The sequence below is a fragment of the Kosakonia oryzae genome (genome assembly GCF_001658025.2).
Taxonomy (GTDB): domain Bacteria; phylum Pseudomonadota; class Gammaproteobacteria; order Enterobacterales; family Enterobacteriaceae; genus Kosakonia; species Kosakonia oryzae.
The window spans coordinates 1197175-1254845 of sequence record NZ_CP014007.2 but is presented as its reverse complement, the minus strand read 5'-3'; the positions used below and the strand labels follow the sequence as shown (position 1 = coordinate 1254845).

Below are 57671 nucleotides of genomic sequence, written 5' to 3'. Positions count from 1 at the left end.
AGGCGAGAGGTTTCCTGTACGAAGTTCTGCTGCGCGCTGCCCAGCCTGATTGCCGTATCATTCAGTTTTTTTTCTGCTAACTCGCGAAGGTGATCCATCGGACCCGGTTTTGCCATTCGTTCCTGCCTTATTCTGGAAAGAGCGTAGAGAGCGCGTTATATGACGCCTCATATTCGCTGGACTCATGTATCCCCTGGCAGAGGAAATCCTGCATTTTGGGGTACTGCACAATCGCCTGATCCAGCAGCGGATCGCTGCCTGCGGCATAAGCGCCCACGCTAATCAGATCGCGGTTGCGCTGATAAGCAGAGAGCATCTGTTTGAAACGTTGCACTTTTTTATAGTGTCCCGGTTCAATCAATTCGGTCATCGCACGGCTGATGGAGGCTTCAATATCAATCGCCGGATAGTGTCCCGACTCCGCCAGACGGCGCGACAGCACCACGTGACCATCGAGGATCGCACGGGCAGAGTCGGCAATCGGATCCTGCTGATCGTCGCCTTCGGTTAACACCGTATAGAACGCAGTGATCGAGCCGCCGCCCTGCGTGCCGTTCCCGGCGCGTTCCACCAGTGCCGGTAATTTCGCAAAAACAGAAGGCGGATAACCTTTGGTAGCAGGCGGTTCACCAATGGCGAGGGCAATCTCACGCTGCGCCATCGCGTAGCGGGTGAGTGAATCCATAATCAACAGCACATCCAGCCCGCGATCGCGAAAATCCTCCGCAATACGCGTTGCGTATACTGCGCCCTGCATACGCAGGATCGGCGAGACATCCGCTGGCGCAGCGATAACGACCGAGCGCTTAAGCCCCTCTTTGCCGAGGATATTTTCGATGAAGTCTTTGACTTCGCGGCCACGCTCGCCAATCAGCCCAACCACGATGACATCCGCTTTGGTAAAGCGCGCCATCATGCCGAGCAGCACGCTCTTGCCGACCCCGGAACCGGCAAACAGCCCCATTCGCTGGCCGCGACCGACGGTCAGCAGGCCGTTGATCGCCCGCACGCCGACATCCAGCACGGTTTTAATCGGATCGCGTTGCAGCGGGTTAAACGGCGCGGTAAACAGCGGGCCTCTTTCGGAAGAGCCCGGCGCAGGCAGGCCATCCAGCGGACGAGCGCTGGCATCCAGCACGCGTCCGAGCAGCTCCGGCCCCAGCGGTAAAAGTTTGCCTTTGGTATCGCCGCCGTGCGCATAGACGCGCGCGCCCGGCAGTACGCCTTCCACGTTTTCCAGCGGCATCAGATAGAGCACGTCGCCGCTAAAGCCGACCACTTCACTCTCGACGCGCTGCACACCCTCATCGCTGTCACGTTCGACAATGCACAACGTACCGATGGGCAGCTTCAGCCCAACCGCTTCCATCACCAGCCCGGTAGCCCGCGTCAGGCGGCCATACTGGCGATACGGCGGCAGCGCTGACATGCGCTCTTCAGCGCGTGCAATGCCATCCAGCCATGTTTTCAGCCGCGCCGTCATAAGGAGATGCCCTCGCGGCTCAAGGTACAGAGCGTATTCCAGCGGGTTTCCACGCTGGCATCGAGATCGCCGCTGTCGGTGGAGATCCGGCAGCCGCCAGGCAACATCTGTGCATCGAGACAGAGTTCCCAGCCGCGCGGCTCAACAATAGTTTTCAGTTGCTGTAACACGCTTTCCGGCTCTTTATCGCTGACCCACAGCTTCACACTGCCCTGCCGTAAGCTCTCTTCATTCAACAGTTGCTGAATACGCGTCATCAACCACTGGTGCGCATTCGCCGTCAGCGCGCTTTCACCCAGCATGCTGCGCGTCGCCATTAAGGCCACCTGCACCAGACGCGCGGTCATCACGCTGTCGAGGCTATCGAGAGTAATGTTAAAATTATCAATCAGTTGCGCAAACTGCGCCAACTGCTCCTGCTGACGCTGTTGCTGTCCGGCCAGCCCCTGCGCAATGCCCTCTTGCAGGCCCTGCTGGAACCCTTCTTCATAGCCCTGCGCTTTGCCCTCTTCGATACCGCGCGTCTGCCCCTGGGCATAACCTTTCTTCTCGGCCTGCTGGCGAAGACGGGATAACTCAACCTGCATGGCGGCTTCTGTTGCCGGATCCGTTGCGGCGGTCGTCGGGCGGAATTCAGGCTCTACGCTGCTCTCATCGTGCAGAAGGTTTTCCGGTTTCCACGCCATCCATTGCGTATTAGACATAGGCATCGTCGCCTCCACCGATCACAATCTCGCCGCTCTCGGCAAGACGACGCACCACCAGCAGAATGTTTTTCTGTTCCGTTTCGACCTGCGACATACGCACCGGTCCGCGGGAAGCCAGATCGTCGCGCATGATATCGGCCTGACGTTTCGACATATTGCGGAAGAACTTGTCGCGCAGTTCATCGTCAACGCCTTTCAGCGCCACAATCAGCGATTCACCATCGATATCCTGCAAGATGCGCTGAATACTGCGGTCTTCCATATCGACGAGATTTTCGAACAGGAACATTTCGTCGATAATTTTCTGCGCCAGCTCCTGGTCGAATTCGCGCACAGCGGCAATGGCCGCATCTTCCTGGTGCGATTTCATCAGGTTGAGGATCTCCGCCGCAGGACGAACACCACCCATCTTGTTGCGCTTGATATGCTGACCGTGCAACAGCGAGTTGAGTACTTCGGTCAGTTCCTGCAACGCAACCGGCTGTACGCCGCCAAACGTGGCGATACGCAGCATAATGTCGTTACGTTCACGCTCATCGAAGTTCGCCAGTACATCGGCCGCCTGGCCGCGTTTCAGGTGAACAAGGATGGTGGCGATGATCTGCGGATGCTCATCACGGATGAGATCGAAGACCATCTGCGGTTCCATAAAGTTGAGCGTCTCAATCCCGTTGCTGCCATCTGACGAATCGAGCAAATCTTCCAGCAGCGCATTGGCACGCTCTTCGCCCAGCGCTTTCACCAGCACGCTACGCAGGTATTCATTGGTGTTAACATCCAGCGCAGCGTACTCGCCGGAGTCGCGACGGAAATCGCGGACCACGGACGAAAGCTGTTCATGGGTGAAGCTGCCCATGGAGACCATGGCGCTACTGATCATCGTCACTTCGTGAGTGTTAAGGTGCTTAAAGACTTCCGCAGCCCGCTCGTCACCGAGCGTTAGCATGAGGACAGCGCTTTTCTCGGCGGCATTCATGATGATTTCTTTTCCTTATTCAGCCACTGGCGAATAACCAGCGCGATAATCTGCGGCTCCTGCTCGGCGATCTTACGCAGGTGCTGGGTTTCTTGTTCGGTCTCCATGCGCTGCTGTGCTTTTGCAGTCTCGTGGTGCTGTTTCTGACGTTGCTGTGCTTCCATCTCCGCCTGACGAGCTTCTTTTTCCAACTCCAGACGATGCAGCAGCAGCTCCTGATGCTTGATCCAGAACGGTTGAACCGCTTTACGCCACAGGATCCAGGCAATCAGCGCCACAAAGAGGTAACGTGCGCCGGACAGCAGCAACTTAATGAAGTCAGGTTGTTTCCACAGCGGTACGGGGGCTTCCGTATCGACATCGGTGAACGGGGTATTGACGACGTTGAGGGTATCGCCACGTTTGTCGGAATAACCCATCACCTCTTTGACCAGACCATTCACCTGATCAAGCTGCTCTTTGGTCAATGCGGTGGTTTTACCTTTGCCATCCGCCACGTAATTCACCACTACCGCGACAGAGAGGCGCTGCACCGTGCCGGTATTACGCTTGATGTGCGTTAGCGTTTTATCCAGCTCGTAGTTGGTAGTTTCATCGTTCTGCTTGTTGTAAGGCGTGGTGGTCGTTGTCTCGCCCTTGCCATTGGCTGGCTGGTCGATCGGTGCGGTAACCGCCGCAGGCGGCTCATTGCTTAACGCCCCCGGAACGCCGCCGACGCTGTTTTTACCGCCCTGCTCCGCGCTGCTGCTCTGACGGCTGCGGATGGCCATGTTCTCAGGCCGACTGTTAGGCTGGTACTGCTCGGCAGTTTGCTCATGCTGAGTAAAATCAATCTGCGCCGTGACCTGCGTTCTGACATTCTGCGCACCGACAATCGGCGCAAGGATCGCCTGAATACGGTTCTCATATTCGGATTCCACTTTGCGGGTATATTTCAACTGCGTGGTTTGCGTGGCCTGTTCGCCACTCTGCGTCATCAGATGTCCGCTTTGATCGACGATAGTGACGCGATCGGCATTCAGCCCCGGTACCGCGCTGGAGATCATGAAGGTGATCGCGCTGACCTGCCCGGCATCCAGCGTACGGCCATTGAGCAGATTCAACGTTACGGACGCAGACGGCTGCTTTTTATCGTGCACAAACAGCGACGGCTTCGGCATGGCCAGATGAACGCGCGCGGTACGCACCGGACCTAACGTCTCGATAGTGCGTGACAGCTCGCCCTCCAGCGCGCGCTGGAAGTTAACCTGTTCGTTAAACTGGCTGATACCAAACTTTTCCTGATCCAGCAGTTCAAAGCCAACAGAACCGCCTTTTGGCAGCCCCTGCTGCGCCAGCTTCAGGCGCACCTCATAGACTTTGTCCGCCGGAACCTGAATCGAACCGTCATGCTCGGCAAAACGATAAGGTATCTGCATCTGCGTCAGTTGCGTGACGATCTCGCCGCCGTCCTGCTCGCTGATGTTGTTGTATAAGATGCGGAAGTCCGGCTCTTTCGCCCAGAACATCAATGCAATCACAACAGAAATAGCCGCCGCAGCAGCGATGAAAAAAATGATTCTGGGATTACGCCAGATATTTTCAAGCATCGTCTTAATATCATCGATGCCTTTCTTTTTATTACCGTTGTTCGTGGCAAGCATGCCAATTTCCTGTGACAGTGAAAGGAGGCTATATAAATGAAACCCTATAGCTGCTCAGCGTTTCGCGTATGTAATAAAGTCGTAAATCGTTATTCCGCAGGATATTTCCTGGTTGCGTATTATCTACAAAATGCGATGTTTCTTAAGTGGTGATAAGCTGAAACTTGTGTCGGCTTTTCACATTATGTTGTTGTCTGACCACATGTTAGGATTGCCGCAATTAATAGAAAGGTGTTTGTTATGTCAATAAATATGAGCAGCAGCATACTGGAGCAGATGCAAAGCCAGACCCGTCAAATTAACGGCGCGTCTTCGCTGAATCCATTTGCTTCTGCTAAAACCACTGAGAATCATCCATCCTTCTCAGATATTTTATTTAACAGCGTAAATTCAATTAGCCAGATGCAAAACCATGCCAAAAACCAGGCGGAAGGCTATCTGTCAGGCGTTGAAGGCATTGGTTTGAACGACGTCATGGTTTCCATGCAGGAATCTTCGCTGGCATTAAATATTGGTGTGCAGGCAAGAAATAAACTTGTTAATGCCTATCAGGAAATAATGAACATGCCGGTTTAATATCGGCCATTATCTTAATAACCCCGAAATGAATTAACCATTTCGTTTCATCTCATTAATAACTGATTATTTTGCTGCGTACCTGAGCATCGCTGAAAATCCGGCAGGGGTACTACCGCTTATTATGCTAAATAACTGGAACACTATGAACCCCGCAACCGAATCCAATCAGCCTGGTCAGAAACAACTTACGCACAATGAAATAGAAAGAATCAGCGCGCTGATATATCAACGTGCAGGCATTGTTCTTACTCCGCAAAAACGCGACATGGTTTATAACCGCCTGTCACGACGCATCCGCGTGCTGGAACTAAAGGGATTTACCGATTACATCAATCTGCTGGTCGCTAATCCGGAGAGTGATGAATGGCAAGTTTTTATTAATGCATTGACCACCAATTTGACCTCTTTTTTTCGCGAGGCGTACCACTTTCCGATTCTGGCGCGCCACGCGCAGGCCAGAGGCGGTATGTACAACGTGTGGTGTGCGGGTGCCTCAACCGGTGAAGAACCGTGGTCCATCGCCATGACGCTGGAAGAGACGCTGGGCCGCAGCATTACCGGCCCGCGCGTGCTGGCAACCGATATTGATACCGATGTGCTGGAAAAGGCCGGCCAGGGCGTTTACCGCCTGGCGGATATCGACAGCCTGAGCGAACAGCAGAAGAAAACCTGGTTCCTGCGCGGCACCGGTACACAGAAAGATCTGGTGAAAATCAAAGATGGATTACGCAATGCCGTTCAATTCCGCCAGCTAAACCTGATCGATCCGCAGTGGAACATCCAGGGCAATTTTGACGCCATTTTCTGCCGTAACGTGATGATTTATTTCGATCATAAAACGCAGGAAAAACTGGTCATGCGCTTCGCAAAAATGCTCAAACCCGATGGTTTGTTGTTTCTGGGGCACTCGGAACATGTTAGCAGCGCTAACAGCCCATTCCGTCTGCTTGGCCAATCCGTCTACCGCATCGCAGAGTAAAAATTATGAACAAGATTAAGGTGTTGTGCATTGATGATTCGTCTCTGATGCGCAGGATACTGACGCAGATGGTCAATGAGCAACCGGATATGGAGATGGTCGCGGCGGCGCCGGATCCGATTATCGCCCGCGATCTGATCAAACAACACAACCCGGATGTGCTGACGCTGGATGTCGAAATGCCACGCATGGACGGGCTGGAGTTTCTCGATCGTCTGATGCGCCTGCGTCCGATGCCGGTGGTGATGCTCTCGTCATTAACCAGTAAAGGCTCCGATATTACGCTGAACGCGCTGGAACTGGGGGCGGTGGATTTTATTACCAAGCCGTCGATGGGGCTGCATGACGGGATGGGGCAATACAGCGAGATGATTGCCGACAAAATTCGTATGGCGGCCAAAGCGCAGGTTCGTCGCCGCGAAGGGCAACCGACCGCACCGCGAGTGATTCAGGCACCGCGCGCAGGCAGCGATAAGATCATTGCGATTGGCTCATCAACGGGTGGCACCGAAGCGCTGCGCCAGATCCTGATGTCGATGCCGCAGGGTTGCCCGGGCATCGTTATCGCCCAACACATGCCGCCAGGATTTACCCGTTCATTTGCCGACCGCCTGAACAACTTGTGCCAGATTGCCGTGAGTGAAGCGACCGAAGGCGAGCGCGTGCAGCCAGGCCATGCGTACATTGCGCCGGGCGGGTTTCACATGGAGCTGAAGCGCAGCGGCGCGAACTACCAGATTGCGCTGAACAACGGCCTGCCCATTAACCGCCACCGTCCGTCAGTGGATGCGTTATTCCACTCTGTCGCACGCTGCGCCGGTAAAAATGCCCTTGGCGCCATCCTCACCGGTATGGGCCACGATGGTGCCGCAGGGTTACTGGCGATGCGCCAGGCGGGCGCGTGGACCGTCGCCCAGAGCGAGCGAACCTGCGTGGTATTCGGCATGCCGCGAGAAGCAATTGCCCTTGGCGGCGCCTGCGATATCGCCGACCTCGACCAGATTAGCCAGCAACTTCTCAACCATGCTGTCTCGCGGGCTCGCAGAGTCTGAGCACTGGTTTCCCTCTTCGTTCAATGACTTAACCTGGAAATAAAAAATTATGGCAGATACCAATTTGCGCTTTTTAGTGGTCGATGATTTCTCCACGATGCGCCGCATTGTTCGCAACCTCTTGAAAGATTTAGGGTTCAATAATGTCGAAGAGGCAGAAGATGGCCTGGATGCGCTGAACAAACTGCGCGCCTCCACTTTCGACTTCGTCATCAGCGATTGGAATATGCCCAACATGGATGGCTTACAACTGCTGACGGAAATCCGTAACGATGCCGCTTTCAGCAAAATGCCCGTGTTAATGGTCACCGCTGAAGCCAAGAAAGAAAACATTATTGCCGCCGCCCAGGCGGGTGCCAGCGGCTATGTCGTGAAACCTTTCACGGCGGCGACGCTGGAAGAGAAGCTCAACAAAATTTTTGAAAAGCTTGGGTGGTAAGCGATGGACAAGATGGCACAAACACAATCGACAGACGATTTTAAAAATCTCTTTTCGCGCGTTGGCCACCTGGCCCGTCTGTTACGCGACAGCCTGGTTGATCTTGGGCTGGATCGCACCATTGCCGAAGCGGCAGAAGCCATCCCGGATGCGCGTGAACGTCTGGATTATGTCGTCGGTAAAACCGCCGAGGCCGCCGAGCGCGTACTGACCAGCGTCGAGCAGGCGCGTCCTTTACAGGACGAGCTGGGCGAACGCGCGGAGCAACTGGCCGCTCGCTGGGACGGCTGGTTTGCCGCGCCGGTGGAATTAGCCGATGCGCGCGAACTGGTGGCGGATACCCGCAGCTTCCTCGCCAGAACGCCGGGCCTTGCGCGTAATACCAATGACCAACTGATGGAAATCATGATGGCGCAGGATTTCCAGGATCTTACCGGCCAGGTGATTCGCGGCATGATGTCGCTTATCGAGAGCGTCGAGAAAGAGCTGATTCTAGTGCTGCTGGAGTATCTGCCGGAGAACGTCAGCGGTCTGAAAGAGGTTGATACGACGCTGATGAACGGCCCGCAAATCGACCAGAACAAAACCGGCGTCGTCGCCAGCCAGGATCAGGTCGATGACCTGCTCGATAGCCTGGGTTTCTGATGACCGTCTCACCCACCGGGTTGAGGCACTAACGGGAGGCCAGCGGCAGAGAATATGTCCGAAGAAAGTGATGTAGAAAAAACCGAAGAACCCACACCCCACCGAAAACAAAAAGCGCGTGAAGAGGGGCAAATTCCGCGTTCGAAAGAGCTGAGTTCGCTGCTGATGTTGTTGGCCGGGTGGGCGCTGATGTTATCCGGGGGGCAACATTTTGCCCATACCCTGATGCAGATCCTGCACAGCGGACTGATGCTGAACAGGCTGCCGGTGACGGATCCCCGCTCCATGTTGCAGCAGGCCAGCTACCTGTTCTCGATGATGGCCAGCGGGCTGCTGCCGATTTTGCTGGGGTTATTCATCACCGGGCTGCTCTCTCCCATGCTGCTGGGCGGCGTGAACTTCAGCGGCAAGTCGCTGAAAGTGGACCTGGCGCGTATGTCGCCGATGAAAGGGCTGCAACGCATGTTCTCGGCGCAGGTGCTGTCAGAGATGTTGAAAGGTTGCCTGAAAGTTGCGCTGGCCGGTTGCGGGTTTGCGTTGTACGTCTACAACAACCGACCGCACTTTATTCAACTGGTTAACGCCTCATTCCCGACCGCAGTGAGCGGCGCCATCGGCATGATTTTTGACTGCCTGCTGATGGTGATCTTCTTCCTGCTGCCGGTAATGGGTTACGACGTGTTTTACCAGATCACCAGCAACCTGAAAAAACTGCGCATGAGCCGTCAGGAGATCCGCGACGAGTTCAAACAGCAGGAAGGCGACCCGCACGTTAAGGGGCGCATTAAGCAGATGCAACGCGCTGCCGCCCGTAATCGCATGATGACGGACGTACCGAAAGCCGATGTCATCGTCAACAACCCGACGCACTACTCCGTCGCGCTCTCTTACAAAGAAGGCGGGATGAGTGCGCCAACGGTACTGGCGAAAGGCGCGGGCGAAGTTGCATTAAAAATTCGTGAACTGGGCGCTGCGCATCGCATTCCGATGCTTGAAGCGCCGCCGCTTGCCCGCGCTCTGTATCGCCACTGTGAGATTGGCGAACAGATCCCCGGCGAGCTTTATAGCGCTGTCGCAGAAGTTCTCGCCTGGGTCTACGGCCTGCGGCGGTGGCGCACCTCTGGCGGAGTTCCGCCTGTACAGCCCAGGGATCTTCCGGTTCCTGAGTCGATGGATTTTGCAAATGAGAGAAACTAATGGCCAGTATCGCCAGTAAATTACGTTTACCCGCATTTAAAGAGACACAGTGGCAAATTCTGGCCGGCCCGGTGCTGATCATGCTGATTCTGGCGATGATGGTACTGCCGCTGCCGGCATTCCTGCTGGATACGCTGTTTACCTTCAATATCGTGCTGTCACTGATGATTTTGTTGGTGGCGATGTTTACGCAGCAAACCCTCGAATTTTCTGCGTTTCCCACCGTGTTGCTGTTCTCCACCCTACTACGCCTGGCGCTGAACATCGCCTCTACGCGTATCATTTTGATGGAAGGACACACCGGTGCGGCCGCGGCCGGACGCGTGGTGGAAGCGTTCGGCCACTTCCTGGTGGGCGGTAACTTTGCCATCGGTATCGTGGTCTTCGCCATTCTGATCATCATTAACTTTATGGTGATTACCAAGGGTGCCGGACGTATCGCCGAAGTGGGCGCGCGCTTTGTGCTGGATGGCATGCCGGGCAAACAGATGGCGATTGATGCCGATCTCAACGCCGGGCTGATTGGTGAAGCCGAAGCGAAACGCCGTCGTAATGAAGTGACGCAGGAGTCCGATTTCTACGGTTCAATGGACGGTGCCAGTAAATTCGTGCGTGGGGATGCCATCGCCGGGCTGCTGATTATGGCGATTAACGTCATCGGCGGGCTGGCCATCGGCGTGCTTCAGCATGGTCTGAGCGTCGGCGAAGCCGGTGAAACCTACACCCTGCTGACTATCGGTGACGGCCTTGTTGCCCAGATCCCGGCGCTGATTATCTCTACCGCTGCCGGTGTTATCGTAACCCGCGTGTCCAACGAGCAGGATATCGGCGAGCAGATGGTCGGGCAGTTGTTTAACAACCCGAAAGTGATGCTGCTTTCCGCTGCGGTGATTGGTCTGCTGGGGCTTATCCCGGGGATGCCGAACTTTGTCTTCCTGCTGTTTACCGCCGTTCTGCTGGGGCTGGCATGGTGGATGCGCGGTCGCCAAATGAAAGCGCCTGTCCGCAACGCCGCGCGTGAAGATCATGATAAAGCCGCGCAGGCTGCCAACGATCAGGCCTCTGCGGAAGCTTCGTGGGCCGATGTGGAAATGGAAGATGTACTGGGGCTGGAAGTCGGTTATCGCCTGATCCCGCTGGTGGACAGCGCGCAGGATGGGCAGTTGCTGATCCGCGTGCGCGGTATCCGTAAGAAATTTGCCCAGGATATGGGCTTCCTGCCGCCGCCGATCCATATTCGCGACAACCTCGATCTGGCGCCAGGCGAGTACCGTATTCTGCTGAAAGGCGTTGAGATTGGCCGCGGCGAGATCGAGCCGGAACGCTGGATGGCGATCAACCCAGGCTACGCCGAAGGGGAATTGCCGGGTACGCCGTGCGAAGATCCGGCGTTTGGTCTGCCGGCATGCTGGATCGATGAAGTCTTCCGCGAGCAGGCGCAGATTCAGGGCTATACCGTGGTCGATCCGGGTTCCGTTATCGCCACGCATCTTAACCACGTGATCTCGCTGAATACGGAAGAGCTGTTCAGCCGCCAGGAGACGCAGCAACTGCTGGAGCGCATTAATAAAGAGATGCCGAAGCTGGTGGAAGATCTGATCCCGGGCGTGATCTCCCTGACGCTGTTCCACAAGGTATTGCAGAATCTGCTGGCCGAGCGGGTCTCTATCCGCGACATGCGCACCATTATCGATACGTTGGCTGAACATGTTCCGCTACAAAACGATCCGGACGAACTGACCGCGCAGGTGCGCATCCGTTTGGGCCGCGCCATTACGGCACAGTGGTTCCGCACGGATAACGACATCAAGGTGATTGGTCTGGATACCACGCTGGAAAAACTGTTGATTCAGGCTCGCCAGAACGGCAGCGCGATCGAACCGGGTATTGCCGACAACTTGATGAAGCAGGCCGAACGCGCCATCACCGACCAGCAAGCTCTGGGTATTTCGCCGGTACTGCTGGTGAATCCGGGGCTGCGCCTGATGATTTCACGCTTCCTGCGCCGCGCCTTCCCGCAACTGGCCGTGATGTCAACGCTGGAAATCAGCAGCAACAAAACGGTGCAAATGACCACCGTGATCGGTACCCAGTCATGATGCCCGCAGCCGTTATTCTGGGCATGGCGCTGGCCTTGCCGGCCGGTGCCGCACCTTCCGGCGGTTCCTGGAGCGATACGGCAGCGGGTGGCAGCACCCGCACCGGCAAGCAAATAGTACGTGGGCGAGCGTTAAGCTCGCCTTCTGCCATCCCGGCATCGGCAAAGGTTACCCGTATTTCATGGCGTATTACGCTGCTGGCTCCGCCGCCGCCAGGGCTGGAAATCAAACTGTGCCGTCGCGATCGCTGCTTACGGTTGCCTTCCCTGGCCGGGCAACGCAGCATCACTTTTCCGCTCTCCGCAACGGGTGAATTTCGCTTTATTTACACGGTGAATAAGCGCGGCCCGTTACGACCCGCCCTGAATGTGGTCAACCAACAGTTAATCGTTAACTACCGCTAAAAAAAGAAGGCTAAGGCCATCAGTAAGTCACTTACTGATGGCCTTATTTGTTTAATGTATTGAAGAGGTTTGCTGACGGGAGTAAAGCTTACTGAGCGTGTTTCCACGATGTATTGAGGACAGATTCTGTTTTAGAACATGAAGACGCGCCTGCAATTTCCGGGTTATTTCACCCTCATTTTCCACCATCTGCTTTAATACCATTTTCAGGTTTTCTCTTTCCGCAGCAGATAGCTCATCGGCGCTGACTTCCATAATGTCCTGCTTTTTCAGCATATAGCCAGCGGCTATTTCGACAAGCAGGTCCCATTCTTCTTTCGCTGCCATATCCAGCAGCGTTAAATTCATCTCGTATAATTCAGCGATAATTTTTGGCAGCACTTCACCCATAATTCACCCGACGCTGTGTTGGTTCGATCTCTTTCCATGTCATCGCCAGTTTCATTAACAGCTCATCGACGTGCTTTAATTTCTCCGGCTCGTTACGCAGATTCGCTTCTAATAATGTCCGCGACATATATTCGTACATTTGCTCCAGCTCTGCGGCAATATGTACACCCTTTTCGTGATCGAGCGCGGCGCGTAAACCGTTATCAATAATATTGATCGCTTTAGAGATCATTTTGCCGCGCTTGGCGACATTGCCATTCTCAAAATAGATATTGGCTTGCAGAATCGCGCTGTGCGCACCGTCGAACAGCATGGAAATTAACTGGTGCGGCGTGGCGCCAGAGAGCTTACTTTGAAGACCCACCTGCGCATACGCCTGGCTCCCCTGTGCTGCATACATGTTTGTCACTCCTGTTGGCAGGCCGCGACGGGCCTGCGCCATGAAAAATTAGAGGGTTGAAAGCAATGACGTTAACTGACTGCTCATGTTGTTCAGATTCGACATCATGGTGTCGAGGTTCTGGAACTGCACACGGTAACGTTCGACCTGTGCGTCAATCAGTTTCTGCGTCTTATCGATCTGGGTTTGCGCAATTTTAGTTTGCGACTCCAGGCTATCGGTGGTGGTTTTAATCAAACCGTCCGTTTTGGTCTTCGAATCACCAACGAAGCTGGTAATGATGGAGCCCAGCGCCGAAGAGAGCCCTTCGCTGTCGCCGCGGCCGGAGAACATCAGGCTGATTTGCTCCGGATTATCAGCAATTGCTTCATCCAGCGTGTCTTCATCCAGCGTCATCTGACCGGTTGCCGAATCAATCTTGATGCCTAAATCTGCCAGCGAGCCGTAATCCGCCCCGGCATCGCCGTAGACGCCATTGACGGTGGAACGCACCTGGCTGACCAGGCTGCGCAGCGTGGAATCCCCCACCAGCGAGCCGCTGCCGGAGTTTTGCGTCGCCACTTCTTCATCGCCCAGGTTGGAGGTATCCGCCGCGACATATTTGCTGTCAGCGGTAGTCTCGGTAAGCAATGCATTGTATTGCTTAACAAAATCCTGCAGGCTGGTTTTGATGGCCGAGGTATCCGAGGTCAGCGTCAACTGCTCAGCTTCGCCGTTTTCCGACACTTTTTTCAGGTTCAGCGTCACGCCGTCAATGATGTCGCTGATGTTGTTGCTGGAGCGGGTATAGTCAGAACCATCGACGCGCAGTTTGGCATCCTGGGCATCGGAAACGGCGATCATATTGTCGTTTGCGCCGCCATCAGCCACCACAGAGCCGTCATCATTCACATGCTGGCCGCCGCCGGAAGTGTTCAGCACGCCTGCCAGCGTATTATCACCATCAACGCTGACGGTCATTTCGCCATCGGAACCGGTCTTTTTCGAACTCAGGACCAGCTGATAGCCATCATCGGTACGCTGTACGGAAGCGGTAACATCACCCTTCTCTTTATTGATCGCTTTGGCAATCTGGTTCAGCGAGGTTTCATCATCCGCCAGCTCCACTTCCATGGTCTTGCCGTCATTCTGCGTGATGGTCACGGTGCGGCTGCCGCCGGTGGTTTCACCCAGCATGTCATCTGCGCTGGCTTCCGGCTGCGTTTTCAATTTATGTGCCGTGGCGAGCTGTGAAATGGTCACCGAATGGCTGTCCGCCTGCGCGCCGCTGCCTGCAACGGCAGTAAAGGCTTCATTAGCGCTGACGTTCATTTTATTAAATGCATCAGAACCCATGGTGGTAACGCTTTTTTGCAGATTCGACAGCAGGCTGGAGATCTTCCCCCATGCTGAAATCTGCGACTTATAGCTGTTCTGTAACTTGGTATAGGGTGTTAAACGCGATTGCTCACCGGCCTTAAGCTGTTCCAGCATCGATGCCGTATCGATCCCGCCAGTACCTACACCTAATGATGATATTCCCATGTCGTCTCCGGTCGGAAAGGTCATTTTGTTGAGTGAATTCTATTAACCAATCGGCCTGGGAAATAAAAAGATGAATATTTAATAAAGGCACTATATAGAAGAAAGGAAAAACTCAGTGATGCAGGGAAAATTTACTAAATTGATAAGGTAATATAACGTCAATTGTGCGCGCAATTCATATCTTCAATATCAGAATCGGCTGAAATAACAGCTAAAAAATAGCTAAGTCATTGTTTCCTGAAATTCCAACCTGGTACGCAATAAATCTTTCCGCCGCAAAAAATTTTAGTCCTTTTTTGAAGGGCCGATTTATTTAGTATGCGAGACAACTTACGCATAACCATAATCCATGTGAACTATAGAGTATTAAGGAATAAACATGTCCCAGGTTATTAACACTAACGCCCTCAGCCTCGTTGCACAGAACAACCTGAATAAATCTCAGAGCTCTCTGGGTACCGCTATTGAGCGTCTGTCTTCTGGTCTGCGTATTAACAGCGCGAAAGACGATGCAGCAGGTCAGGCAATTTCTAACCGCTTCACCGCGAACATCAACGGTCTGAGCCAGGCTTCCCGTAACGCCAACGACGGTATCTCTATCGCACAGACGACTGAAGGCGCGCTGAACGAAATCAACGATAACCTGCAGAACATCCGTCGTCTGTCTGTACAGGCGCAGAACGGCACCAACTCTGATTCTGACCGTCAGTCCATCCAGGACGAAATCAACGCACGTCTGGACGAGATCAACCGTATCTCTGAACAGACTGAGTTCAACGGCGTGAAAGTACTGAGCAAAGATCAGACTCTGTCTATCCAGGTGGGTTCTAACGACGGCCAGACTATCGATATCCAGCTGAACCAGATGGACTCTTCTACTCTGGGTATGGACGACTTCAGCATTGCTAACGGCGTTGACAAAGCGAGCCTGACCGCGTTCTCTGGTAACGCACAGGTTGACTCTGGTCTGGATTATGACGTTACTAACTTTACCGACAGCAACGGTACTACCGCGGTAACTGCTATCGACGATATCGTTGAAGGTGACGATGGTAATGTCTATGCAAAAGTCGGTGCTAACTTGTATGCAGCGACTACTGACACCACCACCGGTGAAATTACTTTTGACTCTACCACTGCTGCTACGGGTGTGACCGAAGTAGGTAGCCTGGCGGGCAAAGACATCATGAAAGATCAGGCTGTTGATACTACCGCTATCACCGGTAACATTCTGGAAGATGGCGAAGGTAACTACTACATCGAAGACACCAACGGTAACCTGACCAAAGCGACTATCGACGAAAGCACCTGGACCATGACTGATTCCGGTAAAGCTGTTTCTACCGCTCAGGCAACTCAGGATCCGCTGACCAAAATCGACGAAGCGCTGGCTCAGGTTGACGAACTGCGTTCTGGTCTGGGTGCGGTACAGAACCGTTTCGATTCTGTAATCAGCAACCTGAACAACACCGTTAACAACCTGTCTGAATCCCGTTCACGTATCCTGGATGCTGACTTCGCTTCTGAAGTTTCTGAAATGAGCCGTGCGAACATTCTGCAGTCTGCAGGTACTTCTGTACTGGCACAGGCTAACCAGGTTCCGCAGAACGTACTGTCTCTGCTGCGTTAATTCGCGCTTTTCAGCCGAATCCAAAGACCGCCCTCCCCGGGCGGTTTTTTTTGCCCTTTCCTTACAACCCTTCTTTTTCGCCTGATCCCTTAGATAACGTGCGTTATCGTCGTAATCCGATGCGCCCGCAGCCGAACTGCGGACCTGTGGTTTAGACGAGCCAGCTTAATAACAAGGTGGCAAAAATGACCGTTGAAGCACCACCAATGCGGGTGGCGATTTGCGCGAAGGGCATCAATGCCATTCTGTTGGATGCTGAGAGGATCGCCACATCGCCCGTACCGCCGAGGCCACTATGGCAACTGGTCACGATCGCCGCCTCGACCGGATACATATTTAACTTTGTGGCAATGAAATAACCGCTGAGCGCCATAGCAATGACGATGGAGCCGCACACAATAACGTAGCCGACAGAGAACACCGCGACCACGCTTTCCAGCGGCACATAAAGCATGCCGAGGCCAATCATCAGCGGCCAGACCAAGGCTGCGGAAACAAACTTATAGCAACTGTGCGCGCCCTGCTCCATGGATTTTGGGATCACCTGAGCGTACTTGCACAGCACGGCAATCAGGATCATCAGCACCGGGCCAGGAATATGCACCAGTTTTTCAAATAACCCGCCGACGATAAAAAAGGCGCATATCATCAACAACCCGCCGCCCATAAGTTGAAAATCGGTATGCTGCGCCTCCTGCGTCTGTGCGAAGACGCGGTTATCCTCATCACTGCGGATCAGCATACCGTTGCCGGTCAGGGACGGACGGCGCATTCCTATACGCGCCAGCACGCCAGCGCAGATAATGGCAAAGATATTGCCCACCACTGCCGCGGGTGCCAGTTGCGCAACATACACATCCGGGGTTTGCCCGAGAATGGCGGAATAGGCCAGTGACAGCGGTAATATGCCTTCGCCGATGCCACCGCCGATAATCGGCACGATGATAAAGAAAAAGGTGTGATACGGCGTGTAGCCAAATAATGTTCCCACCAGCAGCCCGGCGAGCACCGCGACCACAGTACCGGCCACCAGGGGGACAAACATGCGGATCATGCCCTGGATCAGGATCACCCGGTTCATACCCAGAATGCTGCCAACCACCAGACAGGCAATGACAAAATAAAGCAGGTTGGCTTCTTTCATCAGCAGATGGACGGTGGCTAACGTATGCGCTTCAAACAGGCCAAAATAAACCAGTACCGAGGGCACCATCAGGCACAATATGGCTGGCCCACCGACGTCCTTCAGCACCGGCAACATACGGCCTATTTTGGCAAAGGCAAAACCAAGCGTCATGATCACCGCCAGGCCGCCAATCATGTTTTTCGGCAATAAACCTGCGATAGCGGAAATGGCGACAATCGAAGCGATACCGATAAAGAGCAGCAAGGGTACAGCGCCGACTTCAAGCCCGTGCAGGCGCGAAATTTGTGCACCCACAGGGGATGCGTCAACAGAGGAAGAGAGAGGATTATCTTTCATTATTTTCACCTGATTCGCTATTAATAATTAACAGTGGGTCAGGAATAACCGCGGGGTTATTCGTAATAGGATAAAATGCTTGAAAAAATAAAGCCAACAAAATAAATATTGCCACCAGGAAGTTATGTTTGAATAAATAACATAATCTGCGGCCTGTAAAGTGAGCAATGGTTACTGCTTATTGAATTTGTGAGTGCCGTAGTAATTCACATTTAAATAACTTAACCAGGCCATTCGTAAATAAAATAATTGCGCGAATATCAGCATAAGATACTTCCAATAAAAATATAAACTTAGCACCTCAAATTTTCCATTTAATTAAAGTATTCTTTTTGAAAGTAATTAAAACATACGAAGTGTGATTCTAATCACCTTTGGAAGTAAATACGCTAGATAGAGTTCTGTCTGAAATTATTTAATTAAAACAAAAACAGGACATTTTATGCCTTCACTACTCCTACAATCTTTATTTCCTTTAGTATTTATCATGTTACTAGGGTGGCTAAGCGGAAAATTAGGGTATACGCATCGTAAGGATGCCACGGTATTAGCAACCGTGGTGATTCGCTTCGCATTACCCTTTCATCTTTTTATCGGCGCCCTGAACACCAACCCGGACAAAATCAAAAACTTCTCGTTTATGGCTGTGCTGGTGATTGGTCTGATGGGCTCTTATTTACTGACGCTGATCCTGTCACGTTACGTTTTTCGTCATGACATCAAGACCAGTGCCATACAGTCTTTGGTTTGCGCTTTTCCTGACATGGCCTATTTTGGCGCGCCGGTACTGGCCGTTTTGATTGGGCCGGAAGGGTTTTTAGGTGTGCTTATTGGCAACTTAGTCACCAGCGTTTTAATGATTCCGTTGACCATTATCTTAATTCGCATGGGCGATAAAGATAGCGACATTGCAACGCTACATCCGGGCAAACTGATTATGCAGAATTTACTGCGGGCGGTGCGTAACCCGATTGTCTGGATCCCCGTTTCCGGTGTCGTGCTGAGCCTGGCCGGCGTGCAGTTACCGCATCTGTTGAGTGCGCCGATTGAGATGGTTGGCAAAATTGCCGGTGGTCTGTCGCTGTTTGCCCTCGGTCTGCTGTTTTACGGCGAGCGCCCGTCGCTGAATCTCCAGACCTTTACCAATATCAGCATCAAAAATCTGATCCAACCCGCCATGATGGCCGTAGCCGGGCTGGCATTTGGCCTGAGCCACACCTTAATGCAGCAGGTCGTGATTATTGGCGCAACACCTTCGGCTATCGCTGCGGGCATGTTCGCCCTGCGCAGCGACACCTATATCGAATCCGCATCCTCTTCCATTCTTATTGGCACTGCGATCGGCGTATTAACTGAGGGCGTGATGATCTATTTGATTTCTTGAACCTCTTTTCCGTTATCCCCGATACATCGGCAGCCGTGCCGTTATTATTTAGTCAGGAGCAGCAATAATGTTACGCAAAGAAACGCTTTATACGCCTTATAATGGCGCCGTGTTACTGGAAAACCCATTACTTAATAAAGGGCTGGCATTCACTGATGATGAACGTCTGGCCTTTAATCTGCATGGATTATTACCGCATAACGTCGAAACCATTGAAGAACAAACAGAACGCGCATGGAAACAATTTTGTCATTTTAAAAAAGACATTTCCCGCCACGTTTACTTACGCAATATTCAGGACACCAACGAGACGCTTTTTTATAACCTTCTGCGCTGTCATATGCAGGAAACATTGCCGATTATTTACACCCCAACGGTGGGTGAAGCCTGTGAGCATTTTTCTGAGATTTATCGCCGCGCCAGGGGATTATTTATCTCATGGCCGGACCGGCACCGCATCGATGAAATGCTGCAAAGTTTTTCACGCAATGATATTCGCGTAATTGTGGTTACCGACGGGGAACGCATTCTCGGTCTGGGCGACCAGGGCATTGGAGGAATGGGCATTCCGATTGGCAAACTTTCGTTATATACCGCGTGCGGCGGAATCGACCCGGCATCGACGCTGCCTGTCATGCTGGATGTGGGGACCAATAATAGCCAGCATCTTGAAAATCCGCTGTATATGGGGTGGCGTCATCCGCGCATCAGTGACGAAGACTATATCGAATTTATGGATATGTTCGTTGAGGCCGTCAAAGCGCGCTGGCCAAATGTCCTCCTGCAATTTGAAGATTTTGCCCAGAAAAATGCGACCAAACTTCTGAACCGCTACCGCCACCAACTGTGCTGCTTTAATGATGATATTCAGGGAACGGCCGCGGTCACCACCGGCACGCTGATTGCCGCTTCGCAGGCGGCGGGAATGCGCTTACGCGATCTGCGCGTGGTTTTCCTCGGCAGCGGCTCCGCTGGCTGCGGCATCGCGGAAAAAATCATTGCCTTAATGGTCGATGATGGCCTGACACCGGATGAAGCCCGCAACAACATTTTCATGATCGATCGCTTTGGCCTGTTAACAGATGACATGCCTAATTTGCTGGATTTCCAGCAAAAACTGGTCACGCCACGTCGCCTTCTCGCCGACTGGGATACCGATTCAGAGAATATGTCTCTGCTGGACGTGGTGCGCAATGTTCATCCCAACGTACTGATTGGCGTTTCCGGGCAACCTGGTCTCTTTAGCGAAGAAATTGTGAAGGAGATGCATCGTCACTGTTCCCGTCCCATTATCATGCCGTTGTCGAACCCGACTTCACGCGCGGAAGCCCAGCCCCGGGATCTGATTGAATGGACGCAAGGAGCCGCGCTCATTGCAACGGGAAGCCCTTTTGAGCCGGTCTTTTATCAGGATGAATCGTACGAAATAGCCCAGTGCAACAATGCGTATATTTTCCCGGGGTTAGGCCTGGGCGTACTGGCAGGCAAGTTAACGCGCGTCACCGACACCATGTTGAGCGTAGCCAGCAAAACCCTTGCCGCGTTCTCCCCGCTGGCGAATACCGAGAAAGGGGGATTATTGCCGCCAGTCGATATTATTGAAACCGTATCGAAAGCCATTGCCCTGCAGGTAGCCTGTGCCGGTCAGCAGGAAGGGGTCGGCCCAATGATGAGTGAAGAGGAATTAAAAACACGTCTCGAAAATATCTACTGGGATGCGCGCTATAAGGCGTATAAACGCGCCTCCTTCTGATAATCAGCACGGCAGAGCGAGCCATACTCTGCCGTGCGTTAATCAGGAATAGTTGCATTTAAAACCGATGCGTTGAGGAGAAAAAGCCATTACGCCCGGCATATTTTGCATGATAAAGCGCATCATCAGCGCATTCGATAAGCGTTGTCTCCTTACCTTTCGCCGCCGGACCGGGGGCAGAAGCAATACCAATGCTGACGGTCACTATTCCGAACGGGCTATATTCATGAGGGATATTTTCCTGACAAATACTGTGAATGATTTCTTTAGCTCTCTTTTCTGCAGCAATCAAATCTGTTGCAGGAAGAATAACAACAAACTCTTCTCCGCCGTAGCGGGCAACCAGCGACGAGCTGTCTTCTACTGTTTTTTTCAGGGATGTTGCAACCTGGCGTAAACAGTCATCGCCGGCTAAGTGGCCGTAATTATCGTTATATTTCTTAAAGTAATCTATATCAATAAGCATTAAGGATATGGTCTGGTTATTTACGGCGCATTGTAATATTTCGCGGGGCAACGTTTCATCGAACTTTCGACGGTTCGCCAATCCGGTTAAACTATCTTCAGCCGCCATAGCCTTTAATTTCTTGTTGGCTGTCATGAGTGACTCAGTGGTTTTTGACAGCTCACGGCTGGCGCGCACCCGCCGATGAATATCCCGCAGAAGAAAATAACCGGAAGTTATCACGCCGCCCATCAGAAAGATAACAACCACAATCAGAATTTCTGATTGTTTTTTCCAGGACAACATGCCTTCGTCGATACTCACGGCAACAGTGGTGACTAAGCCATATCGTTTATTTTTTTGAAATGCATACATCCTTTGTATCTTGTCAAAGCGAGAGATACTTCTTGCGGTGCCAGAATTACTGTTTTTCAGGTATGTTGTAAAAAGCGGCGAGTCGGAAATAACCCGACCAATATATTTTTCATCAAAAGGATAACGTATCAGCAATACTCCGGACTCGCTGGTTAATGCAATAGCGCCAGAATGGCCAATATCGATCTTGCCAAACGTTTCAAGGAAATTTTCAATGTTGAGGGTGAGAACGGCGACACCGGCAAACCTGCCCTGGTGATCTTCCAGCCGGCGACTGAGGGTTATCACCCATTTCCCGTTTGTGCGGCTGACGACGGGAGGACCAATAAAAACTTTTTTGGACGTATTATTCTGATGATAGACAAAGAAAAAACGGTCTGCGCTATTGGCGCGGCCAGAAAGCCTTTCATGTAATGCGATGAGTTTATTGCCAGTAGCATCATAAATAACAACATTGTTGAGTTGCTCCAGCAATTCATCCTGACCAGCAAGAATTTTCTTTATATTGACAATCTGGTTGGTGTCTTCGCCATAAATTTCCGTTATGTCCGAAAGATTCTCTATGAGCATCTCACCTTGCCGGATAACGCCCTCAGAATAAAGATTGAGAGTATGGCTTAAATTCGAAACGTTAGTATTAAGATCGTTGATTGTCTGTGTACGGGTAATCCAGATATGGAAGGATAAAATTATCGACATTACGAAGAAGACAACAGCAAGAATTGTCAACCCAACAAAAAGCTCTCTCTTCATTATAATTTACCACCAGCCCAAATCACGTCTTAAACACCTTCATTATTGAGAACCTTTATCGTTAACAATATAAACCGGGGTAGAAAATTGTTGTGGTCAACAGGCAAATACATTTTTCACTCAACGCTAAAGATTAACACTTGCAGCATAGCTGTGCTTTGCTTATTAATAAAGTGTTATAAGAAAGATTCATAAATTCATCTTATTACTATTAAAGCAAGAATGAGCGTAATTCCTTACAGACTGGAATTAGCACCGTAATGCCGCTGAAAAATATCCTATTTTGTATGGTCTAATTTGCTGAATCGTAAGGTGATCAAAAGGATCGCCCCGTCGGTAAGCATTAACACTATAAACAGCGAAACGACGTCGCCAATATACTTTCCTCGGCAGAACCCGCCCCTTCCAGCCCAACGCGATGGCGATCGCCTGTGATTGCCATCGCGTTGAAGTAAGCGCATTGCCGGGAAAACCTGCACCTGCTTCACTCATCCACGCTTTCAGGGTAAGAGAGTAAAACAGGCGCGGGCGCACGATATTACTTAAACAGTTTCTGCACAAACTCCGCATACGCCGGACGCCAGACATCCATTTCATGGTTCAGACCGGGGTACACTTTGTAATCAAACTTGATCCCCTGTTTCTCCAGCTCGCTCTTCAACCCGGCGATGTCTTTTCCGGTGACGGAGTCCTTTTCGCCGACAACAACGGTGAAATTATGCAGTTGCTTATTAATTAACGCCGGTTTACTGAACTGCGCGCTAACACCCGCATCGGGTACCGTTGTGGTGGTGACACCGCTAAAAGTCGCCAGCCAGCCGAAGCTTTCAAGGTGGTTCATCCCGGAAACCAGCGCCTGATATCCCCCTTGCGACAACCCTGCCAGCGCGCGTCCGCTGGCGTCTTTGCGCACGTTAAACCGCGCGTCAACCAGCGGAATAATATCGTGCATCAGTTCGCGGTCTGCCGCTTTGGCATTGAGGGGATAAAATGTTTTACGGCGATCTTTCGGCGGAAAATTCTCCGGGATCGCCTGCATGATGTCGGTTTCGGTATCCGGAACCACGACCAGCATCGGTTTGATTTTCCCTTCGGCCAGCAGGTTATCCATGATCTGCGGCAGACGCCCCTGATCGATTGCCGAAAGGCCGGTATCGCCAAAACCATGATAGAAATAGAGCACCGGTAGCGGTTCGCCTTTTCCGTTATAACCCGGCGGCGTCCAGATATAGGCCTGCCGCTCGGAGCCCAGCTCTTTCGAGTGATAAGTCACCGTCAACAGATCGCCATGAGGCACGGCGCGATCGTCGAGAATACTGCCCGGCACCAGAATCAGACTGGTATTCACCTGGCGCTGCGGCTTCTGAAAACGGCTTCCCGTATCCACCGAGCGGAAGCCATCGACATCGAAATAGTACTCATAGAGGTTCGGCGCCAGCACCCCGCTCTTCCAGGACCAGACGCCGCTGGCGTCTTTGCTCATATCATGGGAAACATAGCTGTCCGGGGTCGAGCCCGTGATCACCGAGACCCGTTTTGCGCCCGGCGCGAAAAGGCGAAAGGTGATGCTTTTATCGGCGTTAACCTGCGTCACATACTGGCTGACCGGCACCGACAAATCAGGCGTCACCGGCAAGGGCGCCGCAAAAGCCGGAACCGCCGCGCTGCCCAGCAGAGCGGTAATGGCCAGCGTCAGACAAGCGATGTTTCTTTTCATATCACTCCCTCGTGTTTCACATTTATGCAGATTTATCAACCGGGCATTACCACCAGACCTTAGCCTGAACACCTGCGGCAAATGGTTTGTTTTTCTCGAAAGCCGCCGTTGAGATTACCCTGTTCGCTGTCCGGCGGATAAATGGCGGTATCACAAAAAAACATTTCCGTATGGAATTCAGGCATACAGACGTTTCTTAGCGACCTGGTTGGCAAATGTTTTCAGGGAAGGGGAAATAGAGACTCAAGGGGTTATGAGGAATGATCGCTGGAAGTTATCGCGAGGATACGGCGTTTTTTTACTGCGCCCTTGCAGACTCACGCCATTTTTACAGCAATAAGCCCCCATAAAAAAAGCCTCGCCGTTGACCGGAGAGGCTTGTGAAATAAAAACGCAGTTAAGAATTAATTGAAGCCGTTATCGGCCACTTTATCGATCAGTTCCATCTCATCACTGTTCAACAGTTTTTCGATATCCACCAGAATCAGCATCCGCTCGCCCATCGAACCGAGGCCCAGCAAATATTGCGTGGAGAGCGCCACGGTATATTCCGGCGCAGGTTTAATCTGCGCGGCGTCCAGCGACAGCACATCGGAAACACCATCAACGACAATACCCACCACGCGGCTGCTGTTCAGGCTGAGGACAATCACAATGGTATTGTCATCAAAATTGGCCGACTCAAGAGCGAATTTCACCCGCAGATCGACAATCGGTACAATCACGCCGCGCAAATTGGTGACGCCCGCGATAAAGTCTGGCGTATTGGCAATACGCGTCACGCGATCGTAGCCACGGATCTCCTGCACTTTCAGGATCTCAATGCCGTACTCTTCATTACCCAGACGGAAGGCGAGGAATTCATGCCCCGCGTCATCCTTCAATTGCTTTTCTTTATCAGTTAAGTTCATTTAATAACCTTCCAACCTGTAATTCAGGCACCATTGTCAGCGAATCTCTTTTTTTGGCTAATGTCGTTAACACGGCGACATCCAGTATTAACGCCACGCTACCGTCCCCCAGAATGGTGGCGGCAGAAATGCCCGGTATTTTGCGGTAGTTCTGTTCGAGGTTTTTCACTACCACCTGATGCTGACCGATCAGTTGATCCACCAGCAGGGCATAACGATTACCCGCGCTCTGTACAATCACGGCAATTCCCTCGCTGATGTCGTAATCCGCTTCGTGAATGCCAAAAAGTTGTCCCAGCTCGACAAGCTGCAAATACTCATCGCGCACCTGCAACATCCGCTCGCCGCCGGTCATACGGTGCATTTTGGTTTCAGAAAGCATTAACGATTCCATCATGCTGCCGAGCGGCAACACATAGATCTCAGAACCGATGCGAACCGACATGCCATCGAGGATGGCCAGCGTCAGCGGCAAAATAATGCGGATGGTCGAACCTTTACCCTGCTCAGAATGGAGGGTGATGTGGCCGCCCATTTCCTGGATATTACGGCGCACAACGTCCATACCCACGCCGCGACCGGAGATATCCGTCACTTTTTCTGCGGTGGAGAACCCGGCGGCGAAAATCAACATCCACACATCTTCATCGCTGATGTTTTCGCTGATCGACATGCCCTGAGCCTGCGCCCGCGCGAGAATTTTTTCGCGGTTCAACCCGGCGCCGTCATCACTCACTTCAATAATGATGTTGCCGCCATGATGTTCCGCAGAGAGCACCAGGTTGCCTTTATCCGGCTTGCCGTTGGCGCGACGCACGTCAACCGGTTCAATTCCGTGATCGAGGCTGTTACGCACCAGATGCGTCAACGGATCGACGATCTGTTCGATTAGGCGTTTGTCCAGCTCAGCGGAGCCGCCCACCAGCGTCAGCTCCACCTCTTTATTCAGTTTCGCCGCCAGATCGTGAACCAGACGCGGGAAGCGGCTAAAGACGTAATCCATCGGCATCATGCGGATAGACATCACCGATTCCTGAAGGTCGCGGGCATTACGCTCAAGCTGAACAATGGTATTGAGCAGGGTATCGTGGCTTGATGAATCAAGGGTGCCGGAAAGCTGCGACAGCATCGCCTGCGTGATGATCAGTTCGCCAACCTGGTTGATGATCTGATCCACTTTTTCCACCGCGACGCGAATGCTGCTCGCTTCCGCCGCCTGCGGGCGGTTGCGTGAAGATTCCGGTCGCGAAGGACGCGCCTGTGCTGAAGCGCCAGCAACAGGCTGCGCAACCGCGCTGCTTTCTGCCACTTCCGGCCCGGCATGCTCTTCAACGGTAACCGGAGTGGCGGCTTTGGCGGGCGCCGGAGAGATGGTTATCTGTTCCGGTTCCAGAATAAAGCACAGCACCGCCTGGATATCGTCGGCGCTGGTGGTGGTTTGCAATACCAGTTGCAACGCGCCATTTTCGCGCTGCACATCACTGATGCTCCCCAGATTCGCCAGCTCTTCCAGCAGCGGATCCTGATCCTCAGCTTTCACCTTTTGCAGCACGATGAGCAGGCGTGGTTCACCCTCTTCGGCTGCCACCGGCACCGCGATGGCCGCGGCCGTCACTGACGCGACGATAGCCGCCGGGACAATCGCCGCAACGGGCGGCTGTGCGGCGTGCTCGTTAGCAATTTGCCGTAGCGCTTCGCAAATATACTGATAAGCCTCCTGATCCGGCTCAGAGGAGGATTTGTAGGCGTCCAGTTGATCCTGCATGATGTCCTTACCTTCCAAAAACAAACTTCGAATCTCTTCGGTAATCCGTAACTTGTCGCTACGAACATCGTCGAGGAGATTTTCCAGAATATGCATCGTCTGCTGCAGCGCAGAAAAACCAAACGTACCGGCTCCCCCTTTTATCGAGTGAGCGGCACGAAAAATGGCATTCAATACTTCTCTGTCTGGCGACAGCAGATCGAGGTCAAGCAGGTGCTTTTCCATGTCGGCCAACAACTCGTCAGCCTCATCAAAAAAAGCCTGATAAAAGTCGCTGATATCCAATTAGTTCTTCTCCATGACCGTTTTGACGGTTGATTCAGGTGCAGGTGCGGCTGCGCCCTGCTCCGTTTTTTTACTGTCATCCAACAGAGAGACAGGTTCACGCAGCAGCACATCTTCCTGCAGGATTTGTTTGGCGCGCTCCTGGCTGAGCACCAGGATACTGATACGCCGGTTAATCGGGTCGTTGGCGATGGTGCCTGACTGCACCATAGTGTCGGCGGTACCAATCACCCGGATAAATTTGTTACTGCCAAGCCCGGCGCTGATCAGAATGCGACGCGATGCGTTGGCGCGATCGGAGGAGAGCTCCCAGTTGCTGTAACCCGCTTCACCGTTGGCATAGGGCTGCGCATCGGTATGACCGGTCATAATGATGCGGTTAGGCAATTCATTCAGCACCGGAACAAGGGCCTGGAGGATATTCACCATATAACTCTCCGGCACCGGGCTGCCGACTTTAAACATCGGGCGATCGGCGCTGTCGGTGATCTGAATGAGCAGACCATCATCGGTCAGCGAAAGCCGTAAATTCGAGGTGAAATTGTTCAGACGAGGATCGGTTTGAATCAGGCTTTGCAGCTTGTTTCTGGCGCGTTTCAGATTTGCTTCACGCTTTTTCTCATCAATTTTATTCAACGTCTTTTTGAAGACTTCCCCGTCGTTCTTCACGGGATCGTCCCCACCGCCGGGGATCACACTGTCGCTCAGGCTGACTTTATCGCCCTTCGCCAGCGCGTTTTTCAGCGGGACTTTGAAATATTCAGCGATCTGTATGCGCTGCTCCGGAGAAGAGGATGAGAGCAGCCACATCACCAGGAAAAAAGCCATCATCGCGGTCATAAAGTCCGCGTAGGCGATTTTCCATGAGCCGCCATGCGACTCGTGTTTTTTTCGGTTGAATTTGCGGACAACAATGGTTGCGGCTGACTTTTTCTTCACGTTGCCTCTCCCGTCGGTGCGGACGATGAAGAGGAGCGGACTTCGCGAACGTGCTCATCAAGTTCGGCAAAACTCGGGCGCTCTGTCGAATAGAGCGTTTTACGGCCGAATTCAACGGCAATCTGCGGCGCATAACCATGAATGCTGCACAGCAGCGTGGTTTTAATGCACTCCAGCATTTTCAAATGCTCGGCGCTACGCTGACGCAACAGCGTTGCCAGCGGCAGAACCATACCGTAAGCAATCAGGATGCCGAGGAAAGTTCCTACCATCGCATGGGCAATCAGTTCGCCCAGCTCCGCTGCCGGGCGATCTGCCGCCGCCAGCGCATTGACCACGCCCATCACCGCCGCAACGATACCAAATGCCGGCAGCGCATCGCCCACGGCATTGATACTGTTCGCCGGAACATCGTGTTCGTGCTCGCAGGTTTCGATCTCCTCATCCATCAGCGCTTCCATTTCAAAGGCATTCATATTGCCGCTGATCATCAGACGCAGGTAATCGACGAGGAAATTCATGATTTCGGAATCCGCCAGCAGGCGCGGATAGGCGGAAAAAATGGCGCTGTTTTGCGGGTCTTCGATGTCGTTCTCCAGCGCAACAACCCCACTCTGACGGCTTTTGGACAACAGCAGATACATCAGCGCCATTAAGTCCATGTATAACGCTTTGGTGTAATACGAACCCCGAAAGAACCGAGGAAAAGCTTTCATGGTCGCGCGGATCGCTTTGCCATTATTCCCCACCAGAAAAGCACCCAGACCGGCGCCACCGATGATTAATAATTCAGTCGGCTGAAAGAGTGCGCCGAGATTACCGCCACTGATAGCAAAGCCACCAAATACGGCTGCAAATACCACGACATAGCCAATAATGACTAACACGTTAACTCCTTAATAATCTAAACGTCCGTTTACCATCTTTCTTCCATGCATATAAGCGCGTAGCCGGGCACGCATCGCTGCCGTTATTCACGGGGTGGTGATGTACATAGCAGTGAACCGATATTTACCGGTACCGTTCCATTAAAAAAACTTCCGGGCTGACACGTTTAATTGCGCGCGAAGGCGGAAAACATAAACTGCAAGTGTATATCGCATCGGGATTCTCCTGCGTAGTAATAAACGAACCACCACAAGAGCAACATTCCGTATGCCTGATCATGCCGCAATCAACAAAGCGTAATAATGTCCATGCGCGAGTAATACCGAGCACAGGTTTTTTATCTTTGCTGGTAAGACTATTCTCAAGATACAGACGATAACCTTTCAGCATTGTTTCAACAGGACGGCCACCTTCGGTTTTTTCCAGACAACGATAAATATTATAGAAAATCGATGAGTGAATATTCTGTTCCCAGGACATATACCAGTCAGCGGAAAAAGGTAACATCCCCTTCGGTGGTGAACATCCTTTAATTTCTTTATAGAGTTTTAAAAGCCTGCGGCGACTTAAACTTGTTTCGCTCTCGAGGACTTGCATCCGTGCACCAAAGGAAATCAATTCCACGGCAATTTGCGCATCCTTGATTTCAGAGATGATGCTTTTTTCACACATAGATATTTCCCTATCAGGCTGCTGGACGTTCTTCCTCAGCAAGCGATTTAAGTAACTCTGTCGACAAAATGATTCCAGTATGAATGTTTTGTAAAGCATCAATACGCGAATCTTTCGTCAGGCAGTCAATTACCATATCGCTGTCAATGCGCAAGCGGCATATTAGCTGGCCTGTTGATGAAAGTTTAATAAGCTGCGAAAGCGATAAATCTTTCAACATATCAATTGTTGATTCATTCAGCCCAAGGCGAAATGTAGCGGATAATTTATCTTCCATAATTAACCGCTGCGCCAGCAGCAGATAAGAAAGATTCATATCACGGATACATTGCAGTGGCTCGTCAAACGCTGTCACATTCATAGTAAACGTACCCTAATTATTCCCACCCGCGCTCTTCCAGGCGGGCTCGTAACCGTTTAATTGTTTGGCTGTGCAGTTGGCTCACGCGTGTTTCCGTAATGCCCAGCAGCACGCCAACCTCTTTCATATTCAAATCTTGTTGGTAATAAAGATTCAGCAGCGTTTGCTCTCTTTCCGGCAACGCTTTGATCTCATTGCTGACTTGCTTTGTCAGATCGCCTAACAGCGCATCATGCAACGGGTCTAAGTGATCCTGTTCCAGCTCTTCCAGTTCAAGACCATCTGCCAGCAATTCCTGAAGTTCATCCAGCGAGCAGAGCATGCTGGTATTCGTTTCTGCCAGCGTCTGCTGATACTCCTGCAGCGACATTCCCATTTCCGCTGCAACATCCGCTTCCGAAGCTGCACCGCCGGTGCTCTGTTCCACGCGCATAATCGCGGCAGAGACTTCGCGGGATTTACGGCGAACGCGGCGAGGAACCCAGTCATGTTCGCGTAATTCATCCATAAATGCCCAGCGAAGGCGTTGCGCAATATAAACACTCATCTTGACCCCTTTAGTCGGGTCAAACTGTTCTACTGCATCCAGAAGCGCAATGGCGCCTGCCTGAATTAAATCGTCAATATCAACGCTTGATGATAATTTGGATTGTAATTTCAGTGCTTCGTAGCGGACTAAATAACCATATTTAGGCCATAGTTGTTCTTTCTGAATTGTGCCGTCAGAGCTATAAATCCCATTCACTATAACCATTCCCGAAGTGCTATTAATATATTTAAATTATTATTAATAATCGCCAAATCAAATAGCCCGATAAGCGAACGGAAAGTGAAACATACTCCTTATTTACGCTGAGACGGCACGACAGAAATTAAAAGGTTTCCCATTCACCTTCTGTTTTTTGCGCAGGTGTGAATTCCCGAATAACCGGAGAATTAACCACGCGGGGAATTTCAACCTTATTTCGCTCACGCGCTACAGCCGAAACATGATGCTCATTTACCGTAAACTCCGCGACAATCTGATCGAGATTACGGGCGTGCTGTTCGACATTAGTAGCCGTGCCTGCCGCCTGTTCAACCATCGTGGCGTTCTGCTGCGTAACGAGGTCCATTTCGTTAACCGCCTGGGCAATCTGGTTGATGCCGGTGCTTTGCTCTTCAGAAGCAGAAGCGATTTCCGCCATAATATCAGTCACCTGGATAACAGACTTCACGATCTCCTGCATCGATGTACCGGCCAGTTGCACTTCCTGCGAACCGGTATTCATATTCGCTACACAGGTGTTGATCAGCTGACGGATCTCTTTGGCCGCATCGGCGCTGCGTTTTGCCAGGTTACGCACTTCACCGGCAACCACGGCAAAGCCACGACCCTGTTCCCCGGCGCGGGCCGCTTCCACTGCCGCGTTGAGCGCCAGGATGTTGGTCTGGTTAGCAATGCTGTCAATAACGCTGTTGATGTCGGCAATTTGACGGGAGTTAACCGTAATTTCTTCCATGATGCGCTCAAGATTGCCCATCACTTCACCGCCACTTTGCGCGCTGCTGCTGGCGCTTTCCGCCAGTTGTTTCGCATTATGGGCGTTGTCGGCATTCTGACGTACAGTGATTTTCAGCTCTTCCATGCTGGCTGCGGTTTGTTGCAGCGCGGAAGCCTGCTCTTCGGTACGTGAAGAGAGATCGTTGTTGCTGTTGGCGATTTCTTGCGCGTTACCATAAATATGCTTCACGCCGTTACGAATGCCGTAGACCGTATCTGTCAGCGACAGGCGCATCTTTTCAACTTCAATCAGCATCTCGCCAATTTCGTTTTTTGCACCAATATCAATCGCTTCGCTCAGGTTCCCAGTCGCGATTAACTGAAAAGACTGTTTCACCTGCTCCAGACGACGGAACAGCGTTCTCTTCAGCCACTGGCGGGAAAGGAAGGCACACAACAGAGCCACCACCAGCGCGATGACGGTGAAAATAGTCATTTTCTGGATGTGCCCATGCGAGGTTTCACCGTACTGCTTGAGCAGACGATTCGCATACTCTACGTATTGAGAAACGTGATCCTGCAAGGCAATACGCTGTCTGGATTCTGCCAGCAGGTTACCGTGATAGTTGCCTGGATTAGTGATAAATCCCTTTTTATTCACCGTAGTAGCAATGACTGCTTCAAAGCTCTGCTGAATGTCATGGCCGATTTTTTTCTCGGTTTCATCATCGAAAGGCGTATTGCCGAAGATGCTCACCTTTTTTTGTGCGTCAGCCAGGGTTGCATCGATCGCCACCAGATCTTCTTGTTTTATTTCCTGTTGCAGCATAACGGCCAGCATCATGGCATTCACACGGGCAACAGTACTGTTAACGTTGATTAATGCGTCATTAAGCGTATCAATTTTTTTATTCGCCACAACAGTGGCATCGAAATTATCCGCCGCAGTCAGCGCATTACTCAATCCGTAAGATGAAACAAAAATAATACAGACAACAATAACACCGAGAACAATACTGATCCCGGTTGAAATTTTTAACTCTTTAAACATAGAGAGACCTTTGAAGTAAAGGAGCGCCACAAAATATCTTTTAACGATATTTTTTCCGTGTGGTTTTAATTTCGCTCCTGCCGATAAACGATAAAAAAAGTACCGCGAAGGTTAACCAACAATGTTGAATATATTCAGTTGTTGCATCGACTGAAAAACCGTCATCGATGAATTCAGCGCGAACTCAGACATTTTTGACTGCGATAAAAGTGTAATCATCGAATCCCAGTCAGAACCTAATGTCTCTTGCAGATGGCTTTGGGTATCAATCCCCAGCGCATCCGCGCTGAAACCGAGCGTTTCCAGTTGCTGTAAGTTGGTACCGACGACGGCGCGCACTTTACCGAGGTTATCAATGTTGCTCTTGATGCTGCGGTTGGTGCTATCCAGCGTATCCTGCAACGCCTGGCGATCGGCATCGTTAGTCACCGGCTGCTGTAACGCGGAAATAGCCGCATCCAGCGAGGCAAACAGATCATCCGCCGTACCGCTCATAAAGACATCGCTGCCGGTATGACCGACCTGCATTTCAGCACCGTCGGCAACCACTTGCGTCATCGCCGTGTCGCCGCCAACGTAAGTGCCGTCATCCTGGAAAGGCGCGGAACCGGTTTTGTAGCCGCCGAAGATATAGCGGCCATCGCTGTTTTTGGTGTTCGCCAGATCCAGCAAGTTGTCACGGATCCCCTGCAATTCCGTCGCCAGCGCCTGACGATCTTCATCAGAATAAGCGCCATTACCTGCGGCGACGATTTTTTCGCTCAGATCTTCAGACAGCAGATTGGCAATCGAACCGAGGGTGTTATCTTCCTGACCCAGTGCGTCCTGCGCATAGGTACGCGCCATATCGAACTGGCTCATTCTTGACAGAGCGCTTTGCAGCGTTACCGCCTGTGAAGCGCCAGTCGGATCGTCAGACGGCGTCAGCAGCGTTTGTCCGGCAGACAAGCGGCTGGAGAGATCGTTATAACCGGTCATCGCCTTCGACAGGCTGTCAATCCGGCTCTGAAACATAAACTGTGTGCTAAGACGCATCATTTATCCCTGTAGAGTGGATAGCGTGGGCCAGCCAGGCTGGCCGCAGGCTTAACGGATACTTAAAATGGTGTCGAAAATGGTGGTCGCCGTTTGTAATACCTGCGCATTCGCCTGGTAGTACTGAGAGAACATCTGCATATTGACGTACTCTTCATTCATATCGACGCCGGAGACCGACTGCTGCTGCAGCGACCACTGGTCGTAGACTTTGGCGGAGGTGGTAATGTCGCCCTTCAGCGCGCTCACCGATGAACCGACGGAACTGACCAGGCTGGCATACGCGCCCGACAGCGTCTTCCCGTCCACCACTTCCTCATCTTTAATGCCGATTAACGCGAGGATGTTTTCGTTGTTACTTTCGTCTGTCGGATCCGCTGAAGAAGAGGCCGCAATTTCATCGCCATCGGTAATAGCAACGGCGATGCGATCGGCCGCGCCATCGGTCGGGTTAAGCGTAAAGCTGTCGCCCGGCTGCGGCGTACCGCCTGGCATAATGGAAATGCCCTCGAACTCCAGTTCGCCATTGCCGCCAATGGTCGGCGTGATGGTGCGCCCGTCACGAGTCGTTACCGTCCAGTCGGTGCTGCCCGGCCCGTTATAAACCAACTGGTAATCTTGCGATTCCACTGCCGTGATATCGGTAAAAGAGACATCCAGCGAGCCGCTGCCCGCATTGTCGGTATTGCCTACCGCCTGCGGGTTGCCGATGGAAAAAATATCGCCGCCAGCGTTGCCGTTCAGATCGTAACCGTTGCCGTTCACTTCGTTGAACTTGTTCGCCATTTGCAGCGCCAGTTGGTTTAGCTGATCGCGTGCGGAAACCAGATCTTCATTACGGAATTTAAACAGCCCGCCCAACTTGCCGGAGGTCGCATTTTCATCCAGCGCCAGCGCATTGCCGGAGGCATCGACATAGGAAACCACCGTCTGCGCCGGGTTTTCTGCGGAAGTGCTGGCCTGCAACTGGTACGATTTACCGCCGCTGACCAGCGCCATGCCATTACCCATCGAGACATCAACCGTGCCAGTCTCTTTATTCTCGCTAACCTTAATACCGATATTCTGGCTCAGCTGGTTTAATAACTGGTCGCGCTGATCGAGTAAATCGGATGGCATACCACCGGTCTGCCCGTGAATCTTTTCAATCTGCTGATTCAGTTCGGCGAGTTGTTTGGTATAGGCATTAATATCCGTCACGGTCTGATCAATTTGCGTATTCGTACTTTTCTCAAGACCGTTTAATGTTGAGCTGTTTGAGTGATATTGGTTAGCAATGGCATTAAATTGCGCCAGTACACCCTGACGTGCCGCGGGATCAACCGGATCTTTACTCACGGCTTCCATCGCTTCAAACAAACCGTCCATGCTGGTTGAAATATTATTGGTGCTGTCGCCCAACATATTATCAATTTGGCTAACTTGCTCGTAACGACCCGTTAATGACATATATTGGGTGGATGCGCCGCGCACCTGATTGCTAATAAAACCATCATAGGCACGCTGTACGTCGCCTGTTTTTACGCCGTAGCCGAAGAAGCCGTAATTTGTGGATTTACCACCCGCTTCTCCCAGAATAATATTCTGTCGGCTATAGCCTGATGTAGTCGCATTGGTCAGGTTATTACCGACGACATTCAATGCGTTTTGAGCAGCACTCAGCCCGCTTTGGGCAAGATTGAATAAATTCATAAATTATCGACCATGATCGGAAGAGGAGATCCATTGTCTCCGGTAAAAATAGGCTCTATATCTTTAATCGGCCCGCTAAGAATTCACTAAAGCCTTTGGCTTAAAATAACGAAGAAAAATCTGACGACCACGCATCAACCGCCTGATTCACATGCTGTCTGACCTGTTGAACTATATTAATGAGTTTTTTCGCATACGCCGGATCGGTCGCATAACCTGCGGATTGCAGTGCTTTCGCGGCTATTTCCGGTGAATCTGAATTAACAACATTTCTATAACGCGGATTACTACTTATTAACGATGTATAATCGGCCAGCGCGTCAGCATAAGAATCGTAAACTTTAAATTTCGCTTTTACTTTTTGCGCGACGCCATTCTCATATTCTGTGGTGGTAATTTCCGTGGTTTCCCCCTGCCAGTTACTTGTCGCTTTTACACCAAACAAGTTATGGCTGGGTTTACCGTCATTGGTCATAATTTCCCGGCGTCCCCAGCCCGATTCCAGCGCCGCCTGCGCAATAATCAACTGGTGTGGGATCCCGCTCATACGCGCCACTTTCATCGCCGGGGCCATCAGGCGTGAAATAAACCCTTCCCCGGAAACGGCCGCCGTTTTAGGCAGTACCTCTGCTTCCAGTTCTGGCGTATTTTCCACGTCAGCATTCGCCGCTGGCAGCGCAGAATGCAGCGGCGCGACAAGCATTTGCGCCGGGCTGATACTCAGCGGCACTTCCTGCGTTGTCGTCACGTTGCCCGCACTCGCGGCTTTACCGGTCATCTGCTGGATCATCAGATCCGCAAAGCCCATTCGCCCTTTATCAGCGATGTTCTGCGCCACCTGTTGATCGTACATCGAGGTGAACATCTCAGACTGCTGGGTGTTGAACAGGCCATCTTTGAACGAGGCCTGGCGCATGCTTTTCAGCATCATCTGCACAAACAGCCCTTCCATCTGTTTCGCTGCCGCTTTAAGCCCGTCTGGCGAGTCATCCTTGACCGCCAGTTTCAGCTTATCAAGCGAACGCGCATCAAATGCCGCCCCCTGCGAGACGCTTGCGCTATTCATTAGTTGATCTCCAGACGCGCCCGCAAGCAGCCTGCGGCTTTCATTGATTGCAGAATCGCCATCAAGTCGTTCGGCGTCGCGCCCAGGCTGTTCAGCGCTCTGACCACACTGTTCAGATCGGTGCTGGTGTTAACCCGTTGCAGGGAGCCATTTTGCTCGCGCACCGACAACTGCGTATTCGGCGTCACCACGGTTTGTCCGCCCGCCAGCGGCGTGTTCGGCTGGTTGACCTGGTTGGTTCGGTTCACTTCGACCGCCAGATCGCCCTGCGCAACGGCACAGGAATCCAGCGCCACGCGACCATTGATTACCACCGAACCGGTACGTGAGTTGATAATGATCCGCGCATCGCCTGCATCAACACGCAGCGGAATATCCTGCACTTCGGCAAGAAAACGCACGCGTGATGCGCTGTCTAACGGCGCTCGCAGGCTCACAGTACGGGAATCCTGCGCGCTGGCGCTGCCAGGGTAGCGTCGGTTGATGGCGTCGCTGATCTGCTGCGCGACGGTAAAATCTTCATTATTTAGTTGCAGCATCAGCGTGTTCTGCCCGGCAAAACCTGACGGGACGCTACGCTCTACCGTCGCGCCGCCGCTGATGCGGGCACCGTTAAGCTGATTGACCTGCACCCGGCTGCCGCCTGCCTGCGCCCCCGCACCGGAAACCAGCAGGTTCCCCTGCGCCAGCGCATAAATCTGGCTGTCGGCCCCTTTCAGCGGCGTCATCAGCAGCGTGCCGCCGCGCAGGCTTTTCGAGTTACCCATCGAGGAAACCACGACGTCAATTTTCGCGCCTGGCTGGGCAAAAGGCGGTAACTCAGCAGTCACCATCACCGCTGCCACGTTTTTCAACTGCATGTTGACGCCTGCGGGCACCGTAATGCCCAGTTGCGACAGCATGTTGTTCAGGCTTTGCGTGGTGAAAGGCGTTTGCATGGTCTGGTCGCCAGTACCGTCCAGCCCAACCACCAGGCCGTAGCCCATCAGTGAGTTACTGCGAACGCCTTGTACCGTTGTCAGATCGCGGATACGTTCTGCGCTGGCTGTTGCCGGTAACAGCAGGCAAAGCAGCGCCATAAAGCAGGTTAAAAAAGCAGTTTTCATCATCAATTACATCGGAGAAAGGTTAAGGAACAGCCGCTGCAACCAGCCCATTTGTTGTGCTTCGTTGATGTAGCCGTTGCCCACATATTCAATGCGTGCATCAGCCACCTGGGTGGAAACAACCGTATTGCTGCCGCTGATAGTGCGTGGGTTCACGATGCCGGAAAAACGTATAAATTCAGTCCCCTGGTTGATGGCGATCTGTTTTTCGCCCACCACCGCCAGGTTGCCGTTTTCCAGCACCTGTTTCACCGTGACGGTGATGGTGCCGCTGAAGGTATTTTTCGCCGCCGCGCCGCCTTTACCGGCAAAATCGTTGCTGCCGCTGAACGAGGCGTCCGCCTTCCCGCGGCCAACCAGCCCGGACATAAAACCAGGCACAGCGGTAATGCCGACATCCGTCGAGCCATCACGCGAGGCATTGGCGGAAGAGCTCTTGCTGGCGCTGACATTTTCTTGCAGCACGATGGTCAGCGTGTCGCCGATGTTTCGCGGACGGCGGTCTTCAAACAGCGGTTGATACCCATAGTTCATCGCCTGCCCCGACTGGAAAATCGATCCATTGACCGCTGCCGCCGCAACGGGTGCGGGCGTCGCGCTGGTTGCGCCATCCACCAGCGGCTTTTGCGGGATATACGCGCAGCCAGCGATCACAAACGGCAGAATAAGGGTCGTTGCCAGACGACGGAGCAGAGGCAGAGAGCAAAGGTGATTGGTCATCTCAGTCACTAAAGGAAAAGCAGCCGCGAGTGAGCCCGCGGCTAAAGATCAAAGTTGAGCCAGGCGTTGCAGCATCTGGTCAGAGGTGGAAACCGCTTTACTGTTGATTTCGTAAGCGCGCTGGGTCTGGATCATGTTGACCAGCTCTTCCGCTACGTTAACGTTGGACGTTTCCACGTAGCCCTGTTTCAGGGTGCCGGCACCGTTCAGACCCGGGGTCGATTCATTCGGTGCGCCGGAGGATTGCGTCTCGCGGTATAAGTTTTCGCCAATGCTTTCCAGGCCGGAATCATTGATAAATGACGACAGCGTCAGTTGCCCAACCTGCTGCGGCGCAGTCTGCCCGGCGACCGTGACGCTGACCGTGCCATCGCTACCGATGGTCAGGCTTTGCGCTTCCTGCGGAATGGTAATTGCAGGCTGCACCTGATAGCCGCTGGAGGTCACCAGTTGACCATTCTGATCGAACTGGAACGAGCCATCGCGGGTGTAGGCCGTGGTTCCATCCGGCAGCAGCACCTGGAAGAAACCGCTGCCTTCAATCGCCACGTCTTTGGTGTTATTGGTCTGCGTCAGGCTGCCCTGGCTGTGAATACGCTCGGTCGCCACCGGACGAACACCGGTCCCTAACTGCAAACCAGAAGGAATGGTGGTCTGTTCGGAAGACTGCGCTCCCGGCTGGCGCAATGTCTGATAAATCAAATCTTCAAACACAGCGCGCTGGCGTTTAAAGCCGTTGGTGCTGACGTTCGCCAGGTTGTTGGAAATTACATCCATATTGGTTTGCTGAGCTTCAAGGCCCGTTTTTGCAATCCACAGGGAACGGATCATTCTCTTTCTCCTCGCCGGGGTTAACCGGCGCTCAGTAACTGGTTGGCGCTTTTTTCGTTGTCATCCACGGTGGTAATGACTTTCATGTTCATGTCAAAACCACGGGCCGTTGCGATCATCTCCACCATTGATTTCATCGGGCTGGCGTTGCTGCCTTCCAGCATGCCGGGCATCAATTTGAGGTTCGCGTCGGCGGGAAGCGTCGCCGGGGTCGTCGGATCGGCAACGTGAAACAGACCGTCATCGCCGTTTTTCAGCAGCGCCGGAGAGGCATTCACCATCTTTAGCCGCCCAACCTGCGCAACCGCTGTCGGTTCATCGCCCGCGCCAAGCGCGGTGATCGTGCCATCTGGTGCAATGGTCAATTTGGCTTGCGGCGGCACGGTGACCACACCACCATCGCCCATCAGCGGCATACCGCGAACACGCAGCGTGCCTTCAGCATCCACTTCAATGTTGCCGTCTTTGGTATAGCCTTCGCTGCCATCCGGCAGTTGTACCGCCAGCCAGCCGTTCTGCGGCAGCGCAACATCCAGATCGCGCCCGGTCGGATTGATGGCACCCATGGTGTCATCGCTCCACGGCGTGGAGGCCGCTACCATCGTGCGGGTTTCAACTGACGGGCCGTGCACCGGAATAGCGCGATAAGCCGCTATCTGAGCGCGAAAGCCGTTGGTTGAGGTGTTAGCCAGATTGTTTGCGGTTACCGCCTGGCGACTAAGCGCCGCATTCGCGGCACCCATCGCGGTATATATCGCGCGATCCATAAGACGTTACCCTTAGCCCAGGTTAACCAGCGTTTGCAGGATGTCAGACTGGGTTTTGATGGTCTGAGAGTTGGACTGATAGTTGCGCTGGTAGACGATCAGGTTGACCATCTCCTGGCTCAGATCCACGTTGGAAGCTTCCAGCATGTTGCCGTTCAGCGAACCCAGGTTGCCCGTATCGGCGATACCGATGACCGGCTGGCCCGACTCCGGCGTTTCCGCCCAGCAGTTGTTACCCTGCGAAGAGAGACCGCCTGGGTTGGTGAAGTTGGAGAGCACCACCTGGCCCAGCAACTGGCTCTTACCGTTGCTGTAGGTTGCAATGATCTGCCCGTTATCACCCACGTTGTAGCCGTTCATCATTCCCGGCGGGTAACCGGTGGTGCTTGGGCTGTCCATGGTGTTTTCCGAAGCCTGCTGGGTAAGACCAGAGAGATCGATGTCGAAGTTCAGCGCATCGCCGCCTTTATAGGCCGCGCCCTGCACGTTCAGATCTGCCGGGTTAGTTATCAGCTTGCCGGAGGTATCAAATTCCAGATCCACCTGGCCTGGCGTCGCGCCCGGTGCGGTAGAGTCAACGGAGTAAGCCGTCCACTTGTTATCGGCGGTTTTAACGTAATAGACGTTAATGGCGTGCTCGTTGCCCAGGCTGTCGTAAGCGTTAACCTGGGTGGAGTAGGTGTAGCTGTCGCCATCTTCCGGATCGAACGGCGTGGTGGTTACAACGTCGTTGCCGGAGTCGAGGTTACCGCTGATCGAGCCAGCATCAGAGGCGCGAGCCGGCATCTGGCCGGTCGGGATCTGAATCGGCCCAACCGGTGAACCCTGCTGAATTGCAGGCGGGGTGCCCGTGGCCATATAGCCCGTCAGACGCATGCCCTGGCTATTAACAATGTAACCATTCTGATCGGTTTCAAACTGACCGTTACGGCTGTAAAAGACGTTGCCCGCCTCGGTGACCATACGGAAGAAACCGTTGCCCTGGATACCCATATCCAGCTGGCTGCTGCCTGCGCCCAGAACACCATCGCTGAAGTTCTGGTTTACACCGGCAACCTGAACGCCCATGCCGATCTGCGATCCGGCAAAAACGTCTGCAAACGCAATCGCGCCTGATTTAAACCCTACGGTTTGGGAGTTAGCAATGTTGTTACCCACAACATCGAGTGCCTGCGAAGCGGCATTCAGGCCACTAAGGCCTTGAGAAAAACCCATTTAATAGATCCCCTGTACAGTGATTGCACAAAACTAGAGGTGAAAATTATTCGATGAGGAACACATCGCTCAGTGAGGCTGAACCATCGATACCCAATTGCAGCTCCGCCCCGCTGGCGGTGAACGCAACGCTCTGAACTTTTGCAGGCTTCAGCGCTTCAACTTCAGGCGTATTTCCGTCGGCGTTCGTCGCGGAGAAAGAGACGGTGAAGGTGGTATCGCTCAGCGCGCGCGGATCGGCAGGCTGGAAATCGCCCAAATCGTCCAGCGTGTACTGATGAACACCCGCTTTCACGTCCTGCAGGGTGGTGGTGTACGCATTACCGGCGGAGTCGGTCAGCGTGACGGTGATTTCATCCGCATCGCTGCCAAGGTTGAGGCCCATTTTCTGGTTGCCGCCTTCAGCGGTAGAGACCACCGGATCGCCTTTGATCATGATGTCGCGCCCAACCCAGTCCGCTGAGTTCATCTGCTGCATACCGGCAACCAGCACGCCCATGCTGTCCATGGTGCTGTTAAGCTGCTCGACGCCTGCGGCGGTATTGAACTGCGCCAACTGCGAGGTCAACTGGTTGTTATCCATTGGCGATGTTGGATCCTGGTTCTGCATCTGCGCGACCAGCAACGTCATAAAGTTATCCAGCAGCTCATTGGCGGTGGAGTTGGTGCTGACGCCACCAGAGCCCGACGACTCAGACGCAGCGCGAGTTTTCGCGGTCGTCGTGGTCTGGTTATTCATTACGGGTGAAACAGACATAACAATCCTTATTGGCCTAAGGTCAGCGTTTTCAGCATTAACGTTTTTGCCGAATTCATAACTTCAACGTTCGCCTGATAACTGCGGGAAGCCGAAATGGTATTCACCATTTCACCGACGACGTCGACGTTCGGCATATGTACGTAACCTTTGTCATCCGCTAATGGATTTGCAGGTTCATATACCAGACGATCCGGATCGTTAGACTCAGTAATACCGCTAACTTTTACGCCGCCAATATTCTGACCGACAGCGTTATCGACATTAAATACAACCTGTTTGGCGCGGTAAGGTTTACCATCCGGCCCGGCGATACTGTCGGCATTCGCCATATTACTGGCACTTACGTTAAGTCTTTTTGACTGAGCGGACATGGCTGAGCCAGAGATATTGAAAATACTAAACAGCGACATGAGAATGATTAACCCTGATTAATGACACTCATCATATTTTTAATCTGAGTGCTGAGAATGGTTAAACTCGACTGATATTTCACATTATTATCAGCAAAATTAACGCGTTCACGATCCATATCCACCGTATTACCATCCGCGCTGGGTTGGTCAGGAATACGGTAGAGCAGTTGCCGATCGTCCATTTTCGGCGTGGTGCCAGGAATATGTTTCCCGGACGTTAATGCTAATGACAATGGGCCATTATGTTGTGTTTCCTGACGCATCGCATTTTTCAATTGCTTAGAGAAATCAATATCTCGCGCCTGATATCCTGGGGTATCGGCATTCGCAATATTAGATGCCAGAATATCTTGCCGACGGGACATCAAACTCAATGCCTGCTGCTGGAAACGTAATTCATTATCAAGTTTGTCAAACATGAAACGACTCGCCCTCGTTCGGGAAATAATTATGGGCATAGTCTAAGAGACAAGCAGATTATTCTAAACTTTAAAAACCCGTCAGAAGTAAGCGCATTTGGATACTTCAAAAAAAGCAGGATGACAAAAAGATAACGTGGCGATAACCGGCAACATTAATAGCGGGAATAGCCAGCAAAAGTGTCAGCATTTTACTCAGCAATAAAAGATGTACTCCATTACAATCAAATAACTATATCCGACATATTTCCATATTATCAACAGAGCCGTGTTTGTTATGCCTATTTCATTAAGTAAACTCTCATGCACTTTATTAATGTGCTGGGGGTTATCTCTGTCCCCGGCGCAGGCAGCGACCAGCGAACTGCAAAACCGAATCGCCAGTCTGTTGGCTGCTAATAATGAAGGGCAAAATCAGCCAACGTTTCATATCACCATTTTGACGCCCGAAACGAGACTCGCGAAGCTCTGCCCTGAGCCGAATTTGCGCCTTATCGGGCATCCGGCGCGCCTGACCGGAAATCGCAGCGTGGCGGCCCGCTGCGGGAATAGGCAGCAATTTATTCAGATAAAGGTAAACGCCATCGGCAAATACTGGGTCGTTGCACGCCCGCTCACCGCCGGCCAGGTCATCACCCCGCAGGATATTCGCCCGATGGAGGGAGAACTGGGCAACTTACCCGCCGGTCTGCTGTTCGATGCAGAAAAGATTATCGGCTCCACGCCTACGCGCACGCTGCATCCGGGGCAACCGCTGACAGCCAACCAGTTGCGCCATCGCTGGGCGGTACTGGCGACCCAGAAAGTGGAGATCATCGCGCCGGGCAATGGCTTTATGATCCACGCCCGGGGGAAAGCGCTGAATAACGGCGGGCTGGACGATCGCGTCCGGGTACAGATGCGTAATGGGCAGATTGTGACTGCCGTTGTGACTGGCGACGAGAGGGTAAGTATGAACATGGACAATTGATTTCAGTTTTATTGCCTGCGTGCCGACTTATGTATTAAAGGCCCACGCAACGCATTAAAACCAGGAACAGTATGAACATAGAACGCACCCGGCAGGCGAAGCCTGTCCAGGCAACCAGCATGCAATCTCAATCTGAGATACGCGACAAAAACGCTCAGGCTTCTCAAGCGCGTAAAGACGCCGCCGGAGAATCCAGCACCCAGGTCAAACTCAGCCAACTGACCCAACAGTTCAAATCGGATACCAGCCGGGATATCGATACCGCACGCGTTGCCGAGATCAAGGCCAAAATGGATGCCGGAGAACTGACCCTCGACAGCGACAAAATCGCCAGCGCGCTGGTGCGCGACATCTTCAATTTCTCGTAATACAGAGTCTGATGTAACGATGGAAAATTTTACCGTTATTTTGCACAACATGGTGAAGCGGCTGGACGAACTGGACAGCACGCTCGCCGAAGAGAACCGCCAGTTAAGTCAGGCGCAAATCAATCCGGTCTCGCTCCAGGTGATCTCGGATAACAAGAGCCGACTGTTAGCGGCGATCAACTTTTATGATGAACAACGCCGTCAGGAAGAGACGCAGCTGCGGATAGCGCCTCCCTTTATGCGTCATCGCGAACCTGCCGCCCTGTGGGAGCGCATTACCCGCGTGGTGAAAAAGTGTAATGAGCAGAACCAGCAGAGTTTTCAACTGCTGGAGATGCACATGAAACGGGTGAACGACGTGAAGAAGCTGGTAAGCCAGGTAGCCTCTTCACCGATGTACGGCGCAAGCGGCGGTAGCGGCCAGCAGGATGCAGGCACGATGTACCGCATTTCGGTGTAATGCGCTGCCTCTATAAAGGGTACAAACAGCGGGAAAGTGTTTCCAAATGTTTCAATCAGCTTGATAAGCGTACGACATCGGGTCGCATTAAAGCGTAAAACCGCTTTTTTTGATCCTTTTTTTCCGGTTAAAAATTCTGATTCAGCATAATTGCACAACATTAAATAAAAAGGCACGGTAAATAAGGGGATATTCTGTGCCTTTTAACGTTGTTTGTAGAGAGAAGTAGCTTAAAAATAATGTTTACGCGCAGCATGAAAATAGCGAAAATATCCCTGTCGCGAAAATTCTGATACCGCGCCCGCGTATTGGTTTGGTAGTAAATGCGATTATCCATTCTTATCATGCGATATAAACCACTTCTTTCGATTTGCCACCATTTGGTGGCAATTTTTTTATCTATCAACAAATTACAATAAATAAACAAAACATATCATTATAAAAACAAATAAATAGAGCGGTATTTATTTAATTACAAAAGAGGAAGTAAATGGCAGGAAATATATAAAAAAACAAACACCAAAAGATGCCATTAAGGCACCCATTTGTTCGTCATAGAATATATTTGTCAGAACGTGAAGATTGGTTAATTTAATAATTAACAGAACACGTAGCACGTATTTTATGTGCAGAATGTGTTGCCGTCCAGCCGAACTTATGGTGGTTCATTCCAGCATAACTATTTGTTTTAAAAGAATATAAAAACAAAAATGAACATTGAGGACCCAAAATGATAGCGGAAAGTATCGCTGAGCAGCGATCTCCCGCCAAATAACCGAGTTTAAAAACCACAAAACAGCACATCGTCGGGATATAAAACTATCATGACGCGCCTGTGGCAACACCTTCATCTGTATCAGGTTCATCGGTCCACAGACGAGTAAAATCCGGCCAGCACTGTGAGTAGCAGTGAATCCCCTCAATTGAAGTCGGTGCCATCAGCCGGTAGCGTTGCAGGAACTGGGGCGCTATCAAGCCACGGTGGATCATAAAGCGCAGCAGACGCTGAATGCGCTGGTGATAAGCCGCCGCAGCCCCGGCATTGATCTTATCCAGCGTGCTGGTCGCACGCTGCCACTGTTCCGTTCCCCAGAACCAGCGCCAAATCACGCTGTGACGAAAGCGCTCTTCCATTGAAAATTCCGGGTAGTGGCCAAAGCGCATAAACGCAAAGCAGATATCCTGCTCTTCCCAGATATTATCCTGCAGCAGCCAGTGGGTGACGCTCACCGGCGTTACGTTGAGCCGACATCCGCGATAGCTCAGGCTCTTCTCCAGCGCACCGACCAGCTTCGTCATTTTCGGCGAACGAAAATAGATCAGATTAAGAGTGGCCGGGAGCGGTGTTTCGACGTAACTCTCCTCTTCTTCGCGCATCCACTCCGGCAACGGGGCGGCATTTTTCTCATTCTCGATAAAGGCAGCGCTAATCGATCGCGTAAGAACGCGGATCACCTTCTGCTGCTCCGGGCTCAACCTGGCACGCAGCATATTAAAAAAGAGATAGTAAAAGGCATCGGTGCTCTGCTTGCAGGTCACGGCGTCCGGCGTCAGCAGCGAACGGGGAGTATCCAGATGCACTTCGAACGGCAACGGCAGGCTGTTCAGCGGTGTATTGAACGTCACTTCCGCGGCCTGCGGTGTTTCGCCGTACCAGTTGGCGGCGCGCGAGAGGACCATCCGGGTATTGGTGTGCTCAGTGACGCGAAACGGCCCCAGCCCTATCGAGCCATTCTCAGGATGCGGCAAAGCATAAACCGGGTTAGCCAGCCGCCAGGGCAGCATGATATCCGGCTGGCGCAGCGTCAGGGTCAACACATGACCGCGCAGCGTTGCCGACACCACATGCGGCAGGCCCGGCCCGCCGACATAGCGTTGCAGCGCAGCTAACAGTTGCTCCGGAGCAACCGGCTCGCCGTTATGCCACACCAGCCCGCGGCGCAGCATAAAACGCCAGCACAAACCATCGTCACTGACGCGTACCGTATGCGCCAGCCCGGGAACCGGCTCGCGCTGTTCTGGCAGGTGACGCATTAATCCATCGTGCACCATTTGCAAAACATGACGTCCGGCCCTGTCGACATGCACTGAAGGAACCGGCGTCAGCAACGGGCGATAAAAAGAGATGACGTAACGGTAACCATCTTCAGAAGCCCGCGTTTCAACCGTCGCAGGGGTGTTTTTCGTCTCAGCCGCCGGATACTCCCCGGCGAGCAAGGTTTCCAGCGCCGCCGTGGTCATCCGGCACTGCAAAACGCCCAGCGCGCCGCGTCCCGGCCGGGAACTCCAGGCAAGCCAGCCCTCTTCCTGCATCTCATTCAGCAATGAGCGCGCATAACGTGACGTGCAGGCCAGGGTTTCAGCAATCTGCGCCAGTGATAATTCGTTAGGATAAGTGCTGTACTTATTAAGCAGACGGTTATATCGGCGCAGCAAACTACTTTTTTTGGCGGCGGAATTAAAAATCATTGACTTTTACCATAATGACGCGACACAACCAGAGGAAAACAGCGATTTTGAAAGGAAATAATTTTAATTATAGCCTATTTTTCGCACATTAAGACTATTCTTAATTGGAGCAATGAATAGTTCCTCTGCGTATTATTCCTAATAGTTAACAAGCTGAATTAAAAGAATTTTTCAACAAGCAGATTTTCAGTGCAAGGAAAAGTTTTTAACGCAAGCGGAACGCCTTAACGAGCGCTATTACTGACAGCATAACGTTTTTCTTTTTTGTCGCTAAATTGATTAGGAATTATCACATCACAAATGCCTTACTTATATTTAGCAGCCATAAAATACACTCGATGAATAAATGAAGGCCCGGTGTGGCACAACCGACGTAGAGAAAATTTTCTGCCGGGCGAAACTTTTCTCTCTGTACCAACGAACTGTCTATGAGCATTAACGTTCTTCACACTTATGGAGCGCAACATGACCCCGATAAAAAAACTCGTGCTTAGCCTTACTGCCGCAGCCCTGCTTAACATCGCCAATGCCCACGCTGCCCTGCCCGCTGGCGCACAGGCGCCGGATTTTCAGCTACAAGGTGCGCTGGCCGGGAAACCGCTGACCTTCTCCTTGCAGCAGGCGCTGAAAAAAGGGCCGGTGGTGCTCTACTTCTTCCCGGCGGCGTTCAGTAAAGGCTGTACCATTGAAGCGCATGCTTTTGCCGAAGCCACGGACGATTTCAAAAAGCTCGGTGCTACGGTGATTGGCGTCACCGCCGGGAATACCGATCAAGTAGATGAGTTCTCGAAGCTGGAGTGCCGCAATAAATTTACCGTCACCGCCGATCCGGGAGCGAAAGTGGCCGCCCAGTACGAAACGCTGATGCAGATGAAGGGCAAAACCCTTTCCGATCGCACCTCGTTTGTCATCGCCCCGGATGGCAAGATCCTGCTGAGCTACACTGACAGAAATCCGGAAACGCATATTCAGAAAACAATGGAAGCGGTGAAACAGTACGCCAGTGCGCATTCCTGATGCGCTGTAACCCTCCAACTTGCTGAGAATCGCTATGTTGACCGCTATGCTCGCCGCCTTCGCAGGCGGCATTATTCTCAACTTTATGCCCTGCGTGTTTCCGATTATCTCGCTGAAAGCGCTGGGCTTAATCCGTCACGCCGAAGGCCCGGCGCAAACCCGTCAGGAAGGTTTCGGCTTTCTGCTCGGCACCGTAGTGACGATGATGATACTGGCCGGAGTTCTGCTTGCATTACGCGCGGGCGGCACGGCGGTCGGCTGGGGGTTTCAGCTCCAGTCACCGCTGGTGATCGCCTTTCTGGCGCTGGTGATCCTCGGCGCGGCGCTGAATTTGCTCGGCGTGTTTGAAGTTGGCCTTAGCCTGCAACGTGCCGGAGAGATCAATGTTGAACGCGGCGCATTTATCCGCGCGGCGCTGACTGGCGCACTGGCGATCATTGTTGCTACCCCTTGCGCCGCGCCGTTTATGGCGAGCGCAATTGGTTATGCGTTAGTGCAGCCGCCCGCCGTTGCGCTGGCGATATTTTTCGCGCTGGCGCTCGGATTTGCCGCGCCGTTCAGCCTGATTTCACTGTTTCCGTCGCTCGGCAAATGGCTGCCGCGCCCCGGCGCGTGGATGAATACGCTCAAGCACGGGCTGGCGTTTCCGATGTTCGGTGCCTTCGGCTGGCTGGTGTGGGTGCTGACGCAGCAGGCGGGAACGACCGCGCTGGCGGCGATTCTTGCCGCATCGGTAGTGGTGAGTTTTGCCGCCTGGCTGTACGGTATGGCGCAACAGCGCCATTTTGCCGGACGCGGGCATAAAGTGTTGTTTGCCACCACGGCCGTGCTGCTGCTTGCCGCGATTGTGCCGCTGCCATCGGTGGTGAAAAGCGGTAGCCCGCTGCCCGCAGCGCACATTACCGAGGTGAAATGGTCACCGCAGACGGTGGCGGAGAATCGCGGCCATGGCAAAGCCATCTTTGTCAATTTCACCGCCTCGTGGTGCATCACCTGCCAGGTGAATGAGCGCACGTCGCTCTCCACGCAGGCAGTGAAAACCGCGCTGGCGCAAACCGGTACGCTCTATATGGTGGCCGACTCCACGAAATTTAATGCGGATATTGATGACGCGCTTAACGACCTGGGTCAGGGCAGCCTGCCGCTCTATGTGGTCTACCCAGCGGACGGCAGCGCACCGAAGATCCTGCCGCAAGTGCTGACCCCCTCGATCGTGGTGAATGCGCTGAATCAGGCGAGCGGGAAAAAAACCTAAAGGCAGATTATGCAAAAAAGTGAGGCCGCGCGTGACGAATGGCCACGCCTGATGGCGCTTGCGCAGGCAGGCGACCAGCAGGCTTACACGCGGCTGCTGAAAGCGCTGGTGCCAGTCATCCGCACGCTTGCCCGCAGGCAGATTGCCGACGAGGTGCTGGTAGAAGATGTGATTCAGGATGTGCTGCTTACCGTGCACCGGGTGCGTCATACCTACGATCCCAACGCTCCTTTCCTGCCGTGGCTGATGGCGATTGCTCATGCCCGCACCGTCGATGCGCTGCGCAAGCGCGGTCGCCACTGGCAGCGGGAGGTGGAAAGCGAGGACGGTTCACTGCTGATTGCCAGCAGCGAGCCATCGCAGGCCCCGGAAGAGCTGTCGGCGCTGCTGAATCAGCTACCGGACCGCCAGCGGCAAGTGATTGAGCATGTTCATCTGCGGGAGATGAGCCTTGCAGAAACCGCGACGCGCAATAACCTGACGGTCTCCGCCGTGAAGTCATTGCTGCATCGCGCCCTGAATAATCTTCGTCGGTTGGGAGCACATCATGGCCGATCATGACCTGTTAATTGAGAAGTTAAGCCGCTCCATCGCGCCGGTAAAACGCCCCTGGCAACCTGGCTGGCGCGTGATGGCCTGGCTGGCGATGGCGTTACCGTGCGGTATTGCCGCCAGCTTATTGCTGAACAGAACCCTGACCGACTGGTCGCAGAGCGGCGCGGCGTGGGTTATCGTGCAGTTGCTGTTAACCTTTGTTGCCGGAACGCTGGCGATTCGTAATGCTTTTTTGCTGAGCATTGCCGGGCAGCAGCCGCTTAGCTGGAAGTGGTTTGCGCCGCTGTTTGGCATCTGGTTTGCCAGCACGCTGAGTAATCTGCATCTGCACTACTCGCAGGAGTCTGCCGCCAGCGTTGAAGGGCCGAATTGCTATCTGTTTATGCTGGTGGTTAGCGCGCCAATGATGGCGATTGTGATTGGTTATCTGCACCGCACCCGATCGCTGTTCCCGGCGCAAAGCCTGGCAGTGGCGGGCGCGGGCGTGGCCTGTATGGCGCTGACGCTGCTGGCGTTTTGCCATCCGGCGCACCTCAGCGCGCCGGATCTGTTAATGCATTTTGCCGCCATTTTCACCATTATCGCCGGCACCATTGCGCTGGGTTACCGCTGGGTGGCATTACCCTGGTGAGCCGCTTTTCGGGAAGATCCATAGCTGTTCGGCGGGCAGCACCAGGCGGTAATTTTGCTCGCTGCGCGGCTGAGTACCATAAACGCGCAGCACAAAATCATCCCCCTGGGTGCGGAACAGGTATTCCCAGCGGTCGCCAAGATACATGCTGGTGAGCATTGGTAGCTCCAGCGAGTTGTCCTGCGGTTGATCGCTTAACCGCAGGCTTTCCACGCGGATCACTGCCGTCGCCGGTTGGCCCACCTCAACGCCAGGCCCGGCCACGCCCCACAGCGCCCAGCGCGCGCCTTCAATACGCGCCTTGCCGTTTACTATCTCAGTAACCGTGCCATGCAGGCGGTTATTGCTGCCCATAAACTCCGCGGTAAACAGCGTCGAAGGCGTGCTGTACATCTCCTGCGGAGTGCCCTGCTGTTCGATAACACCATTGTTCAGCAGCAGGATGCGATCGGAAATCGCCATCGCTTCATTCTGATCGTGCGTGACCATCAGTGCCGATAAACCGAGTTTAACGATCAGCTCGCGCAGGAATACCCGCGCCTCTTCGCGCAGCTTGGCGTCGAGGTTGGACAGCGGCTCATCCAGCAAAATGACCGGCGGGTTATAGACCAGCGCCCGGCCAATCGCCACACGCTGCTGCTGGCCGCCGGAGAGTTGATGCGGATGGCGTTTGCCAAGCGTTCCCAGCCCAAGTTGATCCAGCACCGTTTGCACCCGCTGGGCGATCTCCGCCGACGCCACTTTGCGCAGTTTCAGCGGATACGCCACATTCTCGAATACCGTTTTATGCGGCCACAAGGCGTAGGACTGGAACACCAGCCCCAGATTGCGCTCTTCGGCGGGCACTTCACTGCGCGGATTGCCGTCGTACACCACATTGCTGCCAATGGTGATGCGCCCCTGGCTCGGTTTTTCCAGCCCGGCAACGGCGCGCAGCAGCGTGGTTTTACCGCTGCCGGAAGGGCCAAGCAGCGAAACGACTTCGCCCCGTTTCAGTTGCATGGAGACGCCTTTCAGTACCGGATTGTCGCCATAGGTCAGATGCAGATTATCTACAGCCAGCTCAATCATGTAATTTCACTCCAAAGCGCAGGGCCACGCCAAGACCGATGACCACCAGCAGAATATTGATAAACGACAGGGCAGCGACGATATCGATCGCGCCCGCCGCCCACAGCGACACCAGCATCGAGCCGATGGTTTCCGTCCCCGGAGAAAGCAGATAAACGCCGGTTGAGTATTCACGCTCAAAAATCAGGAACATCAGTAGCCAGGAGCCGATCAAACCGTAGCGCGACAGCGGCACCGTAACGTGACGGGTTACCTGACCGCGCGATGCGCCGGTGCTGCGTGCCGCCTCTTCCAGCTCCGGCCCGACCTGCAACAACGTGGAGGAAATCAAGCGCAGACCGTAGGCCATCCACACCACGGTATAAGCCAGCCAGACGCTGAAGATGGTGGTGCGCAACGAACGCAGCCAGACGATCAGGTTGTCGCGCAGCCACTGCGCCACCGGCAGCCCGGAGAGCCAACCGTTTTTCAACGACTGATCCAGCCACATCGGCAGGAACAGGAACACCCATAAGAACGCCAGACCGGCCAGCAACCCGGGCACGGCGCGCGGCACCAGCACGCTGTAGTCGAGAAAGCGCGTGACATTATCCTGCTTGCGGTGCATCGCAATGCCAACGAACAGATAGCAGACCACCGCCAGCGCGCCGCCAATCACGCCAATAGCCATCGAGTTGACGATGGCGCGTAGCAGGTTCGGCTGCTGCCAGATATTGCGGAAGGTAGCGAGCGAAAACTCATCCCACAGCGAAACGCCGACGCCCCAGTTGGCGATAAACGCTCGCAGCACTACGCCGATCAATGGCACGCCGATGGTCACGGTGAGCCACGCCACCACCACCATTCCCGCCACCCAGCGCCATTTGCCGAGCGGCAGCGCGCGCGCCTGCGAGGCTTTGCCCTTCATGGTGACGAAACGGCTGGCGGTGCGCATCAACCTGCGCTGCAACATCACCAGCGGAATGGTGATGCAAATCAGCACCACGGCCACCGCCGCCATCAGGTGATACGACGGCGTACCCAGTTTGTTGGTCAACTTATACAGATAGGTTGCCAGCACCATGTTGCCTTCGGGATCGCCGAGCACCAGCATCAGGCCGAACACTTCCAGACCGAGGAAAAAGAGCAGCACGCAGGCATACAGAATCGAGGGGCGAACCATCGGCAGGCTGACGGCAGTCATCACCTGAAGCGGCGATGCGCCGACGGTACGCGCCGCCTCTTCGACATCCGAGCCGACGCTGCGCAGTGCTGACGAAATATAGAGATAAGCGTGCGGCACATGGGTTAAACCGGCAATTACCACAATGCTGAACATCGAGTAGATGTTCCACGGCACAAAACCGATGAGTTCCTCCGCCCAGCGCGAGAAAAAGCCCACCGGCCCGGCGGCAACCACATAGCCAAAACCGAGCACCATCGGCGAGACGAAAATCGGCACCAGAATCAACGGTTCGATAAAACGGCGGCCCGGCAAATCAGTGCGTACCATCAGAAAGGCGAGAATACCGCCCAGTGGAATCGCAATAATCACCAGCCCGAAAGCCAGAATAAAGCCGGATTTCAGCGCCAGATAAAAATCAGGATCGGTAAAAATAAAGGCAAAGGATTCAAGGCTGAACTCTTTGCTGCGGGCGAAAAAGGGTGCGGAGAGGAAGCTCTGCACCACAATAAATAACAGCGGGATATAAATAACCAGTGCGGTAATTAATACGGTTACACCACGCGGCAACCCCTGCCATTTTCTGCGCACGATATTCATAAATCATCCCTTTACGCTCTGTCATACCAGCAAAACGTTGTGCATCACAGCGATGCACAACGGTGATGGAGGTTATTTGGCGGCGGCTTCGCGCCACTGCTTAATAAATTCCAGACGTTTTTTCGGCTCCAGATATTCCAGCAGTGATTCATCCACCGGGATCGGCTTCAGCGCCTGCCCCAGCAGTTTGGTCATGCCATCAATATCGTTTTTGCCTTCAATATCCTGGCGCAGAGAAGGAATATCCGCCTGGCTGGCGAGAATGCTCTGCCCTTTTTCCGACAGCACATAGTCAAACCACAGTTTCGCCGCGTTGCTGTGTTCCGCTTCCGCACTGATAAACGACACGCGCGACAGCACCAGCACATAATCTTTCGGATAAGAGATACCCAGCGATTTATCCCCTTTGATACGCGCTTCGGCGTACGATCCAAGGATGTTGTAACCAATCAGGTTTTCACCCGACGAGACGCGCTCCATCATGGTGCCGGTAGAGGATTGCACCGTCAGGCCGCCTTTGGCGATATCCCCCAAATGGGCGAAATAGTCTTTGTCGCTTTTGCTGTCCTGCACGGCGAGCATAAAACCGAGGCCGGACTTTTCAATATCGTAGGTAGTGACTTTATTTTTGAATTTATCACTCTGCGCGGCGATTAATTTCGCCAGCGCGCTGTGGGAATCGGGAACATCGCCTGCGGGGATCAGCCGTTTATTATAAATAAACACCACCGGTTCGTAGGTGGTGCCATAGGCTTTTTGCTGCCACACCGCCCACTTCGGTAATTTCTCTTTTTCCGGTGAAGCATATTCGGCGGCATAATCCGTCGCCAGCTTCAGCGCGGTATCCATCGATGAACTCCAGACCACATCGCCGCTGCCGCTGCCGGAAGCCTGCTCGCTGAGATAGCGGTTATACAGCTCGGTGCTGTTCATGTCGTTATATTCGACTTTAATTCCCGGATATTGCTCCTCAAAGCCTTTAATCAGCGGGCCTGCGGCTTTGGTATCCGTTGTCGAATAGATAACGACTTTGCCCTCTTTCGTTCCGGCATCGACGATTTTTTGATACTCCGCCGGATAGCCCGCAGGCACCGCCGCCAGCGCGGAGCCAGCAAATACGGTAGCCAGAACGGCGGCCAGCGTTGCGATCTTCCCTTCCATACAACCCCCAGGTATTGTTTTTGAAACACAAAATTAACATATAGACCGTGCGCCAACCGATGCAATAAAGTTGCTTGTTTTTTCTGACTTTTGTGACGGTGGCGTGATTTAAATATATGCTGTTTCCGCGCAGAAAATAGCCAAACAATGCCGGGCGAAATAACGCCAAAAAGCGCCTGTCTGCGGTGCTTCTTCTGTTTATCTTACCCGGCAGGGTGAATCGCTTTTGCTGTCCGGTTACGGCAAACTCAGCCTGCGCTCACCACCGCAACCCTAAGCGAAACCTTTGCGTTCATTATTTGTTCGCCTGTTCGTCATAAAACGATCATCTGTTGTGCCGTTAATGGTCGCCAGTTGAATGACAAAAAGCGGAAGACTTATGAACAGCGCGTTGGCAGAACTTTCAGAACACCCCTATTCGCCTTTGCACCAATTAAACACCGTGCCGAAACAAAAGGTGCTGAGCGTCAGGAACTTGCGCAAATCGTATAACGAGCATCAGACCGTGCTGGACGGTATCAGTTTCGACCTGTACAGCGGCGAGATGGTCGGCGTGATTGGCCGTTCCGGCGCAGGTAAATCAACGCTATTACATGTACTGAATGGCACACACAGCGCCAGCGCGGGCGAGATCTTAAGTTTCGCCGATGATGACGGCGAGCCGCGTGATGTCTCGCGTCTGAAAGGCCGTGCGCTCAATCAGTGGCGCAGCCAGTGCGGCATGATTTTCCAGGACTTCTGCCTTGTTCCGCGCCTGGATGTGCTGACCAACGTGCTGCTCGGACGTCTGAGCCAGACATCAACGCTAAAATCGCTGTTTAAAGTTTTCACCGACGAAGACCGCGCAAAAGCCATCGCCCTGCTCGAATGGCTGAACATGCTGCCGCATGCGTTACAGCGTGCAGAGACGCTCTCCGGCGGGCAGATGCAGCGCGTAGCAATTTGCCGGGCGCTGATTCAGAACCCCTCGTTATTACTGGCGGACGAACCTGTCGCTTCGCTGGACCCGAAAAATACCCAGCGCATCATGGATGTGCTGCGCGAAGTGAGCCAGCAGGGCATCAGCGTGATGGTCAACCTGCACTCTGTTGAGCTGGTAAAAGAGTACTGCACGCGGGTTATCGGCGTGGCGCAGGGACGCATTATTTTCGATGACCACCCTTCCCGGCTGACACAGGATGTTCTGCACGTGCTGTACGGCGATGAAATCAGCCAATTGCATTAATTATTCCTTCCAATGAGACAACACAGGCAATGACAATGAAAAACCCTATTTCTGGCGCATTACGTTTATCTGCATTGATGACAGCTCTTCTGTTGGCATGGCAGGCCTCTGCCGCCGAGCAGCCGAAGGAATTGAATCTGGGGATTCTGGGCGGGCAGAACGCGACCCAGCAAATCGGCGATAACCAGTGTGTGAAAGAGTTTCTCGATAAAGAGCTGAATGTCGATACCAAACTGCGCAACTCCTCTGACTACTCCGGCGTGATCCAGGGGCTGCTGGGTGGGAAAGTTGACGTAGTGTTGAGCATGTCGCCTTCCTCTTACGCCTCGGTGTATATCAACAACCCGAAAGCGGTCGATATCGTGGGTATCGCCGTTGACGATAAAGATCAATCGCGCGGTTACCACTCCGTGGTGATCGTGAAAGCCGACAGCCCGTACAAAAAGCTGGAAGATCTGAAAGGCAAAGCATTCGGCTTTGCGGACCCGGATTCCACCTCCGGCTACCTGATCCCGAACTACGCGTTCAAACAGAAGTTCGGCGGCAATGCCGACAACAAATACAACAACTACTTCTCCAGCGTCACCTTCTCTGGCGGTCATGAGCAGGACATTCTCGGCGTGCTGAACGGCCAGTTCGCGGGCGCGGTCACCTGGACGTCAATGGTGGGTGATTACAACACCGGCTACAGCACGGGCGCTTTTAACCGCCTGATCCGTATGGATCACCCGAATCTGATGAAAGAGATCCGCATCATTTGGGAATCGACGCTGATCCCAAACGGCCCGATCCTGGTGAGCAATAGCCTGCCGGCGGATTTCAAAGCCAAAGTCATTACCGCTGTGAAGAAGCTGGATACCGATAATCACGCCTGCTTCGTGAAAGCAATGGGCGGCACGCAGCATATCGGCCCGGGCAGCGTGGATGATTTCAAACAGATTATCGAGATGAAACGCGAGCTGGTAACTGCACGCTAATCGGCACACCATGAAATAAGCCCCTGCGTCGAACCAGGGGCTTTTATTCGATTGTCATACAGGACCGATTGCAACGCATGAACACGTCGAATACGCAGTTTGAGCACTATTACCAGCAGGTCAGAGCGCGCCAGAAGCGCGACACGGTGGCCTGGTCGTTACTGCTGCTGGCGCTCTGGTTTGCCGCCGGGAACGCCGCCGAATTTAATATTTTTACCATCTGGCACTCGCTGCCCAACTTCCTCGATTACATGCTGGAAACCGTGCCGACGCTGCACTGGTCTGTGCTTTTTGCCGACAGCCACACCAAAGGCTCGCTGGCATATTGGGGTTATCGCCTGCCGATTCAGTTACCGCTGATTTGGGAAACTCTGCAACTGGCGCTGGCCTCGACGCTGCTCTCTTTTGTTATCGCTGGCGTGCTGGCTTTTCTGGCAGCGGGCAACACCTGGTCACCGCCGCCGGTACGTTTTGCCATTCGTGCACTGGTGGCGTTTTTGCGCACCATGCCGGAACTGGCGTGGGCGGTCATTTTCGTGATGGCATTTGGCATTGGCGCGATTCCCGGTTTCCTCGCGCTGGCGCTGCACACCGTCGGCAGCCTGACCAAGCTGTTTTATGAAGCGGTAGAAAGCACGCAGGATCGCCCGGTGCGAGGGCTGGCCGCCTGCGGTGCCACGCATCTGCAACGCATCCGCTTCGCGCTGTGGCCGCAGGTTAAACCAATTTTTCTCTCCTACGGCTTTATGCGCCTGGAGATTAACTTCCGCTCCTCCACCATTCTCGGTCTGGTTGGCGCAGGCGGCATCGGCCAGGAGCTGATGACCAATATCAAACTCGACCGCTACGATCAGGTCAGCATTACGCTGCTGCTGATTATCGTTGTGGTTTCGGCGCTCGATACCCTCTCTGGCCGTTTGCGCCAGTGGGTGCTGGAGGGGAAAAAATGACAAACTGGCAAGCCGTACCGAATGTGACCTTAAGCCGGAAACTGCACAGTGATTTGTTCAACGCGCAGGGGCGCTATCTGCGCCGTCTCGGCCTGATCACGCTGGCCGCTGCGCTCTATTATCTATGGTTTTTTATGCAGTTCGGCATACCGCTCGATCAGGCGCTTAACGGCATGCAGCAGATTGGCCGCTATCTACTGCGCATGTTTGTCTGGCACGATTTTCTCAACTGGCCGTTTGGCTACTATTTCTCGCAGATTGGCATCACGCTGGCGATTGTTTTTGCCGGTACGCTCACCGCCACCCTGCTGGCGTTGCTGCTCTCATTCCTTGCCGCACGCAACATCATGCGCGGCGGGTTTCT

Annotated in this window: 56 protein-coding genes (2 of these 56 only partly in view); 22 read left to right on the top strand and 34 right to left on the bottom strand. The window is 53.1% G+C overall.

What is annotated here, in order from left to right:
- The 5 genes in view from fliJ to fliF are tightly spaced (at most 11 nt apart) and all read right to left on the bottom strand, a layout consistent with a single transcriptional unit that may run on beyond the window.
- Positions 1-116, bottom strand: the start of a protein-coding gene (gene fliJ, locus AWR26_RS06110; protein ID WP_064564341.1) for a flagellar export protein FliJ. 331 nt of this gene lie to the left of the window's left edge; the window shows 116 of its 447 coding nt (coding positions 1-116); the start codon lies at positions 114-116; its stop codon lies beyond the left edge, outside the window.
- Between the two features lie 11 nt (positions 117-127).
- Complete coding sequence (gene fliI, locus AWR26_RS06105) at positions 128-1483, bottom strand: flagellar protein export ATPase FliI (RefSeq protein WP_064564339.1); 1356 nt, start codon at positions 1481-1483, stop codon at positions 128-130.
- On the bottom strand, positions 1480-2187 hold the full coding sequence (locus tag AWR26_RS06100) for a flagellar assembly protein FliH (RefSeq protein ID WP_082934079.1): 708 nt from the start codon (positions 2185-2187) through the stop codon (positions 1480-1482). The genes fliI and AWR26_RS06100 overlap by 4 nt, the downstream gene beginning before the upstream one ends.
- A complete protein-coding gene (gene fliG / locus AWR26_RS06095) occupies positions 2180-3166 on the bottom strand; it encodes a flagellar motor switch protein FliG (RefSeq protein WP_043952589.1) in 987 nt (328 codons plus the stop codon). The genes AWR26_RS06100 and fliG overlap by 8 nt, the downstream gene beginning before the upstream one ends.
- Complete coding sequence (fliF, locus tag AWR26_RS06090; protein WP_064564337.1) at positions 3163-4809, bottom strand: flagellar basal-body MS-ring/collar protein FliF; 1647 nt, start codon at positions 4807-4809, stop codon at positions 3163-3165. The genes fliG and fliF overlap by 4 nt, the downstream gene beginning before the upstream one ends.
- A gap of 240 nt (positions 4810-5049) precedes the next feature.
- On the opposite strand from fliF, the gene fliE reads away from it, so the two are divergent.
- The 8 genes from fliE (at position 5050) to AWR26_RS06050 (ending at position 12203) form a co-directional block, all read left to right on the top strand.
- Positions 5050-5385: a flagellar hook-basal body complex protein FliE gene (gene fliE / locus AWR26_RS06085; protein ID WP_082934078.1), complete on the top strand. Its 336-nt coding sequence runs from the start codon at positions 5050-5052 to the stop codon at positions 5383-5385.
- Positions 5386-5530: 145 nt separating this feature from the next.
- Positions 5531-6367, top strand: a complete 837-nt coding sequence (locus AWR26_RS06080; protein WP_064564335.1) for a CheR family methyltransferase — start codon at positions 5531-5533, stop codon at positions 6365-6367.
- 5 nt (positions 6368-6372) lie between these two features.
- Positions 6373-7419: a protein-glutamate methylesterase/protein-glutamine glutaminase gene (locus AWR26_RS06075; RefSeq protein WP_064564333.1), complete on the top strand. Its 1047-nt coding sequence runs from the start codon at positions 6373-6375 to the stop codon at positions 7417-7419.
- A 49-nt stretch (positions 7420-7468) separates the two neighbouring features.
- Positions 7469-7858 (top strand): chemotaxis response regulator CheY, encoded by a 390-nt coding sequence (cheY, locus tag AWR26_RS06070; RefSeq protein ID WP_064564331.1) that lies wholly within the window; start codon positions 7469-7471, stop codon positions 7856-7858.
- A 3-nt stretch (positions 7859-7861) separates the two neighbouring features.
- Entirely contained in the window at positions 7862-8503 is a 642-nt protein-coding gene (gene cheZ, locus AWR26_RS06065) for a protein phosphatase CheZ (RefSeq protein ID WP_064564329.1), read from the top strand.
- A gap of 54 nt (positions 8504-8557) precedes the next feature.
- A complete protein-coding gene (gene flhB, locus AWR26_RS06060) occupies positions 8558-9700 on the top strand; it encodes a flagellar biosynthesis protein FlhB (protein WP_064564327.1) in 1143 nt (380 codons plus the stop codon).
- Entirely contained in the window at positions 9700-11799 is a 2100-nt protein-coding gene (gene flhA / locus AWR26_RS06055; protein WP_064564325.1) for a flagellar biosynthesis protein FlhA, read from the top strand. Before flhB ends, flhA begins: the two co-directional genes overlap by 1 nt.
- Positions 11796-12203, top strand: a complete 408-nt coding sequence (locus tag AWR26_RS06050; protein ID WP_064564323.1) for a flagellar protein FlhE — start codon at positions 11796-11798, stop codon at positions 12201-12203. The genes flhA and AWR26_RS06050 overlap by 4 nt, the downstream gene beginning before the upstream one ends.
- A gap of 51 nt (positions 12204-12254) precedes the next feature.
- On the opposite strand, the gene fliT is transcribed toward AWR26_RS06050, so the two are convergent.
- Genes fliT through fliD form a run of 3 tightly spaced genes read right to left on the bottom strand, consistent with a single transcriptional unit; the run spans position 12255 to position 14517 of the window.
- Positions 12255-12593 carry a flagellar protein FliT gene (gene fliT / locus AWR26_RS06045; RefSeq protein ID WP_064564321.1) on the bottom strand — a complete coding sequence of 113 codons (339 nt, stop codon included), beginning with the start codon at positions 12591-12593 and terminating at the stop codon, positions 12255-12257.
- Positions 12586-12993, bottom strand: coding sequence for a flagellar export chaperone FliS (gene fliS / locus AWR26_RS06040; protein ID WP_064564319.1), 408 nt, complete (start codon positions 12991-12993; stop codon positions 12586-12588). The genes fliT and fliS overlap by 8 nt, the downstream gene beginning before the upstream one ends.
- Positions 12994-13041: 48 nt before the next feature.
- Positions 13042-14517 (bottom strand): flagellar filament capping protein FliD, encoded by a 1476-nt coding sequence (gene fliD, locus AWR26_RS06035; protein WP_064564317.1) that lies wholly within the window; start codon positions 14515-14517, stop codon positions 13042-13044.
- Positions 14518-14896: 379 nt separating this feature from the next.
- On the opposite strand from fliD, the gene AWR26_RS06030 reads away from it, so the two are divergent.
- Entirely contained in the window at positions 14897-16147 is a 1251-nt protein-coding gene (locus tag AWR26_RS06030; RefSeq protein ID WP_064564316.1) for a FliC/FljB family flagellin, read from the top strand.
- Between the two features lie 151 nt (positions 16148-16298).
- On the opposite strand, the gene AWR26_RS06025 is transcribed toward AWR26_RS06030, so the two are convergent.
- Positions 16299-17630 carry a 2-hydroxycarboxylate transporter family protein gene (locus AWR26_RS06025; protein WP_064564314.1) on the bottom strand — a complete coding sequence of 444 codons (1332 nt, stop codon included), beginning with the start codon at positions 17628-17630 and terminating at the stop codon, positions 16299-16301.
- 442 nt (positions 17631-18072) lie between these two features.
- On the opposite strand from AWR26_RS06025, the gene AWR26_RS06020 reads away from it, so the two are divergent.
- Together AWR26_RS06020 and AWR26_RS06015 are read left to right on the top strand one after the other, a co-directional pair.
- Positions 18073-19014, top strand: coding sequence for an AEC family transporter (locus tag AWR26_RS06020; protein WP_064564312.1), 942 nt, complete (start codon positions 18073-18075; stop codon positions 19012-19014).
- A gap of 67 nt (positions 19015-19081) precedes the next feature.
- Positions 19082-20767, top strand: coding sequence for an NAD-dependent malic enzyme (locus AWR26_RS06015; protein WP_064564310.1), 1686 nt, complete (start codon positions 19082-19084; stop codon positions 20765-20767).
- Positions 20768-20825: 58 nt separating this feature from the next.
- Here the strand turns inward: AWR26_RS06015 and AWR26_RS06010 are convergent, their stop codons facing one another.
- The 21 genes from AWR26_RS06010 to flgB form a co-directional block, all read right to left on the bottom strand.
- Positions 20826-22340, bottom strand: coding sequence for a sensor domain-containing diguanylate cyclase (locus AWR26_RS06010; protein ID WP_064564308.1), 1515 nt, complete (start codon positions 22338-22340; stop codon positions 20826-20828).
- Between the two features lie 538 nt (positions 22341-22878).
- On the bottom strand, positions 22879-24057 hold the full coding sequence (locus AWR26_RS06005) for an alpha/beta hydrolase-fold protein (RefSeq protein ID WP_064564307.1): 1179 nt from the start codon (positions 24055-24057) through the stop codon (positions 22879-22881).
- A gap of 404 nt (positions 24058-24461) precedes the next feature.
- A complete protein-coding gene (cheW, locus tag AWR26_RS06000) occupies positions 24462-24968 on the bottom strand; it encodes a chemotaxis protein CheW (RefSeq protein ID WP_043952572.1) in 507 nt (168 codons plus the stop codon).
- A complete protein-coding gene (cheA, locus tag AWR26_RS05995; protein WP_064564306.1) occupies positions 24955-27018 on the bottom strand; it encodes a chemotaxis protein CheA in 2064 nt (687 codons plus the stop codon). The genes cheW and cheA overlap by 14 nt, the downstream gene beginning before the upstream one ends.
- A complete protein-coding gene (motB, locus tag AWR26_RS05990) occupies positions 27019-27957 on the bottom strand; it encodes a flagellar motor protein MotB (protein WP_064564305.1) in 939 nt (312 codons plus the stop codon).
- Positions 27954-28844 (bottom strand): flagellar motor stator protein MotA, encoded by an 891-nt coding sequence (motA, locus tag AWR26_RS05985; protein WP_043952569.1) that lies wholly within the window; start codon positions 28842-28844, stop codon positions 27954-27956. The genes motB and motA overlap by 4 nt, the downstream gene beginning before the upstream one ends.
- Before the next feature lie 124 nt (positions 28845-28968).
- The gene (flhC, locus tag AWR26_RS05980) at positions 28969-29517 is read right to left on the bottom strand and encodes a flagellar transcriptional regulator FlhC (protein ID WP_064564303.1); all 549 of its coding nucleotides are present in this window, start codon (positions 29515-29517) and stop codon (positions 28969-28971) included.
- A 13-nt stretch (positions 29518-29530) separates the two neighbouring features.
- A complete protein-coding gene (gene flhD / locus AWR26_RS05975) occupies positions 29531-29878 on the bottom strand; it encodes a flagellar transcriptional regulator FlhD (RefSeq protein ID WP_043952567.1) in 348 nt (115 codons plus the stop codon).
- A 16-nt stretch (positions 29879-29894) separates the two neighbouring features.
- On the bottom strand, positions 29895-30623 hold the full coding sequence (locus AWR26_RS05970; protein WP_043952566.1) for an RNA polymerase sigma factor FliA: 729 nt from the start codon (positions 30621-30623) through the stop codon (positions 29895-29897).
- A 127-nt stretch (positions 30624-30750) separates the two neighbouring features.
- On the bottom strand, positions 30751-32412 hold the full coding sequence (locus AWR26_RS05965) for a methyl-accepting chemotaxis protein (RefSeq protein ID WP_064564301.1): 1662 nt from the start codon (positions 32410-32412) through the stop codon (positions 30751-30753).
- A gap of 111 nt (positions 32413-32523) precedes the next feature.
- The gene (gene flgL / locus AWR26_RS05960) at positions 32524-33450 is read right to left on the bottom strand and encodes a flagellar hook-associated protein FlgL (RefSeq protein ID WP_455428492.1); all 927 of its coding nucleotides are present in this window, start codon (positions 33448-33450) and stop codon (positions 32524-32526) included.
- A 48-nt stretch (positions 33451-33498) separates the two neighbouring features.
- Entirely contained in the window at positions 33499-35139 is a 1641-nt protein-coding gene (gene flgK / locus AWR26_RS05955) for a flagellar hook-associated protein FlgK (protein WP_064564297.1), read from the bottom strand.
- A gap of 100 nt (positions 35140-35239) precedes the next feature.
- Positions 35240-36205 (bottom strand): flagellar assembly peptidoglycan hydrolase FlgJ, encoded by a 966-nt coding sequence (gene flgJ / locus AWR26_RS05950; RefSeq protein ID WP_064564295.1) that lies wholly within the window; start codon positions 36203-36205, stop codon positions 35240-35242.
- Positions 36205-37314 carry a flagellar basal body P-ring protein FlgI gene (locus tag AWR26_RS05945; RefSeq protein WP_064564293.1) on the bottom strand — a complete coding sequence of 370 codons (1110 nt, stop codon included), beginning with the start codon at positions 37312-37314 and terminating at the stop codon, positions 36205-36207. Before AWR26_RS05945 ends, flgJ begins: the two co-directional genes overlap by 1 nt.
- Positions 37315-37317: 3 nt before the next feature.
- Entirely contained in the window at positions 37318-38031 is a 714-nt protein-coding gene (locus AWR26_RS05940; protein ID WP_043952560.1) for a flagellar basal body L-ring protein FlgH, read from the bottom strand.
- 48 nt (positions 38032-38079) lie between these two features.
- Positions 38080-38862, bottom strand: coding sequence for a flagellar basal-body rod protein FlgG (gene flgG / locus AWR26_RS05935; RefSeq protein ID WP_043952559.1), 783 nt, complete (start codon positions 38860-38862; stop codon positions 38080-38082).
- Positions 38863-38882: 20 nt separating this feature from the next.
- Positions 38883-39629 (bottom strand): flagellar basal body rod protein FlgF, encoded by a 747-nt coding sequence (locus AWR26_RS05930; RefSeq protein WP_064564291.1) that lies wholly within the window; start codon positions 39627-39629, stop codon positions 38883-38885.
- Positions 39630-39641: 12 nt separating this feature from the next.
- A complete protein-coding gene (gene flgE / locus AWR26_RS05925) occupies positions 39642-40844 on the bottom strand; it encodes a flagellar hook protein FlgE (protein WP_007370624.1) in 1203 nt (400 codons plus the stop codon).
- Between the two features lie 46 nt (positions 40845-40890).
- A complete protein-coding gene (locus AWR26_RS05920; RefSeq protein ID WP_043952556.1) occupies positions 40891-41601 on the bottom strand; it encodes a flagellar hook assembly protein FlgD in 711 nt (236 codons plus the stop codon).
- An 8-nt stretch (positions 41602-41609) separates the two neighbouring features.
- Positions 41610-42014 (bottom strand): flagellar basal body rod protein FlgC, encoded by a 405-nt coding sequence (flgC, locus tag AWR26_RS05915; RefSeq protein ID WP_043952555.1) that lies wholly within the window; start codon positions 42012-42014, stop codon positions 41610-41612.
- A gap of 8 nt (positions 42015-42022) precedes the next feature.
- Entirely contained in the window at positions 42023-42436 is a 414-nt protein-coding gene (gene flgB / locus AWR26_RS05910; RefSeq protein WP_043952554.1) for a flagellar basal body rod protein FlgB, read from the bottom strand.
- A gap of 277 nt (positions 42437-42713) precedes the next feature.
- Here flgB and flgA point away from each other — a divergent pair, with 277 nt between their 5' ends.
- The 3 genes from flgA (at position 42714) to AWR26_RS05895 (ending at position 44234) form a co-directional block, all read left to right on the top strand.
- Positions 42714-43406 carry a flagellar basal body P-ring formation chaperone FlgA gene (flgA, locus tag AWR26_RS05905; RefSeq protein ID WP_064564290.1) on the top strand — a complete coding sequence of 231 codons (693 nt, stop codon included), beginning with the start codon at positions 42714-42716 and terminating at the stop codon, positions 43404-43406.
- 71 nt (positions 43407-43477) lie between these two features.
- A complete protein-coding gene (gene flgM, locus AWR26_RS05900; RefSeq protein WP_043952552.1) occupies positions 43478-43774 on the top strand; it encodes a flagellar biosynthesis anti-sigma factor FlgM in 297 nt (98 codons plus the stop codon).
- A 19-nt stretch (positions 43775-43793) separates the two neighbouring features.
- Entirely contained in the window at positions 43794-44234 is a 441-nt protein-coding gene (locus AWR26_RS05895) for a flagella synthesis protein FlgN (protein ID WP_064564288.1), read from the top strand.
- 822 nt (positions 44235-45056) lie between these two features.
- On the opposite strand, the gene AWR26_RS05890 is transcribed toward AWR26_RS05895, so the two are convergent.
- Complete coding sequence (locus AWR26_RS05890; RefSeq protein ID WP_064564286.1) at positions 45057-46703, bottom strand: SgrR family transcriptional regulator; 1647 nt, start codon at positions 46701-46703, stop codon at positions 45057-45059.
- A gap of 465 nt (positions 46704-47168) precedes the next feature.
- Between AWR26_RS05890 and AWR26_RS05885 the strand changes: the two genes are divergently transcribed.
- From AWR26_RS05885 to AWR26_RS05870, 4 genes are read left to right on the top strand one after another with little or no spacing between them, the layout of a single operon-like run.
- Positions 47169-47720 carry a peroxiredoxin gene (locus tag AWR26_RS05885; RefSeq protein ID WP_064564284.1) on the top strand — a complete coding sequence of 184 codons (552 nt, stop codon included), beginning with the start codon at positions 47169-47171 and terminating at the stop codon, positions 47718-47720.
- 34 nt (positions 47721-47754) lie between these two features.
- A complete protein-coding gene (locus AWR26_RS05880) occupies positions 47755-48975 on the top strand; it encodes a protein-disulfide reductase DsbD family protein (protein ID WP_064564282.1) in 1221 nt (406 codons plus the stop codon).
- A gap of 9 nt (positions 48976-48984) precedes the next feature.
- Positions 48985-49536: a sigma-70 family RNA polymerase sigma factor gene (locus AWR26_RS05875; RefSeq protein ID WP_064564280.1), complete on the top strand. Its 552-nt coding sequence runs from the start codon at positions 48985-48987 to the stop codon at positions 49534-49536.
- Positions 49523-50161 (top strand): DUF1109 domain-containing protein, encoded by a 639-nt coding sequence (locus tag AWR26_RS05870; RefSeq protein ID WP_064564278.1) that lies wholly within the window; start codon positions 49523-49525, stop codon positions 50159-50161. The genes AWR26_RS05875 and AWR26_RS05870 overlap by 14 nt, the downstream gene beginning before the upstream one ends.
- On the opposite strand, the gene AWR26_RS05865 is transcribed toward AWR26_RS05870, so the two are convergent.
- From AWR26_RS05865 to AWR26_RS05855, 3 genes are all read right to left on the bottom strand, one after another.
- The gene (locus AWR26_RS05865) at positions 50150-51232 is read right to left on the bottom strand and encodes an ABC transporter ATP-binding protein (RefSeq protein WP_064564276.1); all 1083 of its coding nucleotides are present in this window, start codon (positions 51230-51232) and stop codon (positions 50150-50152) included. The two genes, AWR26_RS05870 and AWR26_RS05865, sit on opposite strands and share 12 nt — an antisense overlap.
- The gene (locus AWR26_RS05860; protein WP_064564274.1) at positions 51225-52994 is read right to left on the bottom strand and encodes an ABC transporter permease; all 1770 of its coding nucleotides are present in this window, start codon (positions 52992-52994) and stop codon (positions 51225-51227) included. Before AWR26_RS05860 ends, AWR26_RS05865 begins: the two co-directional genes overlap by 8 nt.
- 72 nt (positions 52995-53066) lie before the next feature.
- The gene (locus tag AWR26_RS05855) at positions 53067-54155 is read right to left on the bottom strand and encodes an ABC transporter substrate-binding protein (protein ID WP_064564272.1); all 1089 of its coding nucleotides are present in this window, start codon (positions 54153-54155) and stop codon (positions 53067-53069) included.
- 379 nt (positions 54156-54534) lie between these two features.
- Between AWR26_RS05855 and phnC the strand changes: the two genes are divergently transcribed.
- The 4 genes from phnC to phnE (AWR26_RS05835) all read left to right on the top strand — a co-directional run.
- Complete coding sequence (gene phnC / locus AWR26_RS05850; protein WP_064564270.1) at positions 54535-55380, top strand: phosphonate ABC transporter ATP-binding protein; 846 nt, start codon at positions 54535-54537, stop codon at positions 55378-55380.
- Between the two features lie 35 nt (positions 55381-55415).
- Complete coding sequence (phnD, locus tag AWR26_RS05845) at positions 55416-56357, top strand: phosphonate ABC transporter substrate-binding protein (protein WP_043952540.1); 942 nt, start codon at positions 55416-55418, stop codon at positions 56355-56357.
- 77 nt (positions 56358-56434) lie between these two features.
- Positions 56435-57307 (top strand): phosphonate ABC transporter, permease protein PhnE, encoded by an 873-nt coding sequence (phnE, locus tag AWR26_RS05840; protein WP_064564267.1) that lies wholly within the window; start codon positions 56435-56437, stop codon positions 57305-57307.
- Positions 57304-57671, top strand: the start of a protein-coding gene (phnE, locus tag AWR26_RS05835; RefSeq protein WP_064564265.1) for a phosphonate ABC transporter, permease protein PhnE. 514 nt of this gene lie beyond the right edge of the window; the window shows 368 of its 882 coding nt (coding positions 1-368); it begins with the start codon at positions 57304-57306; its stop codon lies off the right edge, out of view. The genes phnE (AWR26_RS05840) and phnE (AWR26_RS05835) overlap by 4 nt, the downstream gene beginning before the upstream one ends.

Excerpts from the sequence above, each read along its gene's own strand:
- fliI (WP_064564339.1), bottom strand. The coding sequence starts at position 1,483 with ATGACGGCGCGGCTGAAAACATGGCTGGATGGCATTGCACGCGCTGAA.
- AWR26_RS06100 (WP_082934079.1), bottom strand. The coding sequence starts at position 2,187 with ATGTCTAATACGCAATGGATGGCGTGGAAACCGGAAAACCTTCTGCAC.
- fliG (WP_043952589.1), bottom strand. The coding sequence starts at position 3,166 with ATGAATGCCGCCGAGAAAAGCGCTGTCCTCATGCTAACGCTCGGTGAC.
- fliF (WP_064564337.1), bottom strand. The coding sequence starts at position 4,809 with ATGCTTGCCACGAACAACGGTAATAAAAAGAAAGGCATCGATGATATT.
- fliE (WP_082934078.1), top strand. The coding sequence starts at position 5,050 with ATGTCAATAAATATGAGCAGCAGCATACTGGAGCAGATGCAAAGCCAG.
- AWR26_RS06080 (WP_064564335.1), top strand. The coding sequence starts at position 5,531 with ATGAACCCCGCAACCGAATCCAATCAGCCTGGTCAGAAACAACTTACG.
- AWR26_RS06075 (WP_064564333.1), top strand. The coding sequence starts at position 6,373 with ATGAACAAGATTAAGGTGTTGTGCATTGATGATTCGTCTCTGATGCGC.
- cheY (WP_064564331.1), top strand. The coding sequence starts at position 7,469 with ATGGCAGATACCAATTTGCGCTTTTTAGTGGTCGATGATTTCTCCACG.
- cheZ (WP_064564329.1), top strand. The coding sequence starts at position 7,862 with ATGGACAAGATGGCACAAACACAATCGACAGACGATTTTAAAAATCTC.
- flhB (WP_064564327.1), top strand. The coding sequence starts at position 8,558 with ATGTCCGAAGAAAGTGATGTAGAAAAAACCGAAGAACCCACACCCCAC.
- flhA (WP_064564325.1), top strand. The coding sequence starts at position 9,700 with ATGGCCAGTATCGCCAGTAAATTACGTTTACCCGCATTTAAAGAGACA.
- AWR26_RS06050 (WP_064564323.1), top strand. The coding sequence starts at position 11,796 with ATGATGCCCGCAGCCGTTATTCTGGGCATGGCGCTGGCCTTGCCGGCC.
- fliT (WP_064564321.1), bottom strand. The coding sequence starts at position 12,593 with ATGGGTGAAGTGCTGCCAAAAATTATCGCTGAATTATACGAGATGAAT.
- fliS (WP_064564319.1), bottom strand. The coding sequence starts at position 12,993 with ATGTATGCAGCACAGGGGAGCCAGGCGTATGCGCAGGTGGGTCTTCAA.
- fliD (WP_064564317.1), bottom strand. The coding sequence starts at position 14,517 with ATGGGAATATCATCATTAGGTGTAGGTACTGGCGGGATCGATACGGCA.
- AWR26_RS06030 (WP_064564316.1), top strand. The coding sequence starts at position 14,897 with ATGTCCCAGGTTATTAACACTAACGCCCTCAGCCTCGTTGCACAGAAC.
- AWR26_RS06025 (WP_064564314.1), bottom strand. The coding sequence starts at position 17,630 with ATGAAAGATAATCCTCTCTCTTCCTCTGTTGACGCATCCCCTGTGGGT.
- AWR26_RS06020 (WP_064564312.1), top strand. The coding sequence starts at position 18,073 with ATGCCTTCACTACTCCTACAATCTTTATTTCCTTTAGTATTTATCATG.
- AWR26_RS06015 (WP_064564310.1), top strand. The coding sequence starts at position 19,082 with ATGTTACGCAAAGAAACGCTTTATACGCCTTATAATGGCGCCGTGTTA.
- AWR26_RS06010 (WP_064564308.1), bottom strand. The coding sequence starts at position 22,340 with ATGAAGAGAGAGCTTTTTGTTGGGTTGACAATTCTTGCTGTTGTCTTC.
- AWR26_RS06005 (WP_064564307.1), bottom strand. The coding sequence starts at position 24,057 with ATGAAAAGAAACATCGCTTGTCTGACGCTGGCCATTACCGCTCTGCTG.
- cheW (WP_043952572.1), bottom strand. The coding sequence starts at position 24,968 with ATGAACTTAACTGATAAAGAAAAGCAATTGAAGGATGACGCGGGGCAT.
- flhC (WP_064564303.1), bottom strand. The coding sequence starts at position 29,517 with ATGTGTGAAAAAAGCATCATCTCTGAAATCAAGGATGCGCAAATTGCC.
- flhD (WP_043952567.1), bottom strand. The coding sequence starts at position 29,878 with ATGAATGTGACAGCGTTTGACGAGCCACTGCAATGTATCCGTGATATG.
- AWR26_RS05965 (WP_064564301.1), bottom strand. The coding sequence starts at position 32,412 with ATGTTTAAAGAGTTAAAAATTTCAACCGGGATCAGTATTGTTCTCGGT.
- flgL (WP_455428492.1), bottom strand. The coding sequence starts at position 33,450 with ATGATGCGTCTTAGCACACAGTTTATGTTTCAGAGCCGGATTGACAGC.
- flgK (WP_064564297.1), bottom strand. The coding sequence starts at position 35,139 with ATGAATTTATTCAATCTTGCCCAAAGCGGGCTGAGTGCTGCTCAAAAC.
- flgJ (WP_064564295.1), bottom strand. The coding sequence starts at position 36,205 with ATGAATAGCGCAAGCGTCTCGCAGGGGGCGGCATTTGATGCGCGTTCG.
- AWR26_RS05945 (WP_064564293.1), bottom strand. The coding sequence starts at position 37,314 with ATGATGAAAACTGCTTTTTTAACCTGCTTTATGGCGCTGCTTTGCCTG.
- AWR26_RS05940 (WP_043952560.1), bottom strand. The coding sequence starts at position 38,031 with ATGACCAATCACCTTTGCTCTCTGCCTCTGCTCCGTCGTCTGGCAACG.
- flgG (WP_043952559.1), bottom strand. The coding sequence starts at position 38,862 with ATGATCCGTTCCCTGTGGATTGCAAAAACGGGCCTTGAAGCTCAGCAA.
- AWR26_RS05930 (WP_064564291.1), bottom strand. The coding sequence starts at position 39,629 with ATGGATCGCGCGATATATACCGCGATGGGTGCCGCGAATGCGGCGCTT.
- flgE (WP_007370624.1), bottom strand. The coding sequence starts at position 40,844 with ATGGGTTTTTCTCAAGGCCTTAGTGGCCTGAATGCCGCTTCGCAGGCA.
- AWR26_RS05920 (WP_043952556.1), bottom strand. The coding sequence starts at position 41,601 with ATGTCTGTTTCACCCGTAATGAATAACCAGACCACGACGACCGCGAAA.
- flgC (WP_043952555.1), bottom strand. The coding sequence starts at position 42,014 with ATGTCGCTGTTTAGTATTTTCAATATCTCTGGCTCAGCCATGTCCGCT.
- flgB (WP_043952554.1), bottom strand. The coding sequence starts at position 42,436 with ATGTTTGACAAACTTGATAATGAATTACGTTTCCAGCAGCAGGCATTG.
- flgA (WP_064564290.1), top strand. The coding sequence starts at position 42,714 with ATGCCTATTTCATTAAGTAAACTCTCATGCACTTTATTAATGTGCTGG.
- flgM (WP_043952552.1), top strand. The coding sequence starts at position 43,478 with ATGAACATAGAACGCACCCGGCAGGCGAAGCCTGTCCAGGCAACCAGC.
- AWR26_RS05895 (WP_064564288.1), top strand. The coding sequence starts at position 43,794 with ATGGAAAATTTTACCGTTATTTTGCACAACATGGTGAAGCGGCTGGAC.
- AWR26_RS05890 (WP_064564286.1), bottom strand. The coding sequence starts at position 46,703 with ATGATTTTTAATTCCGCCGCCAAAAAAAGTAGTTTGCTGCGCCGATAT.
- AWR26_RS05885 (WP_064564284.1), top strand. The coding sequence starts at position 47,169 with ATGACCCCGATAAAAAAACTCGTGCTTAGCCTTACTGCCGCAGCCCTG.
- AWR26_RS05880 (WP_064564282.1), top strand. The coding sequence starts at position 47,755 with ATGTTGACCGCTATGCTCGCCGCCTTCGCAGGCGGCATTATTCTCAAC.
- AWR26_RS05875 (WP_064564280.1), top strand. The coding sequence starts at position 48,985 with ATGCAAAAAAGTGAGGCCGCGCGTGACGAATGGCCACGCCTGATGGCG.
- AWR26_RS05870 (WP_064564278.1), top strand. The coding sequence starts at position 49,523 with ATGGCCGATCATGACCTGTTAATTGAGAAGTTAAGCCGCTCCATCGCG.
- AWR26_RS05865 (WP_064564276.1), bottom strand. The coding sequence starts at position 51,232 with ATGATTGAGCTGGCTGTAGATAATCTGCATCTGACCTATGGCGACAAT.
- AWR26_RS05860 (WP_064564274.1), bottom strand. The coding sequence starts at position 52,994 with ATGAATATCGTGCGCAGAAAATGGCAGGGGTTGCCGCGTGGTGTAACC.
- AWR26_RS05855 (WP_064564272.1), bottom strand. The coding sequence starts at position 54,155 with ATGGAAGGGAAGATCGCAACGCTGGCCGCCGTTCTGGCTACCGTATTT.
- phnC (WP_064564270.1), top strand. The coding sequence starts at position 54,535 with ATGAACAGCGCGTTGGCAGAACTTTCAGAACACCCCTATTCGCCTTTG.
- phnD (WP_043952540.1), top strand. The coding sequence starts at position 55,416 with ATGAAAAACCCTATTTCTGGCGCATTACGTTTATCTGCATTGATGACA.
- phnE (WP_064564267.1), top strand. The coding sequence starts at position 56,435 with ATGAACACGTCGAATACGCAGTTTGAGCACTATTACCAGCAGGTCAGA.